This is a genomic window from Mesorhizobium sp. USDA 4775 (genome assembly GCF_054062655.1).
In genome coordinates this window covers 5,753,639-5,807,980 of sequence record NZ_JBSSFM010000001.1, presented here as the reverse complement: position 1 = coordinate 5,807,980, position 54,342 = coordinate 5,753,639, and the positions used below count along the sequence as shown (strand labels likewise).

Sequence of the window (54,342 nt, the reverse complement as noted above, 5' to 3'; positions counted from 1 at the left end):
GTTGGACTGGGACAAGCTACGCGTGTTTCACGCTGCGGCGGAAGCGGGGTCGTTTACGCACGCGGCCGAGACATTGCACCTGTCGCAATCGGCGATCTCGCGGCAGGTCAGTGCGCTCGAGCACGATGTCGGCGTGCCGCTGTTCAACCGCCATGCGCGCGGCCTGGTGCTGACCGAACAGGGCGAGATGCTGTTCCGCACGGCGCATGACGTGCTGATGAAGCTCGAGACCATCAAATCGCGCCTGACCGAGACCAAGGACCGGCCCTCCGGCGTGCTTCGCGTGACGACGACCGTTGGCCTCGGCGCCGGCTGGCTGACCGAACGGGTGCAGGAGTTCATCGAGCTTTATCCGGAAATCAGCCTGCAGCTGATCCTCGCCAATGAGGAACTCGACCTCACCATGCGTCAGGCCGATTGCGCCATCCGGCTGCGCCAGCCACAGCAGCCGGACCTGATCCAGCGCCGCCTGTTCACCGTGCATTTCCATCTCTATGCGGCCCCTTCCTATGTCGCCAAGCATGGCAAGCCGGCCTCGGTCTCGGAGCTGAGAAATCATCGCATCGTCACCTTCGGCCTGCCGGTGCCGTCGCATCTGTCGGAGTTGAACTGGCTGGAGACGGTCGGCGATTTCGAGGGCGGCCAGCGCGTGCCGTCGCTGCAGATCAACGACATCTTGTCGATCAAGCGCGCCGTGCAGGGTGGCGCCGGCATCGCCATGCTGCCCGACTATGTCATCAACAAGGACTCCGGCCTGGTGCAGCTTTTGCCGGAAACCGAGGTGCCGTCCTTCGACACCTATTTCGCCTATCCCGACGCGATGAAGAACCAGGCCAAGCTGCACGTGTTCCGCGACTTCATTATCGCGAAAGCGCGCAGTTGGTCATTCTAGCCCTAGCGGACGATCGGCGGCACTGGTGATCTGTTCGCCCCGCCAGGGCGTCAGGCGCGGCAGCCAGCCGGGGACGTTGCGGCGGTAGGTTTCATAGTCGGCGCCGTAGCGGCGGGCGAGCGTAGGCTCCTCGTAGAATTTGACGAAGGAGCCCATGACAACAGCGCCGATGACGGCATAGGCGACAAGCGTCCAGCTCGAGAACAGCAGCGCCTGGCCGAGGATGATCGACAGCACGGCGACATACATGGGATTGCGGACATGGCGGTAGATGCCGCCGATCACGAGCTTCTCTGTCGGCGCGACCGGGGCCGGCGTGCCCAGCCCCTCGAGCGCGAAACGGGCGAAAGCATGCAGCAGAACGGCGGCAGCAGCGGCGATGAGGACGCCGCCGGCAGGAACAAAGCCCGGCACGGTGGACCACGGCAAGCGATAATGATCGCTGAGCAGCCAGGGAACCAGCCCGGCGACCACGCCGGGTGCCACGATGAAGAAGGCCATGCTGCCGGCAATCGCCGAAAACGTCCGCATTGGCTGCTTTCTCTCCGATTGCCTCAGAAATGAACGTCTGCTGCCTGCTTCGACATCATTGCGTAGTTTTGGTGGCTTGGGGCGAAAACCGGCCGCGATTCACGCTTCTGTAGTGACGATTGCGTGGTTGAGCGCCCCATTTTTGAAGATTCTGCTGGTCCTATTGGCTTCTGGAGTGGGTTGGACCACAGCCTATGTCTTTTTGCATGCGTGTGTTGCAAAATAGATGCTTGTTTCTTGGGCATGTTGAGCACATATATAGATCATCTCCTGGGCGCGTTCTCCTCCCATTAGCGCCCTCGAGTGTTCCCCTCTGGAGGTTAGCCTTAACAGGCACTTCCAATCAAACTCAGCCGGATCTTCATTGATCCGGCTTTTTTGTTGCCCGGACCCTGCCGGGATGGCTGAGAATTTCACGAGAGTTGCCGCGTAACAGTGTCATGTAACCTCTGGTAACATGACAACGATGGCTTCTGCTGCTATGAAGGGCGCAGGACGCGGTGTGGTTCGAACGGGAGATGGGGGCATCACTCGTACGGCCCGGGCTCAGGCGGCTACCGCGTCCCAACCCCTTTCCGCCGAAAGCGGCGACTGTACATGCGGCGGACCTGCCGTTTCCCCTCCCAAGAAAACGGTCCGCAAACAAAACGGCGTCCGGCTTCCCGGGCGTCGTTTTTGGTTTTTGTCCCCTCGAACAAGGGTTCGAGGGGATGGTGCGTCAAGATCAGGATCAGGCTGCCTTGCCGTTGGTATTCATCGCTTCGTCGGCGAGACGGCCGGTGAGTTCGGCCATATGGTCGAAGACGGCGCGATAGCTGGCGACGCCCGCGGTCGCCGAGCGCAGTTCGATGATCAGGTCGCCGATCTCGGCCTGCGGCATGGTCGCCTCGACGACATCCCATCCCGGCCACCCCGGCCGCGCATCATAGCCGAGGATCTGCCCGCGCCGCTGCGGGATCAGCGCGATGATCTTCGACGTCGCGTCGGACGGCGTGACGATCTCGACCTTCATCACCGGCTCCAGCAGCACCGGCGAGCAGGCGGCCATGCCTTCCTTCATCGCGAGCTTGGCCGCCATCTGGAAGGCCATGTCGGAAGAATCGACCGCATGGTAGGAGCCGTCCGACAGGTTGACGGCGACGTCGACGACGGGGAAGCCGAGCGGGCCGTTCTTCAGGTAATCGCGTATGCCTGTCTCGACCGACTGGATGTAGGTCTTCGGCACGACGCCGCCGGTGATGGTGTCGGTGAACTGGAAGCCGGAGCCGCGCGGCAGCGGCTTGATCTCGATCACCACATCGCCGAACTGGCCATGGCCGCCCGACTGCTTCTTGTGGCGGCCACGCTGCTGCGCCGATTTGCGGATCGTCTCGCGATAGGGCACCGCCGGCGCGTGGCCTTCGACCGGGATCTGGTTCTTGCCCTCCAGCCGCTCGCGCACGACGCGCAGATGCATTTCGCCGTGGCCTGACAGCACCGTCTCTGCCGAGTCCTGGTTGTGGCGCAGGCTGAGCGAGGGATCTTCCTCGGCCAGCCGCTGGATGGCGGCCGACATCTTAACCTCGTCCTTGCGTTCCTTCGGCCGCAGCGCGAAGGCGAAGACAGGCTGCGGCGGCTCGAACGTAAACAGCTGCTTGGTGCCGCCCTTGGCCGAGGTCAGCGTCTGGCCGGTCTTGACCTCGTCCAGCTTGCCCAGCGCCACCGTGTCACCGGCCTTGGCGGCGGCGAGCTTGAACTGGTCCTTGCCGAGCATCTTGTAGATGCCGGAAACCTTGGCGGTGTCGCCGCCGGGCAGCCACAGCTCGGAGCCATCGGCGACCTGGCCGGACAGGATGCGCGACACCGACAGCTTGCCGCCATGCGGCGTGTGGATGGTCTTCATCACCTGGACCACGGTGGCGCCGCCGTCCGAGGCACCAAGCCGCTTGCGGGTCGCCTCGATGTCGGGCGCGTCGTGGCGGATCGCCTTCAAGAGGCGCAGCACGCCGTTGCCCCTCTCGGCGGTGCCGATCAGCACCGGCGTCACCACGCCTTCGCGCAGGTCAGCGGCGAGATCATCGAAGATCGCGTCCTTCGGCGGCTCGATCTCCTCGAGCAACTGTTCCATCAACTGGTCGTCATGGTCGGCCAGGGTTTCCAGCATCGAGAAGCGCGCTTCCAGTTCCCGCGCCTTATCGTCGCCCGGTATCTGAGCCACTTCGCTTTCGGCATATTCGCGGTAGATGTAGGCACGCTCCAGCGCCAGGTCGATCGAGCCGATGACGACGCCGTCCTTGCGCAGCGGAATCTGGCGCAGCAGGAGCGGCACCGAGCTTGCCGGTTGCAGCATCTTCAGCGTGTCGCGCACGCCTGATATCGCCTTGTCGACCTTGTTGAGGAAGAGGATGCGCGGCACGCCGAGATCGTCGAGCTTGCGCATGATGAGCTGCAGGGCAGGAATCTTCTTTTCGTCCGCCTCGGCCACGACCACCGCGAGGTCGCAGGCGGCCAGCACCGGCTCGGCCTCGAAGGAGAATTCGATCGAGCCGGGACAATCGACGAAGGTGATCTGCTCGCCCATGAATTCGGTGGTTGCGATCGTCGCCTCGACGCTCATGGCGTGGGCGCGCGCCTCCGGCGAATGATCCGAGACGGTGCTGCCTGATGAGACGGGATTTTGTCGGGGGATGGCGCCCGTACGGGCTAATATGGCTTCGAGAAGTGTCGTCTTACCGCTTGCAAAGGGACCGACTATGGCAATGCATTTCGGTCCCGTGCGTCGTCCTCCGGCGCGAGTACCCATGGCTGACCTCCACTCAGGCGTTTCCCTAGGGACCGACTGGCATGCATGGTTCAGGCGTGGTCAATCGGTCCTGAGCGGCGGCCGGCCTGTTCGACCGTCGCGGGCGGGGTTCTTTTCCTGTTGCCACCTGCCCTGAAGCATCGTCCCACTTGTTTGCCGGCAGGGCAAGGGAAATAGAAATCCGCTGCCGTGCGGTGGGGGTCTCAGGCGCTCAGCGCCAAGGGTTCGGCATCGATGGCGCGCAAGGGCGCCACCTTGTCGCGGGGCGCCGGCCTGCCGAAGAAGTAGCCCTGGAAACGGTTGCAGCCGGCGGCCTTGGCCAGCGCGAACTCTTCCTGCGTCTCGACACCTTCCGCCACGATGGTGACGTCCTGGATGCGCGCGATCTGCGCCAGCGCCGAAACGAAGATCTGCGCCACTTGGTCATGGGCAAGGCTGTGTATGTAGGAGCGGTCGATCTTGATGCTATCGATGGGCAGGGTTTTCAGATAGTTGAAGCCGCAATGGCCGGTGCCGAAATCGTCGAGCGCAATGTGGAAGCCGAGGCCGCGCAACACTTCGAGGCGCCGCAGGATTTCGGGCGTGGCGGCGGTCGCCACGGTCTCGGTGATCTCGATGATGAACTGCGTCGCCGAGCAACCGGTTTCCTTCAGCACGCGGTCGCACATGGTGACGATCTCGTCGCGCTTCAGTTGCTCGCCCGAAACATTGATGGAGATGCGGCGCCCGGGGAAATGGCCGACATCGGTGCAAGCCCGCTTAAACACCCATTCGCCGAGCATGTCGATCAGGGTCGAGCGTTCGGCGATGGGGATGAACTCGGCCGGCGAGATCAGCCCGCGAACCGGATGACGCCAGCGGATCAGCCCTTCGAGAGCATAAGCGGACCCGTCCGGATTGACGATCGGCTGGTAGTGCAGTTCGAGTTCGCCCAGATAGACCGCCGCGCGCAACTCCCGCTCGACCAGGCGCCGGTAGCGCTTGTCGGACAGCATCTCCTCATCGAATACGGTGACGCGGCCACGGCCGGCCGCCTTGCTTTCGTAGAGCGCCAGGTCGGCAACCAGCATCAGTTCCGCCGTGTTGGAGGCATGAGCCGGCGCCAGTGCCACGCCGACCGAGATGGAGAGCGGAATGGTCTTGCCTTCATGCGATTTGCCGGCCCGCATCGTATCGAGCAATTGCCTGATGTCCTTGTTGATGGCGGCGAGGTCGCCATGCGGAATGATGACGCCGAATTCGTCGCCGCCCAACCGTCCGACCATGCCACCGGCAAAGACGCGTTCCGACGTCTTGACCAGGTGCACCAGGGCCAGGTCACCGAACTGGTGCCCGAACGTGTCGTTGAGCTGCTTGAAATGATCGACATCGATCAACAGCAAAGTCGCCTCGCGCCGGTCGCGCATGGTGCCCAAGCTATCGCGCAGCGCTTCGAGAAAGTAGCGCCTGGTCATCGCCCCGGTCATGGCGTCCCTGGTCAGGAAATGATGTTTTTCTGCTTCCGCCGCTTCCGCCGAGCGCAAGCGATGGACGACGCTGCTGCGCATGTACATCAGTGCCAGCAAGGCAAGGCCGGTGGCCAGGCTCGAGACGGCGAAGGCGCCGCCCGAGGGCAGGTTGCGCGAGATGTCGAAAGCGCCGAATGCGGCGGCGCCGATGCTCAGCAAAAGCAGGGCCTGGATGCCGCGATAGATCCGGCCGCTATGGTCCTTGATCGTCGCCAGTATGCTCATCCGACGGCCCCCGCAATGCAGGCTCACGGCTAGTGGCGAGCCGTTAAGAAGACATTGAATTCGCCGTTGCTTCGCCCCGTGCCGTCATGCGCGAAAGGTTCATGGTTAAGGAGAGAAAACCGCTTCTTCCTCCAGACAGCCGAAACGGCCGGTTGCGCCTCGGGCGATATCGGCGGACAATGCTTTTGCCTCGACGAGCAGCGGCGTTTACCGCCGGTCGCTTCACCACCAGTTTCAGGATCAGACGATGAAGATCATTGCTTGCGGCAGCGTGCCGACCATCATAGCGCCGGAGAAATACTTCACCGGCCGGGTTCTGCAGACGCCGATCATCGAGGCGGAGGCGCCGGCGCGGCTGAGAGCGACACTGGTCAGCTTCGAACCGGGCGCGCGCACCCACTGGCACACACATCCGCTCGGCCAGACGCTTTATGTCACCTCGGGCGCCGGGCTTGCCCAGACATGGGGCGGCCCGGTCCAGGAGATCAGGGCAGGCGACGTGATCTGGTTCGCGCCCGGTGAGAAGCACTGGCATGGTGCCGGGCCGAAGACGGCGATGGCGCATATTGCCATGCAGGAAGCGCTCGACGGCGTCCATGCCGACTGGCTGGAGGCGGTTTCCGGCGAGCAATATGGCAGCTAAGACCTGACCAGCTGCGGACGGCGGGCCTATTTGGGTCGCACCATGCTCAGGAACAGCGCGGAAAGGTTTGCCGCGAGTTCGCTGCCGTCGCGCACGCCACCTTCGATGGCGTGATCGACTGCGCCGTGCAGCCCGTTGAACAGGACGATCGCGGCGAGGTCCTGGTCGTCGACGGACCAGGCGCCGGCTTTCGTGCCGGCCGCCAGCAGGTCAGAGAGATCGCCGAGCAGCGGGTTGTCGCCTTTCATCTGCCGCTGGTCGGGGCGATGGTCGTGGAAGACGACGTCGTGCAGCCGATGGTCATCGAGATAGGCCTCGATGCCGGCGCTGACGAAGCTCTTCAGGCGCCCGGTCCAGTCATCAGTCGGGCAGGCCTCCATGGCGCTCAGGATGCGGGCGCGAAACCCCGCCACGAACCGCTCGCGCAGGGCGGCAACGACATCCTCCTTGGAGGCGAAGTAGAGATAGAAGGTGCCTTTGGCGACTTCGGCCCTGGTGGCGATCTCGTCGATCGTCGTGGTGCCGACGCCCTTGGCAACGAACAGCGACGTGGCGGCCCGCAAGATATCGTCACGGCGCACCTCGGCTGGCTTGGTGCGTGGTTTCAGTGCCTTCCTGGCAATGACAGGCATAGGGTTCGGCTCACCGTTCGGGTCTTTCCGCAGCACTGGCTTATCGATTTTCATTAACCTGCTTCTAACGGCATAGACAAGCTTTTTATAATGATTCCAAAGTGACTTATCCATATTGACTGACCGTCGGTCAGTGGCATAGATGGCTTCATGTTTCATGTTGGGATAGACCATGCCGAAGAACCGCCTGCCGCTCGTCGCCGCCGTCTATCTCGGCACGTTTGTGGCCTTGCTTGACGTCAGCATCGTCAATGTCGCGCTGCCGACCATCCAGCAGGCGCTGCACACCGATTTCGGCGGCATGCAATGGGTGGTCGATTCCTACACGCTGTGCCTGTCGGCCTTCATGCTGTCGTCGGGGCTGATCGGTGACCGCTATGGCCGCAAGCGCTCATGGCTGGCCGGCGTCGGCATCTTCGTTGCCGGTTCGCTGATCTGTGCCGTCGCGCCCAATTTGCCGGCGCTGCTCGCCGGCCGCGTGGTGCAAGGCATTGCCGGCTCGCTGCTTATTCCTGGCGCGCTGTCGATCCTGACGCAGGCTTTTTCCGATCCACGCGAGCGGGCCGGCGTCATCGGCGGCTGGGCCGCGTTCGCCGCCGTTTCTCTGGTCGTCGGCCCGGTGCTGGGCGGCATTCTGGTGCAGACAGTCGGCTGGCAGAGCATCTTCCTGATCAATCTGCCGCTCGGCCTTTTCACCATCACGCTGGGCGCCGTGTCGATCGAGGAGACGGCGCATCCCGAACATGCCCATCTCGACCTTGTCGGCTTGGCGCTCTCGATCCTGTGGCTCGGCGCGCTGACCTTCGGCCTGATCTCTGGCGGCGAGAACGGCTGGGGCGATGCTTGGACCATCACGGCCATCATTGCCGGTGTCGTTGGCCTGGCGGCCTTCCTTGGCTTCGAGGCGCGCACGCCACGGCCCATGCTGCCGCTCGGCCTGTTCCGCGACGTGCGCTTTGCCGTCGCCAACGTCGCCTCGTTCGCACTCGGCTTCACCTCCTACAGCTGCGTCTTCTTCTTCTCGATGTTCCTGCAGCAGGTGCAGGGCTGGTCGCCGACGCAGACCGGCCTGCGCATGGCGCCGGCCTTCCTTGTCCAGATTGTCGTGTCACCCTGGATCGGCCGGCTGAGCGGCCGCTATGGGCATTCGCTCTTGATGACGGCGGGCTATGTGCTGATCGGGCTTTCTATGCTCGGCATGTGCTGGGCCGGGCCGTCGACGCCATACGCGTTGCTCTGCGCCCTGTTCATCATCAACGGTCTCGGCAATTCGCTGGCGATCCCGACCGGCAGTGCCGCCGCCATGTCCTACGCGCCACGCGAGCGCTCCGGAATGGTGTCGGCCGTCATCAACGCCACCCGCCAGAGCGGGCTGGCCATCGGCATCGCGCTGCTTGGCGCCTTGATGAGCATGCGGGCGACGAGCCTGTTGACCGGATATCTCCGCGATGCCGGTGTCGGCAATGCCGAAGCGGTGGCTCGTGCCGCCATATCACGGCATGATTTCGCAACCGACGCGGCAATCGGCGCGGGTGGCGTGCATCGGCTGTTCGCCACCGCCTATGCCGGCGGCTTCCACGCCGCGATGCTGACGGCGGCGATTGCCGCCTTCCTCACCGCCGCTCTGCTGATCATGGTCCTAGCGCCGGCCGAGGCGCGTTCGGCCAGGCAAGCAAAGCAACAGGCGTAAGCAGCCTCGCCTCCCAACAAAAACCCAGCGATGATGGCGCCGGGTTTCTTTTGTCGCCAGATCGATCCGATCAGGTCAGCGATGCCGTGAAGCGCTGGATGCGCGTGCAGGCTTCCTCCAGCAGCGACTCCGAGGTCGCATAGGAGATGCGGAAGTTGGGGCCGAGGCCGAAGGCCGAGCCGAACACCACCGCAACACCTTCCGCCTCGAGCAGTTCCGAACAGAAGGCCTCGTCGGTGTCGATCACCTTGCCGGCCTTGGTCTTCTTGCCGATCAGCTGGGCACAGGACGGATAGACATAGAAGGCGCCTTCCGGCGACGGGCACGTGATGCCGCGGGCCTGGTTGAGCATCGAGACGACGAGGTCGCGCCGCCCCTGGAAGATCGCCTTGTTCTTCGCGATGAAGTCCTGTGGGCCGTTGAGCGCCTCGACGGAAGCCCATTGGGCGATGGTGCAGGCGCCCGAGGTCTGCTGGCCCTGGATCATGTCCATCGCCTTGATCAGCTGGACCGGACCGGCTGCATAGCCGATGCGCCAGCCGGTCATGGCATAGGCTTTCGACACGCCGTTCATGGTCAGCGTGCGCTCATAGAGCTTCGGCTCGACTTCGGCGATGGTCTTGAAGACGAAGTCGCCATAGGTCAGGTGCTCGTACATGTCGTCGGTCAGCGTCCAGACATGCGGATGCTTCAACAGCACGTCGGCCAGCGCGCGCAGTTCGGCTTGCGTGTAGGCCGCGCCCGACGGGTTGGACGGCGAGTTCATCAGCAGCCATTTGGTCTTCGGCGTGATCGCCTTCTCCAGCACTTCGGCCGTCAGCTTGAAGCCATTGTCGATCGAGGTGTCGGCGAACACCGACGTGCCGCCGCAGATCGCCACCATTTCGGGGTAGCTGACCCAGTAGGGGCGGGGGATGATGACCTCGTCGCCGGGGTTCAGCGTCGCCATGAAGGCGTTGAACAGGATCTGCTTGCCGCCGGTGCCGACAATGGTCTGCTCGGGCTTGTAGTCGAGATTGTTCTCGCGCTTGAATTTTTTTGCGATCGCCTCGCGCAGCGGCACAATGCCCGAAACCGGCGGGTACTTGGTTTCGCCACGGCGGATGGCTTCGATCGCCGCATTCTTGATGTTGTCGGGCGTGTCGAAATCCGGTTCGCCGGCGCCGAGGCCGATAATGTCACGGCCGGCATTTTTCAGCTCGCGCGCTTTCTGCGTCACCGCGATGGTGGCGGAAGGCTTTACGCGGGAAAGGGTGTCGGCAAGAAAGGCCATGACCAGATATCTCTCCTTGGGAAGATCGGCGCGGCCAGGAGCGGCCGCGGCGCGCTTCTCATGTCGCATGATTTCGCTCAGTGCAAGCATTGTCGGCTGATCCAGGCCTCAACGAGCCGTGATTGCCACCTGTAGGCGGCAACAAAAAATTCATTAACGGGCGGTAAGGGCTTGAGTGGCAGGATCGCAATCCATTCCGCCATTTCGCGGAGCGAGGGAACCCTTGTCGCGCAGCATCGGGCTTGCCCATATCATCCGTCATGATGACGGCACCTCGTCAGGTGTCTGGGGCATCTACACGCTGCAAAGCGCCTTCCAGCCGATCTTCGCGTTCAAGGAGGGCAAGCTGTCGGTTGCCGCCTTCGAAGGGCTGATCCGGCCGTTTCGCGACGGCGAGTCGCAATCGCCGATGGCCTTCTTCTCGACCTGTCCGGCCGCCGACCGCCTGCATGTCGAGGCGCTGACCAGAACATTGCATCTGCTCAATGCCGGCGCCTGCCTGCCGCAGGAGGCGTCGATCTTCGTCAATTTCGACCCGTCGGTGTTCACCGAGCGGTCGATCGCCGACAATGCCCTGCGCGAAATGCGGCTGGTGCTGCACGAGGCCGGCATCGATCCGGGCCGTGTCGTGTGCGAGGTGACCGAGCAGAGATCGGCATCGCAGGAGACCCTGCACAGCTTCGTCGCCGCACTCAAGGGCAACGGGTTTCGCATCGCCGTCGATGACTATGGCGCCGACGATTCCGACATCAACCGCATCAAGGAGTTGCGGCCCGACATCGTCAAGTTCGACGCCACCTGGATCACGCAGCTGATGGAGTCCGGCGCCGGCTTCGCGCTGTTGACGACGATGGTCAAAAGCTTCGAAGAACAGGGCATCCGCACGGTGTTCGAGGGCATCGAGGAAGGGTGGCAGCTGGAGCTCGCCGAAAAGTCCGGCGCTTCCATGGTCCAAGGTTTCGTGCTGGCGCGGCCGGAACTGGCGCCGACGAGTTTCCGTGTTTTCGGGAAAACTCCGGACCCGGTTGCCGCCGCAAGTGATGCGTCCACTGCCTCCACCGTCGCTCCGCGTACGGCGCGGCCGGCAAGAGCGTTCGGGCGCAGGGTCGCGCCATGAGGATCGAGCGGCGGCGCAATGTCGGCGAGGCGATCTTCGTTGACGAGATCGGCATCGAATACGGCGTCCATGGCGAGTTCCGCCTGCGCAGCGCCTACCAGCCGATCTTCGCGCCGCTTGGGCGTTCGCTGCACGCAGTGGCGGTCGAGGGCCTGATCGAGCCGCACCGCGCCGGCAGGGCAGGGTCGGCGCGGGCGTTCTTCGAAAGCGTTGCCCCGGCTGACCGGGTGTTTGTCGAGACCATGTGCCGGGTGCTGCATCTCAGGAATTTCCACAATATCGGCGTCGACGGGCTCGATCTGTTCTTCAACTACAATCCGATGGTCAACGACCATTCTGGGCGGGCGCTGGCCGAGATCAGGCTGATGAGCCGGCATCTCGGCGAACTCGGCCTCGCCCCCGGCATGCTGGTCTGCGAAATCACCGAACAGGCGGCGGACGAAGCGCTTCTGGCCCACCTGGTGCGTGAAATGCGGCGCGACGGCATCCGCATCGCCATCGACGATTTCGGTACCGGCCATTCGACCGAGGAGCGGGTGAGCCTGCTTCAGCCCGACATCGTCAAGATCGATGGCGGCTGGTTCGCGGAGTTCTGCCGCCACGCCGCCGCCGAACGCTTCTTCCGCCCGCTGGTCTCCAGCCTGCACGACCGCGGCGCCAGGGTGCTGGTCGAAGGCATCGAGCAGCCCGTCCATCTGCGCGTCGCGCTCGACGGCGGCGTCGACCTGCTGCAGGGCTATCTTCTCGCACGGCCGGCGCTGGCCGGCACCATCTTCAACGAAGAACCGCTCGTTATCGATGCGCTGCTGGGCAGGGAGAACAATGTCGTGCCGCTGTTCGGCTAAGCGACTTCGGCGACTGGCGAAAGCGGTGCCACAGCATCCTTCTCCCCGTTCTACGGGGAGAAGGATGCTCTCATCAGCGCCGCTGATGGTCGCGCCAAAACAAATCATTGGTTGAAGGCGAGGCGGCTGCGATAATCGCCTGGTCAAGGCAGCTCCGGGGACCGTCCATGATACTCTACAGCATGATCGACAGCGGCAATTGCTACAAGCCGCGCCTGCTGATGGCCAAGCTTGGCCTCGCCTTCACCACGATCGAGGTGAGTTCGCATACCGGCGACACGCGCAAAGCCGATTTCGTTGCCAAGAACCCGAATGCCATGGTGCCGCTGCTCGAACTCGACGACGGCCGCCGGCTGGCCGAGTCCAACGCCATCCTGCTCTATCTCGCCGAAGGCACGCGCTTCCTGCCGGCGGACAAATATGAGCGCGGGCTCGCCTATCAATGGCTGTTCTTCGAGCAATACAGCCACGAGCCCTATATCGCCGTGCGCAAGGCGCTCCTGACCTTCCCCGAACGCGCCAGGGATGCGACGCCCGAGCGGCTGGCGATGACGCTGGAGCGCGGCCACAAGGCGCTCGGCGTGATGAACAGATATCTGGAGAACAACGCCTTCTTCGCCGGCACTGCCTTCAGCGTCGCCGACATCGCGCTCTATGCCTACACGCATACGGCCGAGCAGGGCGGCTTCCAGCTCGACGCCTATCCGGCTGTCGTGGCCTGGCTTGGCCGCGTCGAGGCGGATCCGGGGCACGTGCCAATCGAGTGGGTGGGTTGAGACCTTCTCAATAATTCTACTCCGGCGGCCACCTAGCGCGGTTTTCTGCGCTTCCGGTGCTCACGTACTTAAACGTACGCTCCGCCCCGGTTCTCGAAAACCACGCTATCTGACTCGCCAGAGCGAATTCTTGAAAAGGCCTCGGCGCTGCGGCTAAAGACGTCGAAAGTTTCCGGCTCGAACTTCGGCCAACGCCTTTTTGGCAAACTCGTCCAGTCGACCTGCCTTTGCATCGGCCTCGATCATCGGGGTTGCAAAGTTAAATGGCTGAACCCAGACAAACAAAAAGGCGGGATAAATCCCGCCTTCCCATGCTTGGTAGCCTGATTGGGAGCGTCCGGTCCGGGCCGGCAGCTATCTGCTGTTCCAGCTTGTCGGGTCTTTCCGCTCCGGGCCCGCTTCTCGCGCGACCGTCAGTACATCCGTGACTTGCCGCGCGCCCCGAGCTCTCGCCCGGCGCGCGCCATTCGCAAAATCAGGCTGCCTTGCTCAGAGATCCAGCGGACGACTTGCCAGTGCGGCGGTCCTGCTCGATCTCGAAGTTGATCTTCTGGCCTTCGACCAGGGTCGACAGTCCAGCGCGCTCGACAGCGGAGATGTGGACGAAAACGTCCGCGCCGCCCGCGTCAGGCTGGATGAAGCCGAAGCCCTTGGTGGCGTTGAACCACTTGACCGTTCCAGTTGCCATAAAAATAGTCCTTGCATTTGCTTTGGTTTGACCGGACCGAAGTCCAGCCGGTGTGCATCGAGATTTTGGAGATAGACGTCAGCAAACGCGAAGATCGCGAGGCCCGGATCGATCGGCCGAAATATCAATGGGGCTGATATAGGCTGCTTTCGTTCCAAAAACAAGACTGCGTGAGAAAGCTGTGATTGAAGGCCTGCCCAACGGCCGCCCCAATCTGGTGGAACCGTCGCGGCGGATCGCGCTGTCCGTGGGCGGCGGATCAGGGGAGGAGACCATGAAAACCATAGTGCTTGCCACCTGTCTGACGCTGGTGGCCGCCGAGGCGCAGGCGATCTCACGCTATGACCCGACGCATATGAGCTGCGGCAAGGTGCAGTCGACGATCGCCAGGCAAGGCGCGGTCATCCTGCGCTACCAGTCGAAACGCGTGCCCGGGCTGCCGCTCTACGACCGCTATGTGCAGAGCCAGCAATTCTGCACCATGGGCGAGGTGCGGACGCGCGCCTATGTGCCGAGCGCCGACACCAGTTCCTGCCCGGTCTACAACTGCAAGCGGCCGGACAATGACCGGCATTTCCGCCGGCGATTTTTCCACAACAATTAGGGCGACGCCAAGTAGGGGCAGCGCTCGCGCCGGCGGCTCAGAAGCCGAAGGATACCTGCGCCGGTGGCGGCGGGCCGACGCGCACGCCTTCCATGGCCAGCATCTTCTCCTTGGTGACGGAGCCGCCGGGCGCCGAGAAGCCGCCGATCTTGCCGCCGGCCGCCAGGATGCGGTGGCAGGGGATGACCAGCGGCACCGGATTGGCGCCGAGGGCCGCACCGGTTTCGCGCGGCAGGCCGGCATGGCCGGCGCGCTTGGCGAGTTCGCCATAGGTGGTGGTCTCGCCATAGCTGAGTTTTCGTGCCGCGTCGTAGATGGCCAGGCGGAAATCGTCGACGCCGTCGAGATCGACCGGAACGTCGGAGAAATCGACGTCCTCGCCGGCGGCGTATGCCTTGATCGAGGCGATCAGCTCGACCACCCATGGCGGCTGCGCGGTGGAGGCGGAAACACCGCTATGGCGCAGCAGCCGCCGCTCCACCGATTCACGGCTGCGTTCGGGCAGGCAGAGCCGGATCAGGCCCTTTTCGCTCCAGGCGATGCCCATGAAACCGATCACTGTTTCTAACACTGCGTGGCCAGCTGTGATCGACGGTGTCGTTTCCATGATGCGCTCCTTTCCGCAAAGTGGCGAAATCCGGGATTCCGGCCGGTACATATCAGGAACAATATGGCATCACCGCCCGCGTCTCGCCACCCGAAAACCACCGGATGGCCCCGATTGCTACCCTGGAATCGCTGGTGTAAGGGATTTCTTAACACCCCCGACGAACCGGACCCGAGCGCGGCTTGCCAGCAAAACAAACCCTTATCGCGATCGGCGTGATCGTGGCGGCAGCCGGCATCAGCGGCTGCACCTCGACCTCGCAGATGAAGCCTGCGCCGTCCCTGACCGAAACCGCGACCGTTGCCGGCAGCGATGCCGGCTTCACCATACCACTGCCGGAGACGGTTTCGGTGCTGCCGCAATCCTCGGGTATTCCGCCCGTCCAGACCGCCGAATTGACGCCGGCGACCGCGCCGGCGCTTGATCCCGCCGCCCAACCGGCCGCGGCGACCGCCGCCTTTGCCGGATCGACGCCGGCCGCACCCGCCGTGCCCGCTGTCATGACCGCCAATGCCTGGCAGGCGCCGCCGCCGGCCAGGGCGGGTAAGCCCGTAAAGGCGGCTCAAACGGCTCAGACCTACACCACCGCCGGGCTCATTGTGCCGGCGGTCGCCAGCAGCGGCCAGAAACTGCCGGGGGTGCAACAGGTCGCCTATGTCGTGCCGCAGAACCCGGCTTCCCTGGTGCAGTTCCCCTCCGCGCCGGTTGGTCCGGCGCAGGAAGAGCACACGGGCATGCGTGGCGATGTCGACCGTCTGATCGTCAAATACGCCGCGCTCTACCAGGTGCCGGTGGATCTGGTGCGCCATGTCGTCAACCGCGAGAGCACCTTCAATCCCAAGGCTTACAACAATGGCCATTGGGGGCTGATGCAGATCAAGCACGCGACGGCGCGCGGCATGGGCTATGACGGGCCGGCCAAGGGCCTGTTCGACGCCGAGACCAATCTGAAATACGCGGTCAAATATCTGCGCGGCGCCTGGCTGGTGGCCGGCGGCAACGCCAAGAAGGCCGACTGGCTCTACCAGACCGGCTATTATTTCGACGCCAAGCGCAAGGGCCTGCTCGAGGCGACCGGCCTCGGTGTCGACCGCAAGCGACGTCCGCAGCCCGACGCCTGAGCGCGATGCCTGAACCGCGCCCGCCGGCCCTCAACGACATCCGGCTGCGCAAGATCCTCGACGAGACGCTCGTTGCACCGCACTGGCCGGAAGGTTTTGCCATGCGCTGCTTCGAGCCAGGCGACGCACGACCCCTTCATGCGCTGCTGAGCGAGGTGTTCGACGACGGCGCCGACGGCCCGTTCGACGAATGGTGGCCACGCATATCGGATGATCCCGAATTCGACCCGGCGCTGTGCTTCCTCGTCATCGACGGCAAGGGCCGGCTGGCGGCAGCGTCGCTGTGCTGGACGTCTGCTTTCATCAAGGATCTCGCCGTTCACCCCGAGGCGCGCGGCAAGGGCATCGGCGAGGCGCTGATGTGGCAAGCCTTCGCCACCTTTCGCGACCGCGGTGCGGCCCATGTCGACCTCAAGACCAACACGGTCGAGAATGCCGCCGCCGTGCGGCTCTACGAGCGGCTGGGGATGATGCCCGTAGCCTGGGAAGGCTAAGGGCCGATCGCTTCCTGCCGGTTGGTGCCGGCCGATTTTCCCGCCGCCGAGCGGAAATCCCGGCGCAATGTGAACAGCTTCACATAAGCGGCCGTCGGTCCATGCTAACGAAGCGTCATGACGCCAAACGGCTGATCTGGATCGTCGATCAGCTGGGCACAGGAGGAAGCCGCACCGGCATGTGTCGGCGCCTCCAAGGCAGGTCCCGCGCTGGGGTTTCGGGGCCTGCCTTCATGCGCGATCTCTCCCTAAATATCCGGCGCATTGCCGATCTTCTGCTTGATCTCCAGCGCCCAGGCACGGCCTTCGTCGCCACCCCACAGCAGCCAGGCGATATAGCCGGCCGACGGGTTGTCCTCATTGCGGTAATTCTTGCCGCGCTTGTCGACCTCGTGGCGGGCAAAGTAGCTGACCATGCGGCGGATGGTGGACGGTGCGAGCTTTTCGCGGTTCTTCAGTTCGGTCGCCCGCGCCACGCCGATCTCGGTACCGCCACGGCCGAACTCTCCGCGCAGCCGCAAGCCCTTGGCGGCATTGTCGGCCACCACTTGCGGGCAGCGCAGGTCGATCTCGTCGGCTTCGTGCATTTTGTCCCCCCCCACGGCTCGCTTTACCTTGCCGTGAGAATGCCGGGAAGCCTGGGAGGTTCCCTTGCAATGAATCGCCGCGCCATCCGAAGAAATGTCGGGAACCGGTCGTCGCCAAACGTCCTTGGGTCGCAGAACAACAGCGCCGGGACGCCGGCGCCGACTTAAGGGAGCCGATCATGATCACCTTTCCCAACGAATCCGCGAAATATCGCACCGCCCGCGAAAAGCTTCTGAAGAAGGAAATCGAGCTGCGCCGCGCCATGGAAGCCGTGGCCGAGGCGCGGCGCGCGCTGCCGCCGGGCGGGCTGATCCGCCAGGACTATGTCTTCGATGCGCTCGGTGCCGACGGCAGTCCGGCGAAGACAAAACTGTCGGAACTGTTCGCGCCGGGCAAGGATTCGCTCATCCTCTACCAGATGATGTTTCCGCGCCATCCGCAGGAAACGCGCGACGTGGCGGTGAGCGGCGGCACGGCCAAGCTCGCCCGTCCGGACCAGCCATGCCCGTCCTGCACGGCGCTGCTCGACCAGTGGGATGGCGCCGTCGGGCATCTGGAAGCCGCCGGCTTCAATTTTGCGGTTGTGGCGAAAACCGCGCTGGAAAATCTGGTCACGCTTGGTCGCGACCGCGGCTGGAAGAACATGCGGCTGGTGTCGTCGGCCGCCAACAGCTTCAAGCGCGACTACAATGCCGAGGACGCCGGCGGCGCGCAGATCCCGCTGCTGTCGGTGTTTCACCGCGACGGCGACGCTATCCGCCATTTCTGGTCGTCCGAGCTCGGCTTCGCGCCGCCGGAGCCCGGCCAGGACCCGCGCGCCATCGGCACCTGCGAGATCCTGTGGAACCTGATGGATTTCACGCCGGAGGGCCGGCCGGATTGGAATGAGCAGCTGCAGTATGGCGAGGCGTGCTGTCACTGAGCCCAGGACGTGTCGGCTTCAGTCGCCGCGCTTCAGCTTGGAACGGCTTTTCGGCAAGTGGTCGCTATCCCACCTGCTCGATGGGCGAGGCGAGGCTCGTGCCTGCTTCGGCCGGAACATCGGAAGGCCCGCCGCATTGATAGGAGACGGTTTCGACCCCCTTCACGGATTCGAAATGCGACCGACAACAGTCAGCAGCCTGTGGGACCTTGTGCGAGAAAGCCTGGTTGGCTTTGTCAACGACAATGCCCTTAGCCACGGCGCGGCGATGGCCTTTTATGCCGCCACGTCGCTGGCCCCGGTTCTGATAATTGTCGTCGCGATAGCAGGCATTGCGTTTGGGCATGACGCAGCGCAGTTGGCTTTGTCTGCTCAGATCTCGGGGCTGATGGGTTCAGACAGCGCGGCGGTCCTTCAAACCGCGCTCGAAGGGGCATCCAGCAAATCATCGGGGACCCTGGCGGCCATCATCGGCATGGCCACTTTGCTCGTCACCGCCTCCGCGGTGTTTGGCGAGATGCAGCAGGCCCTGAATGCAATATGGAAGGTTGAAGCGAAAGGGAGTTCGCTGTCGCGGCTCTTGCGCGCCCGTGCGGCAAGTCTTGGCCTGGTCGCCGCCCTCGGCTTTATGTTGCTGGTCTCTTTGGTGGCGAGCGCGGCGATCTCGGCTTTGGGCAATTTGATCAGCGCTCAATTGCCGTTCGGCGAATTTGTTCTGAGCGCGATCAACACCCTGATATCCTTTTCCCTGATCACCGTGATGTTTGCCGCGATCTACAAAGTCCTGCCGGACCGTGCCTTGGAATGGCGGGATGTCTGGATTGGCGCTGTCGTCACCGCCGCTCTGTTCACGTTGGGGAAGTCGCTTATCGGTTGGTATATCGGCACAAGTGCAATCGCTTCCTCATATGGCGCGGCCGGAGGGCTGCTCGTCATACTGCTCTGGGTCTACTATTCATCAGAAATCTTTCTACTCGGTGCGGAGTTGACCCGCGCCTATTCCGTTCGGCATGGCAGCAGGTCCGACTTGTACGGACTGGTTCACAATGCTCCCGCTTCAGAAAACCTTGTTTCAATTCGCCGCAGGACCGGAGCTTCGGGCGTCGTTGCGTTGTTGGCGGTGGCGTGCGTGAGCGCAACGATGACGGCCTTCCTGCTGGGGCCTCGTCGACCGTAGAGCAGAGGTCACGCTGCAATCGTGAGGCCGCTTTTCATCCTTCGGACTGGAGAAGCGGCGCGTCGGCAACCTCACCGCCTCTGCCGCGTTGGGCCTTCGAGGACACCTCTCACGGAGCGCTTCGATGAAACCGCATCTCGCCACCGCCATGCTGGCCCTTCTCGCCGGAACGCCTTCAGCCTTTTCCCAACAGCCGTCCAGCGACGTGCCGCCCGTTTCTGAGAACAAGGTCGACACCGAAACCTTCACCAGGACCCTGGCCAGCGCCAACCGCTTCGAGATCGAAAGCGGCAAGCTGGCCGAGAAAAAAGCCGTCGCGGCCGATGTGAAGGATTTCGCCGCACTGATGGTCAAGGATCACACCAAGGCCGGCGAAGATTTCAAGGCGGCGCTTGATAAGAGCCAGACCACGGCGTCCGTCACCCCGCAAGGCCCGCCGTTGCAGCCGAACGACCAGGCGATGCTCGACCAGCTCAAGGCGCTCGACGGCGACGCCTTCCAGGCCAAATACATCACCTTGCAGACGCAGGCACACAAGCAGGCCGTGGCGATGGTTTCCACCTATGCGCAATCCGGCGACGACCCGGCGCTGAAGGAATTCGCCAAGAAGACGCTGGAAACGCTGAAGATGCACGAGATGCATTTGAAGGATTTGGCGGCGGTGCATTAGGGCGCGGCTTGACCCTTTTCGAGCGTCGAACGCCCTGAGCCATGCGAAGGGCCGGGGGAGGCTGATCCACCTGCCGGGTCCCCGCTGCTTCGCAGCGTCCCGGCGTTCGCCGGCCTTTCATCGTGCCACTGGCACGATGAATTCGCTTACGCGAACCGGCCGCTCACCCCACAAGGGGAGAAGGGAAGAACGACGCTGGCGTTCGCTGGCCGCCACGATAAGCTCCCTGCCAACCCAGGGAGCATCACCATGAAAAAAGAAGTCATCGAAGTGCCTGTCATGTCGGACAAGGTGCGCTCGCTCGACCTGCCCTGTTCGACGGCGGTGAAGGCCAACGGCTTCGTCTTCATCTCGGCGACGCCGCCGGTGGACATGGTGACCGGCGAGATGGTGCGCGGCGACATCGAGGTGCAGACCGAGGCATCGCTGAAGGCGCTGAAACATTGCCTGGAAGCGGCCGGCACCTCGCTGGACAATGTGGTGATGGTGCGCATCTACGCCGTCAATTCCGGCTTCTACAACGCCATCAACCGGGTCTATGCCAAGTATTTTTCCACCAATCCGCCGGCGCGGAGTTTCGTGCCGGTGGCGTCCTGGCCGATGGAGTTTGATATCGAGATCGAGTGTGTAGCGGTGGCGTGAGTTTTCCTTCGCGAACCAGCATCCCTGCCGGTTGTTTCCTGAAATTTTGGGTCTGCAAAAAACGCCGCTTCATGCTGACGCGTGGTTTCCATTGAGCGGCGGCTTCCGGGCGACAATGCCGAGCGCTGGCGTTCAGCCTGGAGCGCGATAAGCTCGCGGCAACAACGGGGAGATCGTCATGATCAAGGAAATCGTCGAAGTGCCGGTGCTGTCGGCGGCGGTGCGCGCGCTGGGCGTGCCGTTGTCGCTGGTGACCAGGGCCGCCGGGCTGGTCTTCGTCTCCGGCATGCCACCGCTCGATCTTTTGACCGGCAGACTGGTCAAGGGCGACATCGAGGTGCAGACCGAGGCGTCGCTCAAGGCGCTGAAACACTGCCTGGAAGCGGCCGGCACCTCGCTGGACAATGTGGTGATGGTGCGCATCTACGCCGTCAATGCCGGCTTCTACGGTGCCATCAACCGGGTCTATGCCAAGCATTTCCCCGAAAACGCGCCATCGCGGACATTTGTACCGGTGGCGTCTTGGCCGATGGAGTTTGATATCGAGATCGAGTGTGTGGCGGTGGGGTGAGCTGTGCAAACGCCGGCATGACTGGGTTTGCCCGGCCTCGCTAACAATGCCTACTAACAGGTTCGCATGACGGCTTCCCTTAATGCTAGCATGCGTCTATAATCTTTTGTCGAGTACAACTCGTTGAAATCATTTGGTAAAATCACCCAAGTCGACAAGACCCGTCAACGAATCAATGGCGAGCGAGCAGCTCGCGTTTGATTTCAATGCGCCGTTGCCTAATCTGCCGCAGCTTTGGACGCCTGATGATATCTTTGGGTCTTGTGACCAAATTACCATAGAGCGGTTCAAGGAAGATAATCGGGTTGAACGTAAGCGCGCCCAAGTTTCTCAACGCGACTTGGCCGACTATCTATCAATGTGGGGCAATACCCAGCCGCACGGTGGTATTGTCTTTATAGGGGTCGAGAAAGACGGAACGATCACGGGCTGTGTCGGCACTGAGACAGAGCATCTGAACGAGCTTCAAACTATCCAGAGGTTCTGTTCCGATGCTCGACATGAATTCAAAAAGGTCCCCGTAAAAAACGTAAAGGGGCAGGACGACTACGTTCTTGTCCTGCGGGTCTACTATCGGCAGGACAAGCTGGTCGAGATGGGGGATGGCAACGCCTATATTCGCGAGGGCGAAGAAAAGCGCAGATTGAGCGAGACTGAAAAACGGGAAATCCGGCTCAACAAGGGCGAGTTGGATGTCGAGTCCGAGCCAGCCAATCTCAAGTTTCCCGAGGACTTTGATATTCCTTTGCTCAACGATTATCGAAATCAATATTTGACCAAACGACAACTCGGACAGCGCTTCACCATTGAGGACGTGCTGGCCCTCAGCAAGTTTGGAAAGCCAGGAAAAGCTGGTTTTATTCCGAACCTCGCCTGCGCGCTCATTTTCGCAAAAGATCCGAGGGAAGCGGTTCCTGGTGCCTATATCCGAGTTCTTCGTTATGACGGCGCAGAAGAACGCTTTGGCCGCAATCTGAATTCGGTGGCAGATCGGACGTTTGATGGACCGCTCCCATTGCAAATTTTGGGAGCGGAGCAATTTATCGAAACTCAGATAAGAAACTTTACTCGACTAGGGCGAGACGGGCGATTTGTAACCAACCCTGAATACCCAAAAGAGGTTTGGCTCGAGGCGGTCGTAAACGCAGCCGTCCATCGTTCTTACAATCTTGGCAAATGAACATCTTCGTAAAAATGTTTGAAGATAAAATTGTAGTTGAATCTCCGGGTTCGTTTATGCCGCCAACAACCGAGACAACGGTTTTTGAAGCCCACAACCCTCGCAACCCAAACCTAATGTGGGGGATGTACTATTTTGATTTCGTCCAGTGTGCGTTCGAAGGGACGCGAAGAATGCGGGAAGGGATGCGCGAAGCGAATCTACCCGATCCTATATTTGTTCAAAAGCAGGGCGGAACGTTTCGAGTAACTGTAACACTTGAGAACGATGTGCAGCATCGTAAACTGTTCGTAAGATCTGAGGCGGCTTCCAGTATCAATCCGGAGATTTTTGCCTCTCTCACCGAAAGTGAGAAATTGATCGTCAACTATTTGGCAGAGCAAACGAAGGTGAACGTCACCGATGCCGGGCTGGTGATCGGTCGCGACTGGCGCGATACAAAATCGCTTTTGGATGCACTCGAGGCCAAGAATGTTGTTGCCCGTTCGGCGGGTAAAACCCGCAGCCGCCATCGCTTCTATTACCTAAAGCAGAGAGCCAAAGCGCCATAGGAAAGGGTGCGGGGGAGTCGAACCCCCATCCTCCCCTTTGCGAAAAGGGCGCTCGTCCAGTTGAGCTACCACCACACATGTAGCCTGACCAGCTAAAGAGTAGCGCATCAAGCTATTGGTGTTCGATTATTTATATCATACGCCGATCTAGGTGGCCTTCAAGGTTCCAATAAGAAGTGGGGAGAAGAAAGCGCTTCCTCACGCGAAATACTCCTGCAGCGGCCTGACCTCCAGGCTCCCTGCCTTCAGCGCCGCAATGGCCTCGGCCACCGCGGCCGCGCCTGACAGCGTCGTGTAATACGGCACTTTCTGCATCAACGTCGCCCTGCGCAGCGACTTCGAATCCGACACCGCCTTCTGGCCGTCCGTGGTGTTGAACACGATCTGGACCTGGCGGTTGCGGATGGCGTCTTCGATGTGGGGGCGGCCTTCCAGCACCTTGTTGATCTTTTCGGCCACCACGCCGTTTTCGGCGAGGAAGCGCTGCGTGCCTGATGTCGCCAGCACCTTGAAGCCGAGGCCGGCGAGGCGCTTGACCGCCGGCAATATGCCCTTCTTGTCCTCGTCGCGCACCGAGACGAACAGCGTGCCCGAACGCGGCAGGTCGACGCCGGCGCCGAGCTGGCTCTTGGCGAAGGCCAGCGCGAAATCGCGGTCGAGGCCCATGACCTCGCCGGTCGAGCGCATTTCCGGGCCGAGCAGAATGTCGACGCCGGGGAAGCGGGCGAAGGGGAAGACGGCTTCCTTGACCGCGATGTGGCCGGGATTTCTGGGATCGGGCATGGCGCCGTAATGGGCGAAGGCGTCTTCCAGCGTCTCGCCGGCCATGATGCGGGCGGCGATTTTCGCAATCGGACGTCCGATGGTCTTAGCGACGAAGGGGACCGTGCGGGAGGCACGCGGATTGACCTCAAGTACGTAGACCGTGCCGTCCTTGATCGCATACTGCACGTTCATCAGGCCGCCGACATTGAGCGCGCGGGCAAGGGCCGCCGTCTGGCGCTCCAGCTCGTCGACCAGCTCCGAAGGCAGCGAGTGCACGGGCAGCGAGCAGGCACTGTCGCCCGAATGGATGCCGGCCTCCTCGATATGCTCGAGAATGCCTGACACGAAGGTCGCCTTGCCGTCGCAGAGGCAGTCGACATCGACCTCAATGGCGCCCGAGAGATAGGTGTCGAACAAAAGCGGGTTCTTGCCCAGCAGCGTGTTGATCTGGCCGGTCTTGTCGTTGGGGTATTTCTGCTTGATGTCCTCCGGCACGAGGCCGGGCACGGTGTCGAGCAGGTAGGACTGCAGCATGCTCTCGTCATGGATGATCTGCATGGCGCGGCCGCCGAGCACATAGGATGGGCGCACGACCAAGGGGAAACCGAGCTCGCCGGCGACGAGGCGGGCCTGTTCGACCGAATAGGCGATGCCGTTCTTCGGCTGGCTGAGGCCGAGCTTGTGCAGGAGCTTCTGGAAGCGGTCGCGGTCTTCGGCGAGATCGATCATGTCGGGCGAGGTGCCGAGGATCGGGATGCCGGCCTTCTCCAGCGCATCCGCCAGCTTCAGCGGCGTCTGGCCGCCGAACTGGACGATGACGCCGACCAGTTCGCCTGAAGCCTGCTCGGCGCGCAGGATCTCCAGCACGTCCTCCGCCGTCAGCGGATCGAAATAGAGCCGGTCCGACGTGTCGTAGTCGGTCGAGACCGTCTCCGGGTTACAGTTGATCATGATCGCTTCATAGCCGGCATCGCGCAGGGCGAAGGCGGCATGGCAGCAGCAATAGTCGAACTCGATGCCCTGGCCGATGCGGTTCGGTCCGCCGCCGAGGATGACCACCTTCTTGCGCGACGAAACCTGCGCCTCGTTGGCGAGGCTGCCTGCGAACGGCACTTCGTAGGTCGAGTACATATAGGCGGTGGGCGAGGCGAATTCGGCAGCACATGTGTCGATGCGCTTGTAGACGGGATGAACGTCGAGCTTGTCGCGGATTTTCGCGACCACTTCGGCATCGGTTTTGGTCAGCGACGCCAGGCGGGCATCGGAGAAACCCATGGCCTTCAGCATGCGCAGGTTGACGGCGTCCTGCGGAATGCCGTGCTCGCGGATGCGGGCTTCCATGGCCAGGATACCGGCGATCTGCTCGAGGAACCACGGGTCGATCTTGCACATTGCGTGCACGTCTTCCAGCGAGGTGCCCATGCGGATCGCCTGCGCCACCATGCGCAGCCTGTCGGGCGTCGGCGTGCCGAGCGCGGCACGGATCGCGTTGCGGTCGTCGGCGTGGTTGGCAACCGTCGCCCCGTGGCCGAGGCCGGGGATTTCGATCTCGTCGAGGCCGGTGAGGCCGGTTTCCAGGCCACGCAGTGCCTTCTGCAGCGATTCCTGGAAGGTGCGGCCGATGGCCATGACTTCGCCGACCGACTTCATGGCGGTCGTCAGCACCGGCTCGGCGCCGGGGAATTTTTCGAAGGCAAAGCGCGGGATTTTGGTGACGACGTAGTCGATCGACGGCTCGAACGAGGCGGGCGTCGCGCCGCCGGTGATGTCGTTCTCCAACTCGTCCAGCGTGTAGCCGACGGCAAGTTTGGCGGCGATCTTGGCGATGGGGAAGCCGGTCGCCTTGGAGGCGAGTGCGGAGGAGCGCGAGACGCGCGGGTTCATCTCGATGACGACGAGGCGGCCATCGGCCGGGTTGACGGCGAACTGCACGTTGGAGCCGCCGGTCTCGACGCCGATCTCGCGCAGCACCGCGATCGAGGCGTTGCGCATCATCTGGTATTCTTTGTCCGTGAGGGTCAGCGCCGGGGCGACGGTAATCGAGTCACCCGTATGCACGCCCATCGGGTCGATGTTTTCGATCGAGCAGACGATGATGCAATTGTCCGCCTTGTCGCGGACGACCTCCATCTCATACTCCTTCCAGCCGAGCACGCTCTCCTCGATCAGCACTTCGGTGGTCGGCGAGGCGTCGAGGCCGGACTGGACGATGTCGTAGAATTCGGCCCTGTTGTAGGCGATGCCGCCGCCGGTGCCGCCCATGGTGAAGGACGGGCGGATGATGGCGGGCAGACCGACATGGTCGAGCGCCTGGGCGGCGATCGCCATGGCATGGCTGATGTAGCGCTGCTTGCGGTCGCCTTCGCCGAGGTTCCAGCGGGTTTCCAGCGCGTCGAGTTCGGCGTCGAGATTTTCCGGCTTCTCGGCCTTCAGTGCGGCGCGCTCTGCCTCATGCGTCTTGCGGTCGGCGTTCTTTACGTCGGTGGCGTTGGCCAGCATCGACTTCGGCGTTTCCAGGCCGATCTTGCTCATCGCCTCGCGGAACAGCGCGCGGTCCTCGGCCTTGTCGATGGCGGTGGCGTCGGCGCCGATCATCTCGACATTGTAGCGGTCGAGTACACCCATGCGGCGCAGCGACAAAGCGGTGTTGAGCGCGGTCTGGCCGCCCATGGTCGGCAGCAGCGCGTCCGGCCGCTCCTTGGCGATGATCTTGGCGACGACTTCCGGCGTGATCGGCTCGATATAGGTGGCGTCGGCCAGTTCCGGGTCGGTCATGATGGTGGCCGGGTTGGAATTGACCAGGATGACGCGGAAGCCTTCCTCCTTCAGCGCCTTGCAGGCCTGGGTACCGGAATAGTCGAATTCGCAGGCCTGGCCTATGACGATGGGGCCGGCCCCGATGATCAGGATCGACTTGATGTCGGTGCGTCTTGGCATGTCATAGGTCCGTTCGGCGGGCGGCTTGCACAAAAAACCGGGACGGGAAGACCCGGCCGGTTGTGCTCGCGATTCTGGTATCAGGCTAGGTGGGCCTTATAGGGAAGAGTTTTGGCGGATGTAACCCCGAAAATGCGGGATTAGGCAGCAGGAAATAGGCAGCAGGGGTTGGGCAGGAGGCAGTAGGGCTTTTCAAGCGCCTTGGACGTACGCCCCTACTGCCTATTCCCTACTGCCTAATCCCTAGCGTCCAAACGCCACCGTGTCGGTGATCTCGAAGCGTTCGGAGACGCCGATGCGGATCATGCTCAGGCTGCCCTCGCGGGTGAAGCGGAAATCACCCTTGGTGTCCGAGCCGGCCGGCAGGCCGGCATAGAAGGAGATGAGGCGCGTACCGCCATCCGGCCAGGTCACGGTGATATCGGCCTTGTCGGCGCCCTTGTGCACGATGGCTGCCGCGCAGCGCTGCATCGGCTGGCCGACATAGCGGGCGCAGGGGATTTCGACGCCACCGCCCTGGGCAAGGGAGGTCGGCTGCGGCGGCAGTTCGGCGACGGTCTGCGTGTCGACGGCGGGCGCTGCGCCGTCGGGACGCGGCGTGGGAACGGGAAGCGATCCCGCCGCCGAGTCGCTGTCCGCGGCCGCATCCTGGGCGAGGGCGGGGATTTCGCCAGTCGACGGGGTTTCATTCGCCGCCAGCGCCAGGCCGTAAGCGTCCTGCATGGCGATCTCGGCGGTGGATTTCATCGGGGCTTCGGGCGCGACGGGGTGGGCCGCGCCGCCGAGGCGCGCCGTCAGGTCGGGCTGTGCCGCCGCCGGCGGCGTCGCCGCATCGCCGGCATCCGCCTGGTCGAGGGGCACCGTCGCCGGGTTGACGGGAATGAGATAGCGCGCCGGAGCCCAGCCGATGGCTTTGGGATTGTCAGACTGGACCTTGCACCAGGGGTGTCCGTCAATGTCGTTGCAGCCGAGGTTCCTGACGCTGGCGCCGGCGGCCAGACGTGCCTCGGTCTTGCCGATCGCCGACGGTTTGGCGCGGATATTGAGCAGGTCGTCAGGCGCGAGGCCAGTGACGACGGAGATGAAGGGCGTCTCTTCGGCATGGGCCGGGACAACGGTGGACCACGCCGCCATCAGCAGCGGAGCGGCCATCAGCGCCAACAGCGTTGTCCGCAGCGTAATTCGGCGCCTCGTCACTTGGCTGTCGGCGATCAATTGCATTCCCAAAGGCACCGCCAGAACCCAAAACGCTGCCGCACGCGAAGCCGGTTTTATAAGCGACGCTGCGCCGCCGTGTCTATAAGCGAGATGTTTTACGCCTTGAGTGTGGCCGCGAAGGCGTTTCATCAGGGTCGGATGAGGTTGCGTTCAGCCGGGGCATGAACGCGAGGCATTCCCCCCATGGCATGAGCTTCGTTCAGCCCGGCATGAAGCAAGCTTCAGCCTGGCATGAAGCAAGCTTCAGCCTGGCATGAAGCCGGTCCTCAGCGCGTGGGCCCATTCCGGGCGCCCCGCCTGTTCGGCCTGTCGTGCCGCCGCTTCGTGATCGTAGTCGACGGCGATCGTCTCGAAACGATCGGGCCGGCCGGCGCCGCCCAAGGTGACGATGCCGTAGCGCGCATGCGGCGAGCCCTGTTCGGAAACATGCGACGGCGGGGTGGAATCGTCATAGGCGGGGCAGCCGATGCTGCCCGGATTGAAGATGACCGGACCGTCGGGGATGCGGACCAGTTCCGGGCGGTGACTGTGGCCGCACAGCGCGATGCGACAGGCGGGGTCGAGCGCTTTCAGCCGCCGCCTTATCGCCGCCAGCGGCGCGCGCACCAGCTGGCCGTCGACGACCGCGTCGAGCAGATATTTCTCGTCATGGTCGGGGCGGGCATGGAAGGCGACGATGCCGGGCGCGATCTCCAGCGTCAGCGGCTGCGCGAACAGCACCTGGCGCTGCGCCTGCGTCAGCCGCTCCTGCGCATAGACGTCGGACGCCCACATGGTCTCGTCGGCCGGATCGACCGCGACGCGGCGGTCATGGTTGCCGCGCACCGTCGGCAGGTTCAGCGCTTCCAGGCGCTCAAACGTCTCGCGCGGCCAGAGCGGGCCTGAAACGCTGTCGCCGAGATTGATGGTGAGCTCAGCGCCGCCGCGCTCACGCAGATCCTCGAGCACGGCGTCGAGTGCCAGGACGTTGCCGTGGATATCGGCGAGGACGGCTATGCGCATGCGGCGTGCTCCCATGGTGCGGCCCCATCGGGACTCCGGCCCGTCTTCGTTATCAACCCGCCGCCTTTGTTATCAAGTCCCCGCTTTCGTCATCAGTCGTTGAGTTCGGGGCAAGCGGGGCACTGCGCGGCCCGCCCACGGCTATCGCGGTAGCACTCCATCTGCTACCGTCCACGCCGTCCCAGTTCATCTATCTACGCAGACAGCTTCGGAAGGCACAGGCGATGACCCGTGACCAGATGTTCGCTCACCTCCGCGCCGCCAATGACGTGGCGCGCGAGGCCGCCGCGCACGGGCACCATCCTTTCGGCTGTGTGCTCGTCGGCCCCGATGATCGCATCCTGATGCGGCAAGGCAACATCAACACCGTGCGCCACGCCGAAACCGAGCTCAGCCGGCGTGCCGCGGACGCCTATCCGCCGGATTTCCTCTGGTCCTGCACGTTGGTCACAACTGGCGAGCCCTGCGCGATGTGCACCGGAACGCTCTACTGGGCAAATATCGGCCGGCTGGTCTACGGCTTCGAAGAGACCAAGCTTCTCGCGCTGACTGGCGACCACGCCGAGAATCCGACGATGAACCTCTCGTCACGCACGGTCCTCGGCTCCGGGCAGAAGCCGGTCGAGGTCCACGGCCCCATCCCGGAGATGGAGGAGGAACTTCTCGCGCCGCATATCGGTTTCTGGCAGCGCTAGCGGCGACAGAGCTTTAGCTTGGAACCTGCAGATCTAGGCCGGCACCTCAATATCGTGGCCGCCGACCGCCGGCAGAGCGGGGTCGTCGACGGCGGCGGCGATGACGCTGTCGAGCAGGCCGGGGAAGCGGGCGTCGAGGTCGGCGCGGCGCAGCGTGATCATGCGGTTGGTGCCGACCACTTCGGCGCGGGTGACGCCGGCCTCGCGCAACTTGGCGAGGTGGTAGCTGAGATTGGTCTTGGAGCCGAGATCGAGGAACTGGCTGCAGTTCAGCGCCACGCCTTCCTTGCTGGCGAGATAGCGCACGATGGCGAGCCGCGTCGGATCGCCGAGCACGCCAAGCACGATCGGCAGGCTGATCTGGTCCGTATTGGGATGAGGTAGCGTCATGGCTGGAACCTAAGCGCAGTTCGGGCCGATTTCAACGCATCCGTCCTCGCTGGCCCGTACACACTGTTTCTCCATTTCGATCCGTGCCGAACGACCGTGCTGACACAGGGCTGTCAGGATGGTTCAGCTATTTTGCCCTGGCTTCATTGACATCATGCCCTGCTATGTCCAATTGTTCAATAACTTTTGAACTAAGGACACATGCCATGGACAAGCGGATCTTTTGGCTTGCGCTCGGATCGTTTGCGATCTCGACCGAAGGCTTCGTCATCTCCAGCCTTCTGCCCGACATCGCCAGGGATGCCGGCATTTCCATTCCACTCGCCGGCACGCTGATCACCGCCTTCGCGCTCGCCTACGCCATCGGCACGCCGATCCTGGCGACGCTGACCGGTGAATGGGACCGCCGCCGCGTCATCCTGTGGACGCTGGTGTTCTTCGTCATCGGCAACATCGCCGCCGCCCTGAGTTCCTCCTTCGAAGTGCTTCTGATCGCGCGCATCATCATGGCGCTGTCGTCGGGGCTGTTCGCCGCGACCGCGCAGGGCACTGCGGTGGCGCTGGTCGATGACCATCACCGGGCACGCGCCATCGCCGTCGTCGTCGGCGGCACCACGGTGGCCGTCGCCGTCGGGGCGCCGCTCGGCGCGCTGGTCGCGACGATCGCCGGCTGGCGCGGCACCTTCTATGCCATTGCCGGGCTCGGCGCGCTCGCCGGCGCCATCCTGTGGTACCGGCTGCCGCGCGGCATCGTCGGCACAAGGCTGCCGCTGAAGCGCCGGCTGGCGGCCGCCATGCGGCCCGGCGTGATGCCGATCCTGGTGACGACATTGCTGGCGCTGACCGGCGCGTTCACCGTCTTTGCCTATGTCGCGCCGCTCGCCATCGAGGGCGCCGGGCTCAGCCAGATCGCGCTGCCCGGCATGCTGCTCGCCTTCGGCGTCGGCGCCGTCATCGGCAACATTGCCGGCGGCCAGGCGGCCGACCGCTTCGGCGCCACCCGCACCGTCGGCTGGTCGCTGACGCTGAGCGCCGCCATGCTGGTGATGCTGTCGGTCGTGCCGGCCTTCCTGCCGCAGCATATTGCCGGTCCAGCGCTGATGGCGATGATGCTGCCGTGGGGCATCGTCGGTTGGGCGTTCCCGCCGGCGCAGGCCAGCCGCATCATCAAGCTGGCGCCCGATGCCGCGCCGATCGTGCTGTCGCTCAACGGTTCGGCGCTCTATCTCGGCGTGGCGCTGGGCGCGGTGGTGGGCGGTGGCGTGCTGCGCTACGGCTCGCCGGTCGATCTCGGCCTGGTTGCCGCGGCCTTCCCGATCGTCGGGCTGGGTATCGTGCTGGCCGGCCGCTGGGCGGCACGGCCGGTCGCGATGCCGGCCGAATAGTCTCTTCGAAAGCCGTCGGCGGCCAATCCATTTTGACGCAATTCCCAAGGGAAAGCGCTACGCGCTTTCCCGGGAAAACCGTTTCACACTTTTCCTGGAATTGCTTAGGTAGCCGGCGGCAAATCAAAATCCAGCGCGCTGATGTCATCCAGCACCGCGCGCAGGCGTTCCGCCTTTTCCTTGCCCACCACATCCTCGAAGCGCTGCTGGGCGGTCTGCCACAGCTTCATCGCCTCATCGAGCTTGGTCCGCCCTTGCTGGGTCAGCCGCACCCGCTTGATGCGGCGGTCGTCCGGATCGGCGAAGGTCTCGACAAAACCGTCGCGGATCAGCGGCTTCAGCGTGTGGCCGAGCGCCGAAAGGTCCATGACCAGGGCAGCGGCAATGGCGCCCATGGCCGGTTCGTCGCCGATATGGATCTGGTAGAGCAGGCCCTGCTGCGTGGCCTTGAGGCCGGATGGGGCCTGCACGTCATCATAGAACTGGCCGAGCTTGCGCGTTGCTCGCCGCAGCATGGCGTAGTTGCAGGCTGTCAGCCCGGGCAGGGTGTCTTTCGGCATGGTGGTTCCTCGGCGCCGGAGAAAATCCTGTCCGGTCGCTGCCCGACAAATAATCCCGAACGCACTCATTGACAAGATAGTGGCATATGCCTATTTCGTCGAAAGTGGTATATGCCACTAAATCAATCAGGCGGCATGTCGGCGCGCCGAGGCGAATGCCTGCGGTGCCGGCGGCCAGGTCGAAGTGAACAGAGATAGAAGGAACAGGACAATGAGTGGACAGGCAAACAAGGGCACGGCGGTCGTCACTGGCGCCTCATCGGGCATCGGCGCGGTCTATGCGGACCGGCTGGCCGGGCAGGGCTATGATCTCGTGCTGGTGGCGCGGCGCGCCGACCGGCTCGAGGAACTGGCCGAGAAGCTGCGCTACGCCTACGATCGCAAGGTCAGCTTCATCGCAGCCGATCTGTCCGACGACGACGATGTGCGCCGTGTCGAGCGGATGATATCGGCCGATGACAGCGTGACGCTGCTGGTCAACAATGCCGGCCTTGGCGGCCAGCAGGTGGTGGCAACGGCCGACGCCGACGCGGCCGAACGCATGATCAAGGTCAATGTCATCGCCTTGACGCGTTTGACCCGTGCGGTGCTGCCGGGTCTTCTGGCGCGCAACCGTGGCGCCATCGTCAACATAGCCTCGGTGCTCGCCTATGAAACGTCGTTCGGCGGCATCTACAGCGGCACCAAGGCCTATGTCGTCAACTTCACCGAAGCGCTGCAGCGCGAGGTCGCGGGCACGGGTGTGAAGGTGCAGGTGGTGCTGCCGGGCGCGACCCGGACCGATTTCTGGGAACTGGCCGGCAGCGATATCGACCAGCTTCCCAAGGAAATCGTCATGTCCGCCGACGATATGGTCGATGCCGCGCTTGTCGGCCTGGCCAGGGGCGAAGCCGTGACCGTACCGGCACTTGCCGATGCCGCCAAGCTGGACACGTTCCTCGGCGCCCGCCAAGCCTTCTACGGCAGCCTGCACGCCGACAAGCCGGCGGCGCGCTACGCGGCTTGAGGGCTATCCATGCTTGGGTTCCTCGCCCCCACGAATGTGGGGGAGAGGTGGCTCGGCGAAGCCGAGACGGAGAGTGGGATTGGCGCAATCCTGTCCGTGAATTGGCTTCAAGAAGCCCCTTCCAGCCGCTGGCGCCCCCTCTCCGACCGCTTCGCGGCCACCTCTCCCCCGCTCTAGCGGGGGCGAGGAACCCAGGTCCTGCTATGACGGTGTCCTAAGCCGACCGCCACATCGGGATGATCGACGCGGCCAGCACCAGCGCCAGCACGATGTTGAGGGCGCGCCATTGCCATTCGGTCTTCAGCAGCCGGGCCAGCACCATGCCGGCCATGCACCAGACGGACAGGGAGATGGCGGCGGCGAGGCCGAAGGTCGAGCCGAGCAGCAGAGCGAGTTGTCCCGGCCCATCGGCCAGTGCGGCGAACGACGCCGCCGCGCCCAGCCCCATCGCCCAGCCCTTGGGGTTCATCCACTGGATGCCGGCGCCGCCGAGAAAGCTGTTCGGTTTGGCCATCGTCACGTCGAGATTGGGTGGCCCGGCACGGCCGATCTTTACGGCCAGCCACAGGAGATAGAGCGAGCCAATCACCTTCATCGCCAGTTGCAGCGACGGCACCGCAAGCAGCAGGCCCGCAAGCCCGGCCGCGGCGGCAGCCGTCACCGTAGCGAGGCCGGCGGCGCTGCCTATCATCAGCGGAACTGAACGGCGAAAACCGAACTGCGCGCCCGAGGCGGTCGACAAGGTCGTGGCGATGCCGGGCGTGGCGGTGGCCACGAAGGCAAACAGGATGAGCGGCAGGATAGGCTGGAGCATGGGGCGTCCTTTGTCGTAGCTCCATGGTAGGCCCGTTCTGGCATCAGTAAATGCAATGTTTGCGATATTGGGCATTAGCATCTATAATGCTGAGATGATCCGCAATCTCGATACGGCGCTGCTGCGCACCTTCGTCACCGTCGCCGACAAGGCCAGCATGACGGCGGCCGCCAACGCGCTGCATCTGACGCAAGGCGCCGTCAGCCAGCAGGTCAAAAGGCTGGAGGAGACGCTTGGCTGTGGCCTGTTCGAGCGTGACCGGCGCGGCCTGCGCCTGACGCGGCCCGGCGAGCGGCTGTTCGACAAGGCAAGGCGCCTGCTCAGCCTGAATGACGAGATCTGGGCCGAGATGGCGGGCTCGGCCGTCGCCGGCCAGGTGCGGCTCGGCGTGCCGTACGATCTGGTCGGCACCTTGCTGGCGCCGGTGCTGAAGACCTATGCGGAAACCTATCCGCAGGTCGAGATCTCGCTGGTCTGCGCGTCATCGCCGGAATTGGCGTCAGCGCTTGCGGCCGGAACCATCGACCTTGCGGTGATCGAGGAGCGGGTCGGCCCGACATCGGGCGAATGCCTGGCCATCGACCGGCTGGTCTGGGTCGGCGCCCGAGGCGGCACTGCCCGCGCCAAGCGCCCGCTGCCGGTGTCGATCGTCGCCGACACCTGCGCCTTCCGCCCGGTGGTGCTTGCGGCGCTCAACGAGCATGGGATGGAATGGCGCACCGTGTTCGAGAACGGCAACATCGACGCCACGACGGCGACGGTGCGCTCCGATCTTGCCGTCACCACCTGGCTGGCCTCCACCGTGCCGGCCGATCTCGACATCTTGCCGTTCGATGTCGGGCTGCCGCCACTGCCGAATTTTGCCATTAATTTGCATCTGCCGCGCCACGGCGTCGGCCCGGCCGCGCAGGAGTTCGCGCGGCATATCAGGGATGGGCTGGCGCGGCGGCCGGCGGCGGCTTGAGACCGTGCGGAACTTGGGTTCCTCCCTCCGGAGGGAGAGGAAAGGTCCCAAGGCCGTCCGCTACTTCCAGTTCCTGCGCCGCTCCAGCTCGGCGACGGACGGTTCGCCCGTGACAAAGGAGCCGACCTCGATTTCACCTGATCGTTCGTAGGTCGCGATGATGACGCCGGTGCTGGACGTCTGCGACTTCACAAGCTTGAACGCGGCCGGCATTGCGCCATCGCCGAACAGACGCTTGCCCTTGCCCAGCAACAGCGGGAAGATCATCAGCCGGATTTCGTCGATCAGCCCGTTGGCGAGCAAGGTCTGGATCAGGTCGGCCGATCCCTGGATGAGCAGGTCGGGTCCATCCTGCTTGCTGAGGCGGCGTAGCGCCGCGACGATATCTTCCCCAAGCCATTGCGTGTTCTGCCAGGTGAGTGTGTCAGGCCGATGCGTGGCCACATATTTGGTCGCGGGGTTGAAGGCATCGGCGATAGGATCCTTCTGGTACGGCCAATAGGCGTTGAAGATGTCGTAGGTTCTGCGGCCGAGCAGCAGGGCGAAAGGTTTAGAGAAGAGTTCGTCCATTGCCGCGCCGCCCACCTCGTCAAAGTAATGGAAGGTCCAGCCGCCGAACTTGAAGCCGCCGACCGGATCCTCTTCCGGTCCGCCGGGGGCCTGCATAACACCGTCGAGGCTGACGAAGGTGGCGGCGATGATCTTTCTCATGGGTCTCTCCCTTGTTCCATCTACGCCGTCGCGGCCGGATTGTGGCCCAAGGACGGCTGGCCCGCACCCACCCCGACAGGGCCTGAGAAATCTTGGCCAAATCCGCGCATCGATGCCTCAGCTGCCGGGTTTGGCACGGACGTCTTTCGTCGAGAACCAGACGTCGCCGAAGATCGCCGTGGCGGTGCGATCCGGCGCCTTGTGCTGCGTAAGCCAGATCGAGCGGCTGCGCATGGCTTGCTCGCGTGTCGGGATCTTTGCCGCAAGATCCGCAACCGAGGCACCGATGCAGGGGATGAACCAGGAGCGCATGAAGGGATCACAGGCAAAGCCCTTCTCGGTGCGGGTCACCATCACCGCCAGCGGGACGCGTTCGGACGGGCGCCAGGGGAAGATCATGCGACCGCCGGGGCGCAACGCCTTCAGCCATCCGACCGGCGGGGCGACGACGCCGGCGTTGACATAGATGATGTCGGATGGCGGCAAGGGCGTGGTCACGGCGTCGCCATGGACCACCGTCGCATTGCCGTAGATTTCGAGATTCTTGCGCGCCAGCTCGGCCAGCCTGCCGTCGAGCTCGAAGGCGGTGACGGTGCCGCGAGGTGAAACCAGCCTGGCCAGCACGGCGGAGTAGTAGCCGGTGCCAGCGCCGATATGCGTGACGGCCTCGCCGGGTTTCGGCGCCAGTTTCCCGATCCACATGGCGTGCAGGAACGGCTCGCCATTGTTGATGCCCTTGTCGGCATCGAGCGCCACGAGCACGTTCTGGTAGATATGCGCCGGGTCGGCGCTCGGCGTGGTGACCTTGCCGCTCCCGGCGACGATCGTCCATGGTCCCGGGCCAAGAAAGGCTTCGCGCGGAACAGTGGCGAAGACCTCCTCCAGGCGTGGATCCGATGAGGCGGCATTGGCCGCCATCAGCCGGGCGTAGAATTTCCTGATGTCTTCAATGCTGCTCATGACGCCAGCAAAGATAGCGCGATTTGGCGGTTTGTCGCGCTGTCTGGCGGAATTCTAGCTGACCCCGAACAGCGTGTCGTAGAGCAGCTTGAAGTTGAGCACGAGGATGATCGCCGCGACCACCCAGGCGAGTGCGGCCACGCCGCGCGGAATGGCGAGGTTGCCCATCTTCTTCTTGTCGGAGACGAACTGCACCAGCGGCACCACCGCGAAGGGCAATTGCATCGACAGGATCACCTGGCTGAACACCAGCAGCTGGCCGGTACCCTTCTCGCCATAGAGCGCAGTCACAACCACCACGGGAATGATGGCGAGGCCGCGCGTCAGAAGCCGGCGCGCCCAGTTGGGGATGCGCAGGCGCAGGAACCCTTCCATGACGATCTGGCCGGCAAGCGTCGCCGTCACTGTCGAATTCAGGCCGGAAGCGAGCAGCGCCACGGCAAACAGGATCGAGGCAATGCTGAGGCCGAGCAGCGGTGACAGCAGCTCGAAGGCCTGGTCGATCTCGGCCACATCCTGGTGGCCGGTGTTGTGGAAGGCGACAGCCGAGACGATCAGGATAGCGGCGTTGACGAACAGAGCCAGCATCAGGGCGATGGTGGAGTCCGTCGTCGCCCATTTGATGGCGTCGCGCTTGCCCTTTTCGGTGCGCTCATAGGCGCGGGTCTGCACGATCGAGGAGTGCAGATAGAGATTGTGCGGCATGACCGTGGCGCCGATGATGCCGATGGCGATGTAGAGCATCGCCGGATTGGTGACGATCTCCGAGGACGGCACGAACATCGAGTGCAGGATCGTGCCGGCCGGCGGCGCGGCAACGAAGATCTGGATGGCAAAGCAGCTGAAGATGATGATCAAAAGCGCGATGACGAAGGCTTCGAGATAGCGGAACCCCTTGTTCATCAACATGAGCACCAGGAACGCGTCGAGCGCGGTGAGGATCGCGCCGCCGATCAGCGGAATGCCGAACAGAAGCTTCAATGCGATCGCGGTGCCGATGACTTCGGCGAGGTCGCAGGCGATGATGGCGAGTTCGCAGGCGATCCACAGCACGAAATTGACCGGGCGCGGATAATAGGCGCGGCAGGCCTGGGCGAGGTCGCGGCCGGTGGCGATGCCAAGCCGGGCGGCCAGCGCCTGCAGCAGGATCGCCATCAGGTTGGACAGCATGATGATGAACAGCAGCGTGTAGCCGAACTGGGCGCCGCCGGCGAGGTCGGTCGCCCAGTTGCCCGGGTCCATATAGCCGACCGAAACCATGTAGCCCGGGCCCATGAAGGCGAACAGCCGGCGGAACCAGACGCCCGAGCTCGGCACGGCGATGGTGGAATTGACTTCGCGCAGGCTGGGCTGATCGTCCTCGTCCCGTCCGGCGAACCGCCATGAGGATCGAGGGGCTGTGGCTTCTGCGTCTGACATGAAAAGGCTTTCCGAGACTTCCGGGATATCCATAAGCTATGCCATGGCTCAACATTATGCAATATGCTATATTTCATTGTTTGTGCTTTTTGCCGGACGTTCGGCCGGGTTTGCGAAACCGCAATCGGAAACGCCGGTTGCGCCTGTGGGGGAATGCAAATAAACGGCCTGAAGAATCAGAGCCCGTGCTATAAAGCAGGAACGGCTAAACTCCCGAGGAGGAGCGCATTGGCGCTGAAGAACAGACCTGTCCCGCGTGAGCCATTGCCCGACGCCAATGTCCATTCGGAAGGGTTCCGGCAGCAGCGCCAAGCGCGCCGCAGCGCGCTGGTCGAAGATTATGTCGAGCTGATCGCCGATTTGATCGAGGACGGCAACGAGGCACGCCAGGTCGACATCGCAGCGCGTCTCGGCGTCGCGCAGCCGACGGTGGCCAAGATGCTGACGCGCCTTTGCGCCGACGGGCTGGTGTCGAGAAAACCCTATCGCGGCGTGTTCCTGACCGAGGCCGGCCGCAAGGTCGCGGAGGAAAGCCGCATCCGTCACCAGACGGTGGAGGCTTTCCTGCGCTCGCTCGGCGTCAGCGCCGAGACCGCGCGCATCGATGCCGAGGGCATCGAGCACCATGTCAGTGCCGAGACGCTGGAAGCGTTCCGCAAGGCGATGACGGCGCTGCGCTGAGGCGCCCGATCGTTCCTGGGAAGGTGGAACCGCAGCCCCTTGCGCACGTTGCTCCTGACATAGCGCGATATCGCACCAAGGGAGGAAGAAATGGGCGTCGAACAAGCACCAACCGCTAAGGGCAAGCAGGCCGCCAAGGGATTGAAGCAGGCCGCGGCGAAGGATGAGCGCAAGACCGAAGCCGAGACCGGCCATCCCCTGAAGAAGGGTGCGGCGCGTTTCGAGGAGCGCTCGAAAAGCTCCGATGGCAAGAGCGCAGGCGCCAAGCAGAAAAGCTGAGGCCGCGCCGACGTCGGCGGCAGGCGGAAGCCGTCTGTTCAGCTGCCGGTTGCCCTCCGCTATGGCTCCGGATGCTCTAGCCCTTTGAAAGGTCCGGTGGACCTTTCAATTTGCCTGCGGCAAACCGTTCCCTCACTCGCGGACATCCTGCACCCAGCTTCTAGGGTGGCCGTCGACGCGGAACTGGAAGATGAAATAGGGCGGGATGCAGGTGCCTTCGCCAGGCTTGGCCTGGGGTAAATCGTCATAGCCGGCGGTGCAGATATAGTCCTCGCGGCAGGGATGCGCCTTGTCGCAGGCGCGCAGGCCGGCGGTCTTGGTGAATTCCCTGGTGCAGAATTTGTGGTCCTTGCCCGAGGCGATGCAGTCGTTGAAGCCGGTCTTGGCCAGACGGCCGCAGGTCGCCTCGTCGGGAAGCTTGTCGCAGCTCGCCTTGCGCAGCATGCCGCCGGGAAAGCCGCCGGTCTTCTGATCAGGATTGTCGTAGCGCTGGCGCGCCGCGCCATAGCCGGCGAGTTTGACCAGTGGTTTCTTGTCCCGCGCGGGATCGATGGCGCAGGCCTTTGCGGTGGCCGGCGACAGGCGGCAATACTGGTCGTTGCCCCATGACGACATTTTGATCTCGCCGAATTCGACGGGATCGCCGACCGCGGTGCCCTTCTCGCTGACGCAGGTGCCGAATCCCGGATGGATGGCGCTTTCGTGGACGCCGGCGCAACGCAGGCCGGCACCGCAGGTCCAGTCCTTGAAGCTTGCGTCGTCACCGCGATAGCAGATCGAGCCCCAGCCATTGTAGAGATCCGTGCCGTTCAGCGCTTCAGCATATTTCTGGTCCGGGCGGGCGGCGAAACCTCTGGTGAAATCGGGATGGCCGCCGGCGGCGAATTGTTCGACGATGGCGCGGCGGCGCGGCAGGTCGGCGAAGAACACAGCCGAGCCCGGCACGAAGACGGCGTTGCGGCGCGGTTCGCTGGCCGGGTCGGCGCCGGTGTAGTGGAAGCCGGCAATGCCATGCGTCTGATGGCAGCCGGTGCAGCTCATTTCGTTCAGCCGCAAATTGAAGCCGGCGACCGACTTGATGGTGGCCAGGGTATTGCCCTTGGCGACATAGTCCTTCAGCGCCTTGTCGATGTCGGCGTCGTCGAGCAGCCCATAGGCGATGTTGTTCTGCGAGCGGCTCAGGCCGCCGGGCGCGACGGAAACGGCGTTCTTGGCCAGGAATTTTTCGTCAATGACGAGCCGGCCATGGTCGAGATCGTAGATGTTGCGGTCGGTGAGCAGCCATTTGGCGAAGGACTTGCCGTCGGCCAGCACCGTGGCGCGGTCGATCTGGTTCTCCATCTTCGCTTCGTAGAAGCTCGAGGTCGCCGGATCCCATTTGAAGATCTTCAGGAGATATTCGGCATGGCCGCCGAAATCGCGCCGTGTCGAAGCCGACAGCCGCAGCACCTGCATGTTGAGTTCGAGCCGCATGATCTGCGAGGAATTGAGCATGGCGCCGGACAGCGGGCCTTCGTCGGAGCGCAGCCAGGCGGCCAGTTGCTCGGGCGGCAGGTCCTTCTGGCCGGCGGCGAGCCAGCGTTGGGCGACGTCGGCGCAGGATACGTCGGTGGCACTTGGCAGATCCTTCGAGGCACGCGCCTGCACACGCCTCGGCTTGGCGTTGAAGACCAGGCTCATGGTCAGGGGCAGGCGCGACGAGATGCGCTGCGCCACCTTGCCCTTGGCCGGCTTTTCGGTGACCGAATAGTGGAAGCGGTAGATCAGCCTGATCTCGCCGCATTCGGTGTGGCCGAGATAGCCGCGATCCATGCGGTTGACAACGCCGGTCAGGTCCAGCGTCGAGCCGTCATCGTCGATGTATTTCGGGTTGAATTTCTGGCTGGTGTCGTTCGACTTCGCCATATCAGCGACATAGGAGTCGGGACTGGTCTTCGGCTCGTCCGATATCTCCTGCTTGACCGTGTCGCGCACCCTGGCCAGCGCCGGCACGGAAAACAGGCCGCGATTGTCGACGTCGCGGGTGAGGCCGAGCGCGGGGCCGAGCAGGCGGCTGATCGACAGCCCGCCGCGCTCCAGCGCCTGCAAGGTGGCCGGATCGGTGACGGCGACGCTGGAATCAAGCGTCACAGCGCCGGCCGGCCCGAGGCCAAGGCAAAGCAGCGATGCAAGCAGCGACAGGAATTGGCCGATCGTCTTCAAGTCTCGCTCATCCCCCCATGTGGACGATGCTACAGACCTTAAGCGCGCGGGGCCAGAGCGATGTCCATGTGGTACCGGCATCGAAAAACACTGTGACTTGGCGCAACCATTGGGATAATTGTTTGTTGGGTTGAGCCGGCCTTGCCGGAGCAACGAGGAAGTTCATCACGGGGAGTTGCCATGCTCTGGAGAGGCCGTCGTCAGAGTGACAATATCGAGGACGACCGCAGCGACAGCGGCGGTGGTGGGATCGGCGGCGGCGGCGGGTTCCAAATTCCTATCGGCGGCCGGACCGGTGGCGGCGGCAGCATCCTCCTCGTCATCCTGGTGGTGATCGCGGGATGGTATTTCGGCTTCGATCCCTCGGCGATCCTGGGCGGTGGCGATGGCGGCCTGCTGCCGGGTGGCGGTGGCCAGATATCAGACAATAGCGGCGGCCAGGGCAGCGGCACGGCACCAGCCAATGACGAGATGAAGCAGTTCGTCGCGACCGTGCTTGCCGAGACCGAGGACACCTGGACCGGTATCTTCAAGTCGCAGGGCCTGACCTATGAGGATCCCAAGCTGGTGCTGTTTTCCGGCCAGGTTCGCTCTGCTTGCGGCTTTGCCTCGGCGGCGGCCGGGCCGTTCTATTGTCCGGGCGACCACAAGGTCTATCTCGACATGACCTTCTTCCAGCAACTCGACCAGCAATTTGGTGCCTCGGGCGAGTTCGCGCGGGCCTATGTCGTCGCGCATGAGGTCGGTCACCACGTGCAGAACCTCACCGGCATCATGTCCAAGTTCAACCAGATGCGGCAAGGCATGAGCGAGGCCGATGCCAACCAGCTTTCGGTGCGCATCGAACTGCAGGCCGACTGCTTCGCCGGCGTGTGGGCACATTACACGGCGCAGAAGGGCATATTGGAGCAGGGCGACATCGAAAGCGCGCTCAACGCCGCCAAGCAGATCGGCGACGACACGCTGCAGAAGAGGACGCAGGGCTATGTCGTGCCGGAAAGCTTCAACCACGGCACTTCGCAACAGCGGCAGACCTGGCTGGCGCGCGGCTACAAGAGCGGCAAGCTTTCGGACTGCAACACGCTGAGCGGCCCGATCTAAGCACTCGCCTCACGGGGCTGGCCTGACGACGAAGTCGTCGTCAGGGAGAGTCAGGATCAACGATTCCTGGCTGTTCTCGCATTGTTCCTTTTTGCGCGCTCGCCTATAAGGTTCGTCCGCCTGCGCCCCGGGCGACCAGAGGAGCCTGACCCATCATGATCGACCCCAAAACCGCCAGGCGGGGCCTCGCGCTGGTTTTCACCACGCTGCTGCTCGACATCATCGGCTTCGGCATCATCATGCCGGTGCTGCCGGCCTATTTGCAGGAATTGTCCGGTGTCAGCATCAGCGGCGCGGCGATCGAAGGCGGCTGGCTGTTCTTCGTCTATGCGACCATGCAGTTCTTCTTCGCGCCGATCATGGGCGGGTTGAGCGACCGGTTCGGGCGGCGGCCGATCCTGCTTGCCTCGGTGCTGACCTTCTCCATCGACAATCTGATCTGTGCCGTCGCCTGGTCCTATCCGATGCTTTTCATCGGCCGTGTGCTGGCCGGCATTTCGGGCGCCAGCTATTCGACGACGTCGGCCTTCATCGCCGATATCTCGAACGATGAGAACCGGGCGAAGAATTTCGGCCTGCTCGGCATCGCCTTTGGCGTCGGCTTCGTCATCGGCCCGGTCCTGGGCGGGTTGCTCGGAACGTTCGGGCCGCGCGTGCCGTTCTATTTCGCCGCCGGGCTCGCTTTAGTGAACTTCCTGATCGCGATGGTCTTCCTTCCCGAAACGCTCGACGAGAAGCATCGCCGCCGCTTCGAGTGGAAACGCGCCAACCCGGTCGGCACGCTGCTGCAGATGCGTAGGTATGAGGGCATCGGCTGGATCGGCCTCGTCTTCTTCCTGATGACGCTCGGCCACATGATGTATCCGGCGGTCTGGTCGTTCGTTTCCAGCTATCGCTACGGCTGGAGTGAGCAGCAGATCGGTTTTTCGCTAGGCGCCTTCGGCCTGTGCGGCGCGATCGTCATGGCTACCGTGTTGCCGCGTGTGATCCCGAGGCTCGGCGAGTGGAAGACGGCGGTCATCGGCCTGACGTTCACGGCGGTGAGCGCCTTCGGCTATGCCTTCGCTTCGCAGGGATGGATGATCTATGCGGTGATCGTCGTCGGCTGCCTGGAGGCGCTGGCCGACCCGCCGCTGAGAAGCCTCGCCGCCGCCAAGGTTCCGCCTTCGGCACAAGGCGAGCTGCAGGGCGCGATGACCTCGCTCTTCTCGATCACCTCGATCATCACGCCGCTGCTCTACACGGCGATCTTTTCCTGGTTCACCGGGCCAAGCGCGCCCGTGACCTTCGGCGGCGCGCCCTATCTGGTCGGTGCGTGCTTCCTGGTGCTGGCGCTCATCGTCTTCGTCACCAAGGTGGCGAGACCGGTGACGGTCGCAAGCGCCACCACCGACGTCGCGGAAGATGGAGCACAGGCATGAGCCATGGCAGCCGCATCGCGCTGACCAGGGACGGGGTATCGCTGTCGCGGCTGGTCTTCGGCGCCTGGCGCCTGCTCGACGGCGGCGCCCGCCCGGATGCCGATCAGGTCGCGCGGCTGATCGGCACCGCCGTCGATCTCGGCCTGACCAGTTTCGACCATGCCGATATCTATGGGAACTACGAAGTGGAGGCGGCGTTCGGCGCCGGGCTGTCGCGCTGGAAGGGCAAGCGCGATCAGATCGAGCTGATCTCGAAATGCGACATCATGCTGGCCTCGGCCAACCGGCCGCAGAACCGGCTGAAGCATTATGACACCAGCGCCGCCCACATCACCGCGTCGGTCGACCGTTCGCTCGCCAATCTCGGCACCGACTATCTCGACCTGTTGCTGCTGCATCGGCCGGATCCGCTGATGGATGCCGATGAGACGGCGGCGGCATTGGCCGGGCTGGTCAAATCAGGCAAGGCGAGGGCGGTCGGCGTTTCCAATTTCACGCCGTCGCAATTCGATCTCCTGGCCTCGCGGCTGCCGTTCGCGCTCGTCACCAACCAGATCGAGATGTCGGTGCTGAAGACGTCCGCACTGGCCGACGGCAGCCTCGACCACGCGCAGCGCCTGGCCTACGCGCCGATGATCTGGTCGCCGCTCGGCGGCGGCTCGCTGTTCACCGGCAAGGAAGGCCGGGAGGCAAGGGTGCGGGCGGCGCTCGCGGCGGTCGCCGCCGAGGTCGGCGCCGGCGATCTAGCCGCCGTCGCCATCGCCTGGCTGCTGCGGCATCCGGCCCGGCTGGTGCCGGTGCTGGGGTCGATGAAGCCGGAACGGCTGGCGGCCATGGTCAAGGCGCTGGAGATCAATCTCGACCGCCAGCAATGGTTCGCCATATTGGAGGCGAGCGAGGGGCGGCCGGTGGCTTAGGATCAGGCCCGTTCGGCCAGCAATTCCTCGCCGCGCTTTTGCCGGATCAGGTTGACGAAGCGGCGGAACAGATAGTGCGAGTCCTGCGGGCCGGGCGAGGCTTCAGGATGATGCTGGACCGAGAACACCGGACGGCCGGTGAGTGCGATGCCGCAGTTCGAGCCGTCGAACAGCGAGACGTGGGTTTCCTCGACGCCCTCGGGCAGCGAGTCCGCGTCGACGGCAAAACCGTGGTTCATCGAGACGATCTCGACCTTGCCGGTGGTGTGGTCCTTGACCGGATGGTTGGCGCCGTGATGGCCCTGGTGCATCTTGGCCGTCCTGCCGCCGAGCGCCAGCGCCAGCATCTGGTGGCCGAGGCAGATGCCGAACACCGGAATGTCGGTCTTCAGCAGATCCTGGATGACCGGCACGGCATAGTCGCCGGTGGCTTCCGGATCGCCGGGGCCGTTGGAGAGGAAGATGCCGTCCGGCTGCATCGCGAGGATTTCTTCCGAACCGGTGTTTGCCGGAACGACAGTCACCTTGGCGCCGAGGCCGGCAAGCAGGCGCAATATGTTGCGCTTGACGCCGTAGTCGATGGCCACGACGTGCAGCGATGGCTCGGCCTGTTCGCCAAAGCCTTCGTTCCACACCCAAGGCGTCTCGCGCCAGACCGAGGACTGGCCCGAGGTGACTTCCTTGGCGAGGTCGAGCCCGATCAGGCCCGACCATGCGGCGGCGCGTTGCTTCAGATCGTCGAGGTCGAACACGCCGTCCGGCGCATGCGCGATGACGGCATTGGGCATGCCCTTTTCGCGGATCAGCGCGGTCAGCGCGCGGGTGTCGATGCCCGAGAGCGCGACGATGCCGCGCTTCTTCAGCCACTGGTCGAGGTGGCCGGCGGCGCGGTAGTTGGACGGGTTGGTGACATCGGCCTTGAACACGGCCCCGACTGCGCCGGCGCGGGCGGCCGGATTGAGGTCCTCGATGTCCTCGCCATTGGTGCCGATATTGCCGATATGCGGGAAGGTGAAGGTGACGATCTGGCCGGCATAGGACGGATCGGTGAGGATTTCCTGGTAGCCGGTGAGCGCGGTGTTGAAGCAGACTTCGGCGACGGCGGAGCCGGTGGCGCCCAGGCCGCGGCCCTCGATGACGGTGCCGTCGGCCAGCACCAGAAGGGCGGTCGGCTTTTCGCTGGCCCAGGCGGGCGTCATCTCGGCCATGGCGGCACTCCTATCTGGCTGTGCGCTTCGATGACGGACCATCCGCGCAGCAAACGGCGTGGCAGCGATTTCTCGAGCCTCAGCACGTCAATTCATTGTCTTATGCAAGGCCGAGTACATAGGGGAAGGTGCCAGAACGGTCAATAATGCAGCCAAGGCCCCGCATCGATTTATTTCGTCGAACAATATCAGTGGTTTGTCGGTCAGTTCAAGATTTGCCTTGTGCTCCCGGCGAGGTTATGGTCCGCGCCGTTTGTAGGAGAAGAGCACGATGCGCGGAAAGATCGCCGAATCCCTGAAGAGCGCGATGAAGGCGCAGGACAAGCACCGGCTGCCGACATTGCGGCTGATCCAGGCCGCCATCCACGACCGCGACATCGCCAATCGCGGGTCGGGCAAGGATCCCGCCAGCGATGAGGAGATCCTGCAGATCCTGGCCAAGATGGTGAAGCAGCGCGAGGAATCGGCGAAGGCATTCGAGGACGGCAAGCGCCCGGAACTGGCCGCACAGGAGCGTGGCGAGATGGAGATCATCCGCGGCTTCCTGCCGACGCAGCTTGACGATGCAGCGATCACGGCCGCGGCCCGAGAGGCGATCGCGGCGACGGGTGCCGCCAGCCAGAAAGACATGGGCAAGGTGATCGCCGCGCTGAAGCAGAAATATGCCGGCCAGATGGATTTCGGCAAGGCCAGCGGCATTGTCAAAGGGCTGCTGCAGTAGGGCGTCGCCGACACGATCCAACCGTCGAACCATGTTCAAAGAGGTCGACATCGCCCGCCTGAACTGGGACGGTGTGCGCATCGCGCATTGCCGGCTGCCGCCTTCGCAGGCGCATGAACTCGTTCCGGCTTCGGGGCCGGGCGCGATAGCGACAGGCTACAATGGCCAGCGCCAGGCGGTGGTCCAATTGGCCAACGGCAGGACCGTCGCCCGCACAATACCGCGCGGCACGATCGGGCTGACGGGCGCAGAGCCCATCTACTGGCTGCGAACGCAGCGGTCCGCGGAAATCCTGGAGATCAGCGCATCGCCGGAGTTGCGGTGCGAGATCGCGACGGCGTTGGGTGTCGGCAACCATGCCGATCTTGCCGACATGCACGGCTGGGCGGACCATCATGCATGGGCGATCCTCGACCGGTTTCGCGCCGCTGCACGAAGTCGGCTGGCCTTGTCCGATGTCGTGCGCGATGGCCTTGTGCGGCAGCTTTATAACAGGGTCTACTGCGCGAAGTTTGGCGGTCGCGCCGACGCCTGGCGCGGATCGCCGCTGGACGGCCGCCGGCTCGGCCGCACGCTGCAATTCATCGAGGCGCATGTCGATGCGAGCTTGAGCATAGCAGCGCTCGCCGCCGTTGCCGCCTACAGCCCGTTTCACTTCGCGCGCTCGTTCAGGCTGACGACGGGATGGTCGCCGCACCAATTTGTGATGGCCAGACGGCTCGAGCATGCACGGGCGCTGTTGTTGGAAGGGAACAGGTCGACGGTGGAGTCCATCGCCTACCGCTGCGGCTTCACCAATCTCAGCCATTTCCGAGGGCTGATGCGCTCGCGGTTGGGCGTCCTGCCCAGTGAGGTCGTGAGCTAGTTCAAAACAGCAAGATTCGACCTGTTCGCCGTCCGCCCGATCGCCCTACCGTGCCTTGCAATTCATTCTGGCAACGCGAACCGGGGTTGGCTCATGGCAACGACAAATGTTCCCCTTTCAGGCAAGGTGGCTGTTATCACCGGCAGCGCGCGCAATAAATATGGGGCGCGCTTTCGCCGTCGCGCTGGCGCGGCTCGGTGCAGACATCTCAGTCCATCATCATGGGACCGCTTCAAAGAGCGATGCCGAGGAAACGGCACGGCTGGTGCGCGAACACGGCACGCGCACCATCATCGTCGACGGGGACCTGACCGACACCAAGGTCGTCAAGCACTTGTTCGAGGCGACCCTTGGCGCGTTTGGCCGCGTCGATATCGTCATCAACAATGCCGGGCTGGTGATCAAGAAGCCGTTCACCGACATCAGCGAGGCCGAATTCGACCGCTCCTTCGGCATCAACGCCAAGGCCGCCTTCTTCGTCATGCAGGAGGCAGCACGCTGCATCGCCGATAATGGCCGCATCATCAACATGGGCACGACGCGACCATTCCCTTCTATTCGGTTTATGCCGGGGCGAAGGCCGCGCTCGAAGATTTCACCCGTGCGCTGGCCAGGGAAATCGGCGGGCGGGGCGTCACCGTCAATGTGGTCGCGCCCGGGCCGATCAACGATCCCTTCTATCACGGTGCCGAAACGCCGGAGTCGGTTGCACGGGCAACGACCGCCAGCGTCGCCGGCCGGCTGGGGCATATCGAAGACATTGTTCCGGTGATCGAGTTCCTGGCTTCGCCGCAATCGCAATGGATCACAGCGCAGACCCTTTACATCCATGGCGGTTACCTGGCCCGATAGGGTCAGCAGGCCGAAATGGGTACTGTCCGGCCGCGCCGGCGGCGATAGGGACTGTCCTTACCATGACTTTGGCTCTCGCCGCCTCACACAAGGGTTGCGGGGCCAAATAGGTGTTTTCGCGCTACCTTGCATAAACAGGTAGCGTGCTATATACAGGTCGCGAATTCGAGGCCTGCCATGACCGACTCCATCCTCGTCCAGTTGCGAAAAGGCGCGCTTGATCTGTGCGTCCTGGCCGTGCTGTCGCGGGGTGAGAGCTATGGCTATGAAATCGCCAGCACGCTGGTTGCCGCGGTGAACATGGGGGAAGGCACGATCTATCCCCTGATGCGCCGGATGCAGAATGACGGGCTGGTCGCCACCCGCATCGTCGAGTCGAGCAGCGGGCCGCCGCGTAAATATTACCGGCTCACGCTACTCGGCCAGCAGGCTTTCGAAGCTCACCGCCGCGACTGGCGATCCTTCGCGGGGGCCGTCGACAAACTTCTCGAGGATTTGCCATGACCAGGGATGCCTTCTTGCGCACGCTGAGACAGGGACTCGCCGGCCTGCCGCCGCAGGAGATCGAGGATATCGTTGGGGACTATGCCGCCCATTTCGCCGATGCTTCGGGCCGCGGCGAAGCGGAGGTCGCGGCGGCCCTGGGTGATCCGACAAGGATCGCCCGCGAGCTGCGCGCCGAGGCCGGCCTGCGCCGTTTCGAAGCGCATTGGAGCGTGTCGAACATGCTGGCGGCGACAATCGCCCTGGCCGGCCTTGCCTTCGTCGACATCGTCTTCCTGTTGCCGTTGCTCATCACGGCGGTCGTGCTTGCGCTCGGGCTTGGTATCACGCTCGTTGCCATCGGCGTGCTCGGCATCAAGATCATTCTCACCACGCTGATGTTCGAGCCGGGCACTGCCTTCTCGCTCACACTGGGACGCCTCTTCATCGGCGCTGGACTGGTGAGCGGCTTCCTTGGCGGCGGCGCCTTGCTGCTGGAGGGCATGGGCGCGGGCATACGGGTTGTCGGGCGCTACGCCCGGCTGCATTCCCGCATTGTCCAGCCAGACCGCTCCGTTTGAGCGCCGCCAAGCGCTTGCAATTCGTCATCACGTTGAAGGAAACGGATCATGACTGGAAAACTGGCACTTGTCGCAACTGCCGGGTTGGTCGGCGCAGCCCTGTTCTTGGCCGTTGGCATCGGGCTTGCAGGACCGGATTGGGTCAACGCGGGAGGATCGTGGATCAGCGGCCAATCCACCTGCGGCGCGATCACGTCCGTCAGAAAGCAAGTTACGCTGCCGTTCAGCGCCAATGACAGCTTCACCATCGCCTTGCCGGCTTCGGTCCGCTACCAGCTGGGCGACAAGGCCGAAGCTGTCGTCAGCGGCGATTCCACGCTGATCGATCATGTGCGCATGGAGGGCAGCCAGCTCAGCCTGGATTGTGAGACGGGCTGGTTTTCGCCCCGGCTCGACGTCACCGTTTCGGGACCGGCGATTTCGGACTGGCGGCTGGTCGGCAGTGGCGAGCTAACCCTGTCGCAGGTCAACCAGCCCGAGCTGCGGCTGAAAATTCGCGGCAGCGGCAGCGTGGTTGCCAATGGCAGCACCCAAGCGGTCGATCTTGAGATCTCCGGTTCGGGCTCGGGGCGGCTCAAGGACCTGATCGCCCAATCCGCGCAGGTCGAGATCCGCGGCAGCGGCGACGCGGAGGTTACCGCACAGGCGGATGCGGATGTCTCGATTTCCGGCAGCGGTGACGTCGATCTCTATGGGCACCCGACCATGCGGCGGTCGCAGGTCAGAGGCAGCGGCAGCATCACGCAGGTGCCGTAGCCGGCGGCCTGCAATCCTCGAAAGGCCGGATCGTGACAGGCTTTAGGGCTTGCGGGCCCGGCCCGGGGAGCGCTCGGCATCTCTCAGGGGATTTTCCGAGGCTCCAATGCGCGGCGCAAGGCCGGCGCTTCCTGCTGGATGTGATCCCATAGCCGGTTGGCGACCGGCCCGTGCGGCCGGTCGCGGCGGCGCGCCACCACCAGTTCGTCGGTGCGGCCCGGCATATGGCGGCCGGCAATGGAGCGCAGGCGTCCGTCGTGTAATTCGTCCTCGATCAGGAAGCGGGGCAAGTGGCCCCAGCCAAGGCCCTGCAGGATAATCTCCTTCTTCATGCCCTGGTCAGGCACCAGGCATTGCGGCGCGCCTTCGACCATGAAGTAGTCCTGCCGTGGCGAATGGCGGGCGGTGTCGCGCATGACGCATTGGGTGAGCGCCCGCATCTGGTCCAGTGTGATCGGCTGCGTGAGGCGCTCGGGCAGGAAGCCCGGCGCCACCACCGGAATGAACGGCACCTTGCACAGATCGATCCATTCCACCCGCGCGTCGCCCTTGTCGATCCAGTGCAGGATCAGATCGGCCTCGTCATCGAAAAGCCGCTCCCAAGGGCCGCCGACGGCTTCGAAATGCAGATGCAGCCGCGTGCCCGGGCATTGGGCGAAGAACCGTCCGAGCATGCCCAGCACCTGCGGCCGCGGGCAGAGGTCGCCGATCACGACATGGATCTCGCTTTCCTCGCCCATCGAGAGCTGGGCGGCATGGACGCGCAGGCCTTCCAGTTCGCGCAGCAGCGATTGCGCCCGGCGGTGGAACGACAGTCCCGCCTCGGTCGGGCGCACGCGATAGCCGGTGCGATCGAGCAGAACGAGGTCGAGCTGTCGTTCGAGCTTGGCGACGGCGGCGAACACCGCCGGGTGCGAGCGATGCAGCAGTGCCGCCGCAGGCTGAAAGCCGCCGGTGCGGATCACCGCATCGAAGCACTGCAAATCGTGCAAGGTGAATTCGGCCATGTCAGATTCAACTACAGAGTTTGTCCTATCTTTGTAATATCAACAAAAGCCCGCCACGACTACGTTCCGCCTCATTCAACCTTCCAGAAGGACTCTTCATCATGAGTGAGCTGAATTTCGTGACTGTCGGCGACCGCACGCGCATCGCCTATCGCTTCGATGGCGATGCCGCAAAGCCGGTGCTGGTGCTGTCGAACTCCATCGGCACCACGCTGCACATGTGGGACGGGCAGGCCGGCGAGCTTTCAAAACATTTCCGTCTTCTGCGCTACGACTTTCGCGGCCATGGCGGGTCAAGCGCCCCGGTCGGTGCCTATTCGCTCGACCGGCTTGGCCGCGACGTGATCGAACTGCTCGACGCGCTCGGTCTTGGGCGGGTGCATTTCCTCGGACTGTCGCTCGGCGGCTTCGTCGGGCAGTGGCTCGGCATCCATGCGCCGGAGCGGATCGACAGGCTGATCCTGAGCAACACCTCGTCGCATCTGGCGCCGGCAAGCTATTTCGACGAGCGGATTGCCGTTGTCCGGCAGGCGCCGGACATGGCTGAAACCGCCGAAATCTTCCTCGACAACTGGTTCCCCGCGCGGATGGTGGCGGCCAACGAACCGGTCATCGAGGAATTTCGCACGATGCTGCTCGCGATCGACCGGCAAGGCCTGGCTGGCCTGTTCGCCGCCGTTCGCGATGCCGATCTTCGCCGCACGGTGGCGCTGATCAACCGGCCGACGCTGGTGATCGCCGGCGAGCATGACACGGTGACGGCCGCCAGCCACAGCGAACTGATCGCAGCGGCCGTGCCCGGCGCGAAGCTGATTGTGCTGCCGGCGGTCCACCTGTCGAATGTGGAGTATCCGGCGGAGTTCATGGAGGCCGTGCTCGGTTTTCTGCGCTGACCGAGAGTCTACTCCCGTGGGGTCTGCTGTGGAGCGGACCTCACGGCCCCTTGCACATCGGTACCGGCTGCGGTGGCGGTGCCGGGTGGTCCTGCTTGTATTGGGCGATGATCGGTTCGAGGGTTTTTCGCGGCCAGAATTTCGGCGTGCCGATTTCCTTCAGGCAGGATGCGTTCCAATAGGGTGCTTCGCCCGATGGCGAATGGCTTTTTGCCGCCTGCGCGACAGCGGCGATGTCACGCGATTCCGGATAGATGTAGAGCGTCGTCGGATTGTCCTTGACCATCGCGATGATCTGCTGCGCATCCGTCGGTGACCAGCTGGTGCAGCCATTGCTGCGGCCGCCGGCATAGTCCACCAGCTTGCCGAACGGCACCAGGCCGTCATGGTCGGCGTAGGAGCTGTTGGGGCTTTTGCGCATGCACATGCCGCGCAGCACCTGCGCCGCATGGCCGCCGATCACCCGCTGCCTGGCATTGGCGGCTTCGCCTTCGCCGTCGAACTGGATGAAGGTGCGCTGGAAAGCCACGTCCTGTTTCGCGCCGGTACGATAAAAACCCTTGAAGGATGTCTTCGCCTCGCTGGTCATGTAGGCGCCGCCGGCGGTCAGTTCGGAATCCATGGCATTGCCGAAGTTCTTGGAGCACCGCCTGCCGTTCGAAAAATCGACCGTGCCTTTCAGATTCCGGCCGCCGCCGTGACCCGACGAGATGGCGTGAAACGACTGGCTGGCCTCGCAAATGACGTAGTACCGGCGTCCGAGCACGCCATTGCCCATGTCGCCGGGACGCGTCGCATCCATGGCGAAGTAACAGGGATTCCTGACCGCGCCTTGCGCCACCTTTTTCAGGTAGAGCGCGCGCGCCCGCTCCAGCACCACGGTCGAGATCTGGCCATCGCTGTCGCCGACATGGGCCTGCAGCCAGGCCGGGATGGCCGAGGGCGCGGCAATGGACCGGGCCGTCGCGGTCAGGGCAATGACGATGACGAGAAAGCTGAGGGTGACGACCACACCCAGAGGGAAAAATCTCAACCGCACCGGTTCAAGTCTCCTGCCGAGGCCATGCGAATCCCTGCGGTGTTATATCCGCAATCCATCATAAAATGTCTCGCGGCAATCGGCGAAACACATCTTGTTTAGCGCGCCGCAAGTCCGCACGAAGAACCGGGGCCGGCGCGCACCGCCCATAGGCCGGGATGCTGGTCCAAGGCTTGCGGCTCCACCGACATGCGCGATTTTCGATCCGCAAGGGTTGAGCTATGATGTGATTCTGGCGTGGCCCACGCCTCCTCCCTCCAATGGGAAGCATCTGTTCATGCGGGGCACTCTCATCACCGAACCGACTGTTCGAGCGCAAGGCATAAGGAGGGGTTGCGAAAACGGCTCGCACCGGGAGGTTTGCCATGAAACTATCCGCGCCCATCTACCATCTGAAACGTCAGGCCAGGCTGTTGTCGCGCCAGGCAGGGATTCCGCTCCACCAGGCGCTTGATCGCGTTGCCGCGCAGCAAGGTTTTACCAGCTGGAGCCTGTTGGCGGCCAAACTGTCCGAGGCAGCGCCCGCCGGCGGATTGTTCGAGCAACTGAGACCCGGCGACCTGGTCCTGGTCGGCGCGCGACCCGGCCACGGCAAAACGCTGATGAGCCTCGAACTCGCGGTCGAGGCGATGAAGTCAGGCCATCGCAGCGTGTTCTTCACGCTGGAATATACGCAACGCGATGTGCTGGACCGGTTTCGCGCCATCGGCGTCGAGCCGGCCCGGTTCGACCAGTTGTTCGAATTCGACACTTCCGATGCCATCAGCGCCGACTACATCGTCAGGATCTTGCGATCGGCGCCACGCGGCACGCTGGCGGTCATCGACTACCTGCAATTGCTCGACCAAAGACGTGAGAACCCCGGCCTGATGGAACAGGTGTGCACACTGAAGGCTTTCGCGCGCGACAGCGGCGTCATCCTGGTTTTCATCTCGCAGATCGACCGATCCTACAATCCCGAGACCAAGCCGGTTCCCGATATCGGCGACATCAGGTTGCCCAACCCGCTCGATCTGTCGCTGTTCGACAAGGCCTGCTTCCTGAACAAGGGCGAGATCCGCTCCCAGGCGGCTTGAGCGCTCCAACGGCCAAGGCTATCTCTGCCTAACTTGGAGAGCATCGATCATGGTTGAGATCGTCAAACCCGCGCTTGAACATCTGCCTTCCTACAAGGCGGCGCTCGAGCGCGGCTGGTCGCCGGACAATGTGCGGCTCCAGGAGGCGACGCGCGAGCAACTGGCGGCGATAGAGCAGGATCCGGTCACGTTCCTGGCCAGCCTCGACGATGCCGAGGCCAGGGGTGGCCCGATCACCTTGCCCGACGGCACGCAAGTGCCGCGCCTGCCGGGCTTCCGCCGCTGGATCTGGGATGGCGAGGCATCGGGCTCGATCGGCTTTCGCTGGCAGAAGGGCACGGCGGAACTGCCCTCGCATGTGCTTGGCCATATCGGCTATGCGGTGGTGCCGTGGAAGCGACGGCGCGGCTATGCCACCGAAGCCTTGCGGCAGATGCTGGACGAGGCGAGGGCGGTCGGCCTGCCCTATGTCGAGATCACCGCCAAGCCGGGCAATCCGGCGTCGCACAAGGTGATCCTGGCCAATGGCGGCAGGCTGGTCGAGCGCTTCTTCGAGGACGCCGCCTATGGCGGGGTGGAGAGTTTGCGGTTCCGGATCGAGCTGTAGGTCGCCTTCTGGGCGACATTAGCTAGCGTTGCTGACCGCGCAGCCAGTCGGCCAGCGATGCGCGATGCTTGCCGGCCCTGCCGGTGAAGGCCCCGGCG

General features: G+C 63.7%; 55 protein-coding genes, 1 tRNA gene and 1 pseudogene (2 of these 57 only partly in view). 34 read left to right on the top strand and 23 right to left on the bottom strand.

Going from position 1 to position 54,342, the window contains the following annotated elements; translation table 11 throughout:
• On the top strand, positions 1-892 hold the 3' portion of the coding sequence (locus ACVILI_RS28525; protein WP_010911008.1) for a LysR family transcriptional regulator. It extends 5 nt beyond the left edge of the window; the window shows 892 of its 897 coding nt (coding positions 6-897); the start codon falls outside the window, past its left edge; it ends in the stop codon at positions 890-892.
• On the opposite strand, the gene ACVILI_RS28520 is transcribed toward ACVILI_RS28525, so the two are convergent.
• The 3 genes from ACVILI_RS28520 to ACVILI_RS28510 form a co-directional block, all read right to left on the bottom strand.
• On the bottom strand, positions 884-1,423 hold the full coding sequence (locus ACVILI_RS28520) for a methyltransferase family protein (RefSeq protein ID WP_019860542.1): 540 nt from the start codon (positions 1,421-1,423) through the stop codon (positions 884-886). The genes ACVILI_RS28525 and ACVILI_RS28520 overlap by 9 nt on opposite strands.
• A 730-nt stretch (positions 1,424-2,153) precedes the next feature.
• A complete protein-coding gene (locus ACVILI_RS28515) occupies positions 2,154-4,205 on the bottom strand; it encodes an elongation factor G (RefSeq protein WP_019860541.1) in 2,052 nt (683 codons plus the stop codon).
• Positions 4,206-4,408: 203 nt separating this feature from the next.
• A complete protein-coding gene (locus ACVILI_RS28510; protein ID WP_038648967.1) occupies positions 4,409-5,938 on the bottom strand; it encodes a putative bifunctional diguanylate cyclase/phosphodiesterase in 1,530 nt (509 codons plus the stop codon).
• A 247-nt stretch (positions 5,939-6,185) separates the two neighbouring features.
• On the opposite strand from ACVILI_RS28510, the gene ACVILI_RS28505 reads away from it, so the two are divergent.
• Positions 6,186-6,581, top strand: a complete 396-nt coding sequence (locus ACVILI_RS28505) for a (R)-mandelonitrile lyase (protein WP_019860539.1) — start codon at positions 6,186-6,188, stop codon at positions 6,579-6,581.
• 26 nt (positions 6,582-6,607) lie between these two features.
• Here the strand turns inward: ACVILI_RS28505 and ACVILI_RS28500 are convergent, their stop codons facing one another.
• Positions 6,608-7,387: a TetR/AcrR family transcriptional regulator gene (locus ACVILI_RS28500; RefSeq protein WP_236952264.1), complete on the bottom strand. Its 780-nt coding sequence runs from the start codon at positions 7,385-7,387 to the stop codon at positions 6,608-6,610.
• Here ACVILI_RS28500 and ACVILI_RS28495 point away from each other — a divergent pair.
• Positions 7,386-8,903, top strand: a complete 1,518-nt coding sequence (locus tag ACVILI_RS28495) for an MFS transporter (protein WP_240564810.1) — start codon at positions 7,386-7,388, stop codon at positions 8,901-8,903. The two genes, ACVILI_RS28500 and ACVILI_RS28495, sit on opposite strands and share 2 nt — an antisense overlap.
• A 70-nt stretch (positions 8,904-8,973) precedes the next feature.
• On the opposite strand, the gene ACVILI_RS28490 is transcribed toward ACVILI_RS28495, so the two are convergent.
• Complete coding sequence (locus tag ACVILI_RS28490; RefSeq protein ID WP_027047279.1) at positions 8,974-10,176, bottom strand: pyridoxal phosphate-dependent aminotransferase; 1,203 nt, start codon at positions 10,174-10,176, stop codon at positions 8,974-8,976.
• A gap of 223 nt (positions 10,177-10,399) precedes the next feature.
• On the opposite strand from ACVILI_RS28490, the gene ACVILI_RS28485 reads away from it, so the two are divergent.
• The 3 genes from ACVILI_RS28485 (at position 10,400) to ACVILI_RS28475 (ending at position 12,914) form a co-directional block, all read left to right on the top strand.
• Entirely contained in the window at positions 10,400-11,293 is an 894-nt protein-coding gene (locus tag ACVILI_RS28485; protein WP_457102680.1) for an EAL domain-containing protein, read from the top strand.
• Positions 11,290-12,138: an EAL domain-containing protein gene (locus tag ACVILI_RS28480; RefSeq protein ID WP_038648960.1), complete on the top strand. Its 849-nt coding sequence runs from the start codon at positions 11,290-11,292 to the stop codon at positions 12,136-12,138. The genes ACVILI_RS28485 and ACVILI_RS28480 overlap by 4 nt, the downstream gene beginning before the upstream one ends.
• A 167-nt stretch (positions 12,139-12,305) precedes the next feature.
• Positions 12,306-12,914, top strand: a complete 609-nt coding sequence (locus ACVILI_RS28475) for a glutathione S-transferase family protein (RefSeq protein ID WP_038648957.1) — start codon at positions 12,306-12,308, stop codon at positions 12,912-12,914.
• Positions 12,915-13,389: 475 nt separating this feature from the next.
• Here the strand turns inward: ACVILI_RS28475 and ACVILI_RS28470 are convergent, their stop codons facing one another.
• On the bottom strand, positions 13,390-13,602 hold the full coding sequence (locus tag ACVILI_RS28470) for a cold-shock protein (protein WP_010910991.1): 213 nt from the start codon (positions 13,600-13,602) through the stop codon (positions 13,390-13,392).
• Positions 13,603-13,876: 274 nt separating this feature from the next.
• Between ACVILI_RS28470 and ACVILI_RS28465 the strand changes: the two genes are divergently transcribed.
• Entirely contained in the window at positions 13,877-14,206 is a 330-nt protein-coding gene (locus tag ACVILI_RS28465) for a hypothetical protein (RefSeq protein WP_038653227.1), read from the top strand.
• A gap of 37 nt (positions 14,207-14,243) precedes the next feature.
• Here ACVILI_RS28465 and ACVILI_RS28460 read toward each other — a convergent pair whose 3' ends face one another.
• On the bottom strand, positions 14,244-14,813 hold the full coding sequence (locus ACVILI_RS28460) for a methylated-DNA--[protein]-cysteine S-methyltransferase (RefSeq protein ID WP_038648954.1): 570 nt from the start codon (positions 14,811-14,813) through the stop codon (positions 14,244-14,246).
• A 182-nt stretch (positions 14,814-14,995) separates the two neighbouring features.
• On the opposite strand from ACVILI_RS28460, the gene ACVILI_RS28455 reads away from it, so the two are divergent.
• Both ACVILI_RS28455 and ACVILI_RS28450 read left to right on the top strand, forming a co-directional pair.
• Positions 14,996-15,934: a lytic transglycosylase domain-containing protein gene (locus ACVILI_RS28455; RefSeq protein WP_038648952.1), complete on the top strand. Its 939-nt coding sequence runs from the start codon at positions 14,996-14,998 to the stop codon at positions 15,932-15,934.
• Positions 15,935-15,939: 5 nt separating this feature from the next.
• Positions 15,940-16,428, top strand: coding sequence for a GNAT family N-acetyltransferase (locus ACVILI_RS28450; RefSeq protein WP_038648949.1), 489 nt, complete (start codon positions 15,940-15,942; stop codon positions 16,426-16,428).
• Between the two features lie 248 nt (positions 16,429-16,676).
• On the opposite strand, the gene ACVILI_RS28445 is transcribed toward ACVILI_RS28450, so the two are convergent.
• Positions 16,677-17,015: a hypothetical protein gene (locus ACVILI_RS28445; protein ID WP_038653223.1), complete on the bottom strand. Its 339-nt coding sequence runs from the start codon at positions 17,013-17,015 to the stop codon at positions 16,677-16,679.
• A gap of 179 nt (positions 17,016-17,194) precedes the next feature.
• Here ACVILI_RS28445 and ACVILI_RS28440 point away from each other — a divergent pair, with 179 nt between their 5' ends.
• The 7 genes from ACVILI_RS28440 to ACVILI_RS28410 all read left to right on the top strand — a co-directional run bounded on the left by ACVILI_RS28440 (position 17,195) and on the right by ACVILI_RS28410 (position 22,729).
• Positions 17,195-17,938, top strand: coding sequence for a DUF899 family protein (locus ACVILI_RS28440; protein ID WP_027047275.1), 744 nt, complete (start codon positions 17,195-17,197; stop codon positions 17,936-17,938).
• Positions 17,939-18,113: 175 nt separating this feature from the next.
• Positions 18,114-19,115 (top strand): YihY/virulence factor BrkB family protein, encoded by a 1,002-nt coding sequence (locus ACVILI_RS28435; RefSeq protein WP_032921314.1) that lies wholly within the window; start codon positions 18,114-18,116, stop codon positions 19,113-19,115.
• A gap of 124 nt (positions 19,116-19,239) precedes the next feature.
• Entirely contained in the window at positions 19,240-19,785 is a 546-nt protein-coding gene (locus ACVILI_RS28430; RefSeq protein ID WP_038648947.1) for a DUF4142 domain-containing protein, read from the top strand.
• Positions 19,786-20,034: 249 nt separating this feature from the next.
• On the top strand, positions 20,035-20,427 hold the full coding sequence (locus ACVILI_RS28425; RefSeq protein ID WP_038648945.1) for a Rid family hydrolase: 393 nt from the start codon (positions 20,035-20,037) through the stop codon (positions 20,425-20,427).
• Between the two features lie 178 nt (positions 20,428-20,605).
• Positions 20,606-20,998 (top strand): RidA family protein, encoded by a 393-nt coding sequence (locus tag ACVILI_RS28420; protein WP_038648943.1) that lies wholly within the window; start codon positions 20,606-20,608, stop codon positions 20,996-20,998.
• A gap of 175 nt (positions 20,999-21,173) precedes the next feature.
• Positions 21,174-22,178 (top strand): AlbA family DNA-binding domain-containing protein, encoded by a 1,005-nt coding sequence (locus ACVILI_RS28415; RefSeq protein WP_457102679.1) that lies wholly within the window; start codon positions 21,174-21,176, stop codon positions 22,176-22,178.
• Positions 22,175-22,729: an ATP-binding protein gene (locus ACVILI_RS28410; RefSeq protein ID WP_457102678.1), complete on the top strand. Its 555-nt coding sequence runs from the start codon at positions 22,175-22,177 to the stop codon at positions 22,727-22,729. Before ACVILI_RS28415 ends, ACVILI_RS28410 begins: the two co-directional genes overlap by 4 nt.
• 2 nt (positions 22,730-22,731) lie before the next feature.
• Here the strand turns inward: ACVILI_RS28410 and ACVILI_RS28405 are convergent.
• The 4 genes from ACVILI_RS28405 to ACVILI_RS28390 all read right to left on the bottom strand — a co-directional run bounded on the left by ACVILI_RS28405 (position 22,732) and on the right by ACVILI_RS28390 (position 28,651).
• Positions 22,732-22,804 (bottom strand) — tRNA-Ala (locus ACVILI_RS28405).
• A 123-nt stretch (positions 22,805-22,927) separates the two neighbouring features.
• Positions 22,928-26,431, bottom strand: coding sequence for a carbamoyl-phosphate synthase large subunit (gene carB / locus ACVILI_RS28400; protein WP_240564809.1), 3,504 nt, complete (start codon positions 26,429-26,431; stop codon positions 22,928-22,930).
• Between the two features lie 243 nt (positions 26,432-26,674).
• Positions 26,675-27,652, bottom strand: coding sequence for an SH3 domain-containing protein (locus tag ACVILI_RS28395; protein WP_038648937.1), 978 nt, complete (start codon positions 27,650-27,652; stop codon positions 26,675-26,677).
• A 240-nt stretch (positions 27,653-27,892) separates the two neighbouring features.
• Positions 27,893-28,651, bottom strand: a complete 759-nt coding sequence (locus ACVILI_RS28390; RefSeq protein WP_038648934.1) for a metallophosphoesterase family protein — start codon at positions 28,649-28,651, stop codon at positions 27,893-27,895.
• 224 nt (positions 28,652-28,875) lie between these two features.
• Here ACVILI_RS28390 and ACVILI_RS28385 point away from each other — a divergent pair, with 224 nt between their 5' ends.
• Positions 28,876-29,346, top strand: a complete 471-nt coding sequence (locus ACVILI_RS28385) for a nucleoside deaminase (RefSeq protein ID WP_019860517.1) — start codon at positions 28,876-28,878, stop codon at positions 29,344-29,346.
• Between the two features lie 33 nt (positions 29,347-29,379).
• On the opposite strand, the gene ACVILI_RS28380 is transcribed toward ACVILI_RS28385, so the two are convergent.
• The gene (locus ACVILI_RS28380; RefSeq protein ID WP_038648931.1) at positions 29,380-29,736 is read right to left on the bottom strand and encodes an ArsR/SmtB family transcription factor; all 357 of its coding nucleotides are present in this window, start codon (positions 29,734-29,736) and stop codon (positions 29,380-29,382) included.
• A 206-nt stretch (positions 29,737-29,942) separates the two neighbouring features.
• Here ACVILI_RS28380 and ACVILI_RS28375 point away from each other — a divergent pair, with 206 nt between their 5' ends.
• Positions 29,943-31,121, top strand: a complete 1,179-nt coding sequence (locus ACVILI_RS28375; protein ID WP_457102677.1) for an MFS transporter — start codon at positions 29,943-29,945, stop codon at positions 31,119-31,121.
• A gap of 104 nt (positions 31,122-31,225) precedes the next feature.
• Here the strand turns inward: ACVILI_RS28375 and ACVILI_RS28370 are convergent, their stop codons facing one another.
• Positions 31,226-31,681: a MarR family winged helix-turn-helix transcriptional regulator gene (locus ACVILI_RS28370; protein WP_038648928.1), complete on the bottom strand. Its 456-nt coding sequence runs from the start codon at positions 31,679-31,681 to the stop codon at positions 31,226-31,228.
• A gap of 211 nt (positions 31,682-31,892) precedes the next feature.
• On the opposite strand from ACVILI_RS28370, the gene ACVILI_RS28365 reads away from it, so the two are divergent.
• On the top strand, positions 31,893-32,687 hold the full coding sequence (locus ACVILI_RS28365; protein WP_019860513.1) for an SDR family NAD(P)-dependent oxidoreductase: 795 nt from the start codon (positions 31,893-31,895) through the stop codon (positions 32,685-32,687).
• A 214-nt stretch (positions 32,688-32,901) separates the two neighbouring features.
• Here the strand turns inward: ACVILI_RS28365 and ACVILI_RS28360 are convergent, their stop codons facing one another.
• Positions 32,902-33,501: a LysE family translocator gene (locus ACVILI_RS28360; RefSeq protein ID WP_240564808.1), complete on the bottom strand. Its 600-nt coding sequence runs from the start codon at positions 33,499-33,501 to the stop codon at positions 32,902-32,904.
• 94 nt (positions 33,502-33,595) lie between these two features.
• Between ACVILI_RS28360 and ACVILI_RS28355 the strand changes: the two genes are divergently transcribed.
• Positions 33,596-34,465, top strand: coding sequence for a LysR substrate-binding domain-containing protein (locus ACVILI_RS28355; protein ID WP_084791660.1), 870 nt, complete (start codon positions 33,596-33,598; stop codon positions 34,463-34,465).
• Positions 34,466-34,525: 60 nt separating this feature from the next.
• On the opposite strand, the gene ACVILI_RS28350 is transcribed toward ACVILI_RS28355, so the two are convergent.
• The 3 genes from ACVILI_RS28350 to ACVILI_RS28340 form a co-directional block, all read right to left on the bottom strand.
• Complete coding sequence (locus ACVILI_RS28350; RefSeq protein WP_038648920.1) at positions 34,526-35,176, bottom strand: dihydrofolate reductase family protein; 651 nt, start codon at positions 35,174-35,176, stop codon at positions 34,526-34,528.
• A gap of 117 nt (positions 35,177-35,293) precedes the next feature.
• Complete coding sequence (locus tag ACVILI_RS28345) at positions 35,294-36,136, bottom strand: protein-L-isoaspartate O-methyltransferase family protein (RefSeq protein WP_019860508.1); 843 nt, start codon at positions 36,134-36,136, stop codon at positions 35,294-35,296.
• Positions 36,137-36,190: 54 nt separating this feature from the next.
• The gene (locus ACVILI_RS28340) at positions 36,191-37,555 is read right to left on the bottom strand and encodes an Nramp family divalent metal transporter (protein WP_019860507.1); all 1,365 of its coding nucleotides are present in this window, start codon (positions 37,553-37,555) and stop codon (positions 36,191-36,193) included.
• Between the two features lie 228 nt (positions 37,556-37,783).
• Here ACVILI_RS28340 and mntR point away from each other — a divergent pair, with 228 nt between their 5' ends.
• Complete coding sequence (gene mntR, locus ACVILI_RS28335) at positions 37,784-38,236, top strand: manganese-binding transcriptional regulator MntR (protein ID WP_038648917.1); 453 nt, start codon at positions 37,784-37,786, stop codon at positions 38,234-38,236.
• Between the two features lie 90 nt (positions 38,237-38,326).
• Positions 38,327-38,515: a hypothetical protein gene (locus tag ACVILI_RS28330; RefSeq protein WP_019860505.1), complete on the top strand. Its 189-nt coding sequence runs from the start codon at positions 38,327-38,329 to the stop codon at positions 38,513-38,515.
• A 132-nt stretch (positions 38,516-38,647) separates the two neighbouring features.
• On the opposite strand, the gene ACVILI_RS28325 is transcribed toward ACVILI_RS28330, so the two are convergent.
• The gene (locus ACVILI_RS28325; protein WP_038648914.1) at positions 38,648-40,717 is read right to left on the bottom strand and encodes a hypothetical protein; all 2,070 of its coding nucleotides are present in this window, start codon (positions 40,715-40,717) and stop codon (positions 38,648-38,650) included.
• Positions 40,718-40,897: 180 nt separating this feature from the next.
• Between ACVILI_RS28325 and ypfJ the strand changes: the two genes are divergently transcribed.
• From ypfJ to ACVILI_RS28310, 3 genes are all read left to right on the top strand, one after another.
• Positions 40,898-41,818: a KPN_02809 family neutral zinc metallopeptidase gene (ypfJ, locus tag ACVILI_RS28320; protein ID WP_019860504.1), complete on the top strand. Its 921-nt coding sequence runs from the start codon at positions 40,898-40,900 to the stop codon at positions 41,816-41,818.
• 155 nt (positions 41,819-41,973) lie between these two features.
• On the top strand, positions 41,974-43,239 hold the full coding sequence (locus tag ACVILI_RS28315; protein WP_038648911.1) for a TCR/Tet family MFS transporter: 1,266 nt from the start codon (positions 41,974-41,976) through the stop codon (positions 43,237-43,239).
• A complete protein-coding gene (locus ACVILI_RS28310; RefSeq protein WP_038648909.1) occupies positions 43,236-44,156 on the top strand; it encodes an aldo/keto reductase in 921 nt (306 codons plus the stop codon). Before ACVILI_RS28315 ends, ACVILI_RS28310 begins: the two co-directional genes overlap by 4 nt.
• A 2-nt stretch (positions 44,157-44,158) precedes the next feature.
• Here ACVILI_RS28310 and carA read toward each other — a convergent pair whose 3' ends face one another.
• On the bottom strand, positions 44,159-45,364 hold the full coding sequence (gene carA / locus ACVILI_RS28305) for a glutamine-hydrolyzing carbamoyl-phosphate synthase small subunit (protein WP_038648906.1): 1,206 nt from the start codon (positions 45,362-45,364) through the stop codon (positions 44,159-44,161).
• 271 nt (positions 45,365-45,635) lie between these two features.
• On the opposite strand from carA, the gene ACVILI_RS28300 reads away from it, so the two are divergent.
• From ACVILI_RS28300 to ACVILI_RS28275, 6 genes and pseudogenes are all read left to right on the top strand, one after another.
• Positions 45,636-46,085 (top strand): GatB/YqeY domain-containing protein, encoded by a 450-nt coding sequence (locus ACVILI_RS28300; protein WP_019860500.1) that lies wholly within the window; start codon positions 45,636-45,638, stop codon positions 46,083-46,085.
• Positions 46,086-46,116: 31 nt separating this feature from the next.
• Positions 46,117-46,950, top strand: a complete 834-nt coding sequence (locus ACVILI_RS28295) for a helix-turn-helix transcriptional regulator (RefSeq protein ID WP_051726862.1) — start codon at positions 46,117-46,119, stop codon at positions 46,948-46,950.
• Between the two features lie 106 nt (positions 46,951-47,056).
• A pseudogene (locus tag ACVILI_RS28290) lies at positions 47,057-47,802 on the top strand (SDR family oxidoreductase).
• A gap of 177 nt (positions 47,803-47,979) precedes the next feature.
• On the top strand, positions 47,980-48,306 hold the full coding sequence (locus ACVILI_RS28285) for a PadR family transcriptional regulator (protein WP_027047270.1): 327 nt from the start codon (positions 47,980-47,982) through the stop codon (positions 48,304-48,306).
• A complete protein-coding gene (locus tag ACVILI_RS28280) occupies positions 48,303-48,866 on the top strand; it encodes a DUF1700 domain-containing protein (protein WP_038648904.1) in 564 nt (187 codons plus the stop codon). The genes ACVILI_RS28285 and ACVILI_RS28280 overlap by 4 nt, the downstream gene beginning before the upstream one ends.
• Positions 48,867-48,914: 48 nt before the next feature.
• The gene (locus ACVILI_RS28275; protein WP_038648901.1) at positions 48,915-49,622 is read left to right on the top strand and encodes a GIN domain-containing protein; all 708 of its coding nucleotides are present in this window, start codon (positions 48,915-48,917) and stop codon (positions 49,620-49,622) included.
• 83 nt (positions 49,623-49,705) lie between these two features.
• Here ACVILI_RS28275 and ACVILI_RS28270 read toward each other — a convergent pair whose 3' ends face one another.
• Positions 49,706-50,629, bottom strand: coding sequence for a LysR family transcriptional regulator (locus ACVILI_RS28270; protein WP_038648900.1), 924 nt, complete (start codon positions 50,627-50,629; stop codon positions 49,706-49,708).
• A gap of 101 nt (positions 50,630-50,730) precedes the next feature.
• On the opposite strand from ACVILI_RS28270, the gene ACVILI_RS28265 reads away from it, so the two are divergent.
• Entirely contained in the window at positions 50,731-51,522 is a 792-nt protein-coding gene (locus ACVILI_RS28265; protein WP_240564806.1) for an alpha/beta fold hydrolase, read from the top strand.
• 40 nt (positions 51,523-51,562) lie between these two features.
• On the opposite strand, the gene ACVILI_RS28260 is transcribed toward ACVILI_RS28265, so the two are convergent.
• Positions 51,563-52,561: a hypothetical protein gene (locus tag ACVILI_RS28260; RefSeq protein WP_038648895.1), complete on the bottom strand. Its 999-nt coding sequence runs from the start codon at positions 52,559-52,561 to the stop codon at positions 51,563-51,565.
• A 365-nt stretch (positions 52,562-52,926) separates the two neighbouring features.
• On the opposite strand from ACVILI_RS28260, the gene ACVILI_RS28255 reads away from it, so the two are divergent.
• Together ACVILI_RS28255 and ACVILI_RS28250 are read left to right on the top strand one after the other, a co-directional pair.
• Positions 52,927-53,637 (top strand): DNA helicase, encoded by a 711-nt coding sequence (locus ACVILI_RS28255; protein ID WP_038648892.1) that lies wholly within the window; start codon positions 52,927-52,929, stop codon positions 53,635-53,637.
• Positions 53,638-53,686: 49 nt separating this feature from the next.
• Complete coding sequence (locus ACVILI_RS28250) at positions 53,687-54,244, top strand: GNAT family N-acetyltransferase (RefSeq protein WP_038648890.1); 558 nt, start codon at positions 53,687-53,689, stop codon at positions 54,242-54,244.
• 22 nt (positions 54,245-54,266) lie between these two features.
• Here ACVILI_RS28250 and ACVILI_RS28245 read toward each other — a convergent pair whose 3' ends face one another.
• Positions 54,267-54,342: the final stretch of a DmpA family aminopeptidase gene (locus ACVILI_RS28245; protein WP_038648887.1), read on the bottom strand. Its footprint extends 956 nt past the window's final position; only the last 76 of its 1,032 coding nucleotides appear in the window; the start codon falls outside the window, past its right edge — the gene reads right to left on this strand; it ends in the stop codon at positions 54,267-54,269.

What these genes read in the sequence shown, in the direction of transcription:
- ACVILI_RS28345 (WP_019860508.1), bottom strand. Translation starts at nt 36,136, where the DNA reads ATGAGCAGCATTGAAGACATCAGGAAATTCTACGCCCGGCTGATGGCG.
- ACVILI_RS28520 (WP_019860542.1), bottom strand. Translation starts at nt 1,423, where the DNA reads ATGCGGACGTTTTCGGCGATTGCCGGCAGCATGGCCTTCTTCATCGTG.
- ACVILI_RS28300 (WP_019860500.1), top strand. Translation starts at nt 45,636, where the DNA reads ATGCGCGGAAAGATCGCCGAATCCCTGAAGAGCGCGATGAAGGCGCAG.
- ACVILI_RS28445 (WP_038653223.1), bottom strand. Translation starts at nt 17,015, where the DNA reads ATGCACGAAGCCGACGAGATCGACCTGCGCTGCCCGCAAGTGGTGGCC.
- ACVILI_RS28350 (WP_038648920.1), bottom strand. Translation starts at nt 35,176, where the DNA reads ATGAGAAAGATCATCGCCGCCACCTTCGTCAGCCTCGACGGTGTTATG.
- ACVILI_RS28355 (WP_084791660.1), top strand. Translation starts at nt 33,596, where the DNA reads ATGATCCGCAATCTCGATACGGCGCTGCTGCGCACCTTCGTCACCGTC.
- ACVILI_RS28515 (WP_019860541.1), bottom strand. Translation starts at nt 4,205, where the DNA reads ATGGGTACTCGCGCCGGAGGACGACGCACGGGACCGAAATGCATTGCC.
- ACVILI_RS28315 (WP_038648911.1), top strand. Translation starts at nt 41,974, where the DNA reads ATGATCGACCCCAAAACCGCCAGGCGGGGCCTCGCGCTGGTTTTCACC.
- ACVILI_RS28265 (WP_240564806.1), top strand. Translation starts at nt 50,731, where the DNA reads ATGAGTGAGCTGAATTTCGTGACTGTCGGCGACCGCACGCGCATCGCC.
- ACVILI_RS28460 (WP_038648954.1), bottom strand. Translation starts at nt 14,813, where the DNA reads ATGGAAACGACACCGTCGATCACAGCTGGCCACGCAGTGTTAGAAACA.
- ACVILI_RS28490 (WP_027047279.1), bottom strand. Translation starts at nt 10,176, where the DNA reads ATGGCCTTTCTTGCCGACACCCTTTCCCGCGTAAAGCCTTCCGCCACC.
- carB (WP_240564809.1), bottom strand. Translation starts at nt 26,431, where the DNA reads ATGCCAAGACGCACCGACATCAAGTCGATCCTGATCATCGGGGCCGGC.
- ypfJ (WP_019860504.1), top strand. Translation starts at nt 40,898, where the DNA reads ATGCTCTGGAGAGGCCGTCGTCAGAGTGACAATATCGAGGACGACCGC.
- ACVILI_RS28470 (WP_010910991.1), bottom strand. Translation starts at nt 13,602, where the DNA reads ATGGCAACTGGAACGGTCAAGTGGTTCAACGCCACCAAGGGCTTCGGC.
- ACVILI_RS28415 (WP_457102679.1), top strand. Translation starts at nt 21,174, where the DNA reads ATGGCGAGCGAGCAGCTCGCGTTTGATTTCAATGCGCCGTTGCCTAAT.
- ACVILI_RS28390 (WP_038648934.1), bottom strand. Translation starts at nt 28,651, where the DNA reads ATGCGCATAGCCGTCCTCGCCGATATCCACGGCAACGTCCTGGCACTC.
- ACVILI_RS28280 (WP_038648904.1), top strand. Translation starts at nt 48,303, where the DNA reads ATGACCAGGGATGCCTTCTTGCGCACGCTGAGACAGGGACTCGCCGGC.
- ACVILI_RS28370 (WP_038648928.1), bottom strand. Translation starts at nt 31,681, where the DNA reads ATGCCGAAAGACACCCTGCCCGGGCTGACAGCCTGCAACTACGCCATG.
- ACVILI_RS28430 (WP_038648947.1), top strand. Translation starts at nt 19,240, where the DNA reads ATGAAACCGCATCTCGCCACCGCCATGCTGGCCCTTCTCGCCGGAACG.
- ACVILI_RS28250 (WP_038648890.1), top strand. Translation starts at nt 53,687, where the DNA reads ATGGTTGAGATCGTCAAACCCGCGCTTGAACATCTGCCTTCCTACAAG.
- ACVILI_RS28410 (WP_457102678.1), top strand. Translation starts at nt 22,175, where the DNA reads ATGAACATCTTCGTAAAAATGTTTGAAGATAAAATTGTAGTTGAATCT.
- ACVILI_RS28255 (WP_038648892.1), top strand. Translation starts at nt 52,927, where the DNA reads ATGAAACTATCCGCGCCCATCTACCATCTGAAACGTCAGGCCAGGCTG.
- ACVILI_RS28295 (WP_051726862.1), top strand. Translation starts at nt 46,117, where the DNA reads ATGTTCAAAGAGGTCGACATCGCCCGCCTGAACTGGGACGGTGTGCGC.
- ACVILI_RS28330 (WP_019860505.1), top strand. Translation starts at nt 38,327, where the DNA reads ATGGGCGTCGAACAAGCACCAACCGCTAAGGGCAAGCAGGCCGCCAAG.
- ACVILI_RS28500 (WP_236952264.1), bottom strand. Translation starts at nt 7,387, where the DNA reads ATGGTCTATCCCAACATGAAACATGAAGCCATCTATGCCACTGACCGA.
- ACVILI_RS28275 (WP_038648901.1), top strand. Translation starts at nt 48,915, where the DNA reads ATGACTGGAAAACTGGCACTTGTCGCAACTGCCGGGTTGGTCGGCGCA.
- ACVILI_RS28425 (WP_038648945.1), top strand. Translation starts at nt 20,035, where the DNA reads ATGAAAAAAGAAGTCATCGAAGTGCCTGTCATGTCGGACAAGGTGCGC.
- ACVILI_RS28340 (WP_019860507.1), bottom strand. Translation starts at nt 37,555, where the DNA reads ATGTCAGACGCAGAAGCCACAGCCCCTCGATCCTCATGGCGGTTCGCC.
- ACVILI_RS28420 (WP_038648943.1), top strand. Translation starts at nt 20,606, where the DNA reads ATGATCAAGGAAATCGTCGAAGTGCCGGTGCTGTCGGCGGCGGTGCGC.
- ACVILI_RS28480 (WP_038648960.1), top strand. Translation starts at nt 11,290, where the DNA reads ATGAGGATCGAGCGGCGGCGCAATGTCGGCGAGGCGATCTTCGTTGAC.
- ACVILI_RS28475 (WP_038648957.1), top strand. Translation starts at nt 12,306, where the DNA reads ATGATACTCTACAGCATGATCGACAGCGGCAATTGCTACAAGCCGCGC.
- ACVILI_RS28505 (WP_019860539.1), top strand. Translation starts at nt 6,186, where the DNA reads ATGAAGATCATTGCTTGCGGCAGCGTGCCGACCATCATAGCGCCGGAG.
- ACVILI_RS28270 (WP_038648900.1), bottom strand. Translation starts at nt 50,629, where the DNA reads ATGGCCGAATTCACCTTGCACGATTTGCAGTGCTTCGATGCGGTGATC.
- ACVILI_RS28375 (WP_457102677.1), top strand. Translation starts at nt 29,943, where the DNA reads ATGGACAAGCGGATCTTTTGGCTTGCGCTCGGATCGTTTGCGATCTCG.
- ACVILI_RS28495 (WP_240564810.1), top strand. Translation starts at nt 7,386, where the DNA reads ATGCCGAAGAACCGCCTGCCGCTCGTCGCCGCCGTCTATCTCGGCACG.
- ACVILI_RS28510 (WP_038648967.1), bottom strand. Translation starts at nt 5,938, where the DNA reads ATGAGCATACTGGCGACGATCAAGGACCATAGCGGCCGGATCTATCGC.
- ACVILI_RS28435 (WP_032921314.1), top strand. Translation starts at nt 18,114, where the DNA reads ATGCGACCGACAACAGTCAGCAGCCTGTGGGACCTTGTGCGAGAAAGC.
- ACVILI_RS28365 (WP_019860513.1), top strand. Translation starts at nt 31,893, where the DNA reads ATGAGTGGACAGGCAAACAAGGGCACGGCGGTCGTCACTGGCGCCTCA.
- ACVILI_RS28310 (WP_038648909.1), top strand. Translation starts at nt 43,236, where the DNA reads ATGAGCCATGGCAGCCGCATCGCGCTGACCAGGGACGGGGTATCGCTG.
- ACVILI_RS28385 (WP_019860517.1), top strand. Translation starts at nt 28,876, where the DNA reads ATGACCCGTGACCAGATGTTCGCTCACCTCCGCGCCGCCAATGACGTG.
- ACVILI_RS28450 (WP_038648949.1), top strand. Translation starts at nt 15,940, where the DNA reads ATGCCTGAACCGCGCCCGCCGGCCCTCAACGACATCCGGCTGCGCAAG.
- ACVILI_RS28440 (WP_027047275.1), top strand. Translation starts at nt 17,195, where the DNA reads ATGATCACCTTTCCCAACGAATCCGCGAAATATCGCACCGCCCGCGAA.
- ACVILI_RS28395 (WP_038648937.1), bottom strand. Translation starts at nt 27,652, where the DNA reads ATGCAATTGATCGCCGACAGCCAAGTGACGAGGCGCCGAATTACGCTG.
- ACVILI_RS28360 (WP_240564808.1), bottom strand. Translation starts at nt 33,501, where the DNA reads ATGCTCCAGCCTATCCTGCCGCTCATCCTGTTTGCCTTCGTGGCCACC.
- ACVILI_RS28285 (WP_027047270.1), top strand. Translation starts at nt 47,980, where the DNA reads ATGACCGACTCCATCCTCGTCCAGTTGCGAAAAGGCGCGCTTGATCTG.
- ACVILI_RS28380 (WP_038648931.1), bottom strand. Translation starts at nt 29,736, where the DNA reads ATGACGCTACCTCATCCCAATACGGACCAGATCAGCCTGCCGATCGTG.
- carA (WP_038648906.1), bottom strand. Translation starts at nt 45,364, where the DNA reads ATGGCCGAGATGACGCCCGCCTGGGCCAGCGAAAAGCCGACCGCCCTT.
- ACVILI_RS28465 (WP_038653227.1), top strand. Translation starts at nt 13,877, where the DNA reads ATGAAAACCATAGTGCTTGCCACCTGTCTGACGCTGGTGGCCGCCGAG.